At 56.4% G+C, this 45,001-nt stretch carries 31 protein-coding genes, 2 tRNA genes, 3 rRNA genes and 1 pseudogene (1 of these 37 cut by a window edge); 20 read left to right on the forward strand and 17 right to left on the reverse strand.

Annotated features, from left to right (window positions below; all coding sequences use genetic code 11):
* The 6 genes from KIT79_04770 to dnaN all read right to left on the reverse strand — a co-directional run.
* Positions 1–983, reverse strand: the 5' portion of a protein-coding gene (locus KIT79_04770) for a hypothetical protein (GenBank protein MCW5828613.1). It extends 25 nt beyond the left edge of the window; the window shows 983 of its 1,008 coding nt (coding positions 1–983); it begins with the start codon at positions 981–983; its stop codon lies beyond the left edge, outside the window.
* A gap of 3 nt (positions 984–986) precedes the next feature.
* Complete coding sequence (locus KIT79_04775; GenBank protein MCW5828614.1) at positions 987–1,811, reverse strand: hypothetical protein; 825 nt, start codon at positions 1,809–1,811, stop codon at positions 987–989.
* Positions 1,812–1,905: 94 nt separating this feature from the next.
* A complete protein-coding gene (locus KIT79_04780) occupies positions 1,906–2,283 on the reverse strand; it encodes a CbiX/SirB N-terminal domain-containing protein (protein ID MCW5828615.1) in 378 nt (125 codons plus the stop codon).
* A gap of 10 nt (positions 2,284–2,293) precedes the next feature.
* Entirely contained in the window at positions 2,294–4,315 is a 2,022-nt protein-coding gene (locus KIT79_04785) for a hypothetical protein (GenBank protein MCW5828616.1), read from the reverse strand.
* Between the two features lie 371 nt (positions 4,316–4,686).
* Positions 4,687–7,143: a DNA topoisomerase (ATP-hydrolyzing) subunit B gene (gene gyrB / locus KIT79_04790; GenBank protein MCW5828617.1), complete on the reverse strand. Its 2,457-nt coding sequence runs from the start codon at positions 7,141–7,143 to the stop codon at positions 4,687–4,689.
* Positions 7,144–7,320: 177 nt separating this feature from the next.
* Positions 7,321–8,433, reverse strand: coding sequence for a DNA polymerase III subunit beta (gene dnaN / locus KIT79_04795; GenBank protein ID MCW5828618.1), 1,113 nt, complete (start codon positions 8,431–8,433; stop codon positions 7,321–7,323).
* 529 nt (positions 8,434–8,962) lie between these two features.
* On the opposite strand from dnaN, the pseudogene KIT79_04800 reads away from it, so the two are divergent.
* A pseudogene (locus tag KIT79_04800) lies at positions 8,963–10,029 on the forward strand (IS3 family transposase).
* A gap of 102 nt (positions 10,030–10,131) precedes the next feature.
* On the opposite strand, the gene dnaA reads toward KIT79_04800, so the two are convergent.
* Positions 10,132–11,553 (reverse strand): chromosomal replication initiator protein DnaA, encoded by a 1,422-nt coding sequence (dnaA, locus tag KIT79_04805; GenBank protein MCW5828619.1) that lies wholly within the window; start codon positions 11,551–11,553, stop codon positions 10,132–10,134.
* A 660-nt stretch (positions 11,554–12,213) separates the two neighbouring features.
* Here dnaA and psd point away from each other — a divergent pair.
* Positions 12,214–13,050 (forward strand): phosphatidylserine decarboxylase, encoded by an 837-nt coding sequence (gene psd / locus KIT79_04810; protein MCW5828620.1) that lies wholly within the window; start codon positions 12,214–12,216, stop codon positions 13,048–13,050.
* A 26-nt stretch (positions 13,051–13,076) separates the two neighbouring features.
* Here psd and KIT79_04815 read toward each other — a convergent pair whose 3' ends face one another.
* Positions 13,077–13,868 (reverse strand): bifunctional phosphoribosyl-AMP cyclohydrolase/phosphoribosyl-ATP diphosphatase HisIE, encoded by a 792-nt coding sequence (locus tag KIT79_04815; GenBank protein MCW5828621.1) that lies wholly within the window; start codon positions 13,866–13,868, stop codon positions 13,077–13,079.
* Positions 13,869–14,089: 221 nt separating this feature from the next.
* Here KIT79_04815 and hisF point away from each other — a divergent pair, with 221 nt between their 5' ends.
* Positions 14,090–14,869: an imidazole glycerol phosphate synthase subunit HisF gene (gene hisF, locus KIT79_04820; GenBank protein ID MCW5828622.1), complete on the forward strand. Its 780-nt coding sequence runs from the start codon at positions 14,090–14,092 to the stop codon at positions 14,867–14,869.
* A 215-nt stretch (positions 14,870–15,084) separates the two neighbouring features.
* On the opposite strand, the gene KIT79_04825 is transcribed toward hisF, so the two are convergent.
* The 4 genes from KIT79_04825 to KIT79_04840 form a co-directional block, all read right to left on the reverse strand.
* Positions 15,085–15,474, reverse strand: coding sequence for a hypothetical protein (locus tag KIT79_04825; protein ID MCW5828623.1), 390 nt, complete (start codon positions 15,472–15,474; stop codon positions 15,085–15,087).
* 295 nt (positions 15,475–15,769) lie between these two features.
* On the reverse strand, positions 15,770–16,591 hold the full coding sequence (locus KIT79_04830) for a tetratricopeptide repeat protein (GenBank protein MCW5828624.1): 822 nt from the start codon (positions 16,589–16,591) through the stop codon (positions 15,770–15,772).
* A gap of 145 nt (positions 16,592–16,736) precedes the next feature.
* Entirely contained in the window at positions 16,737–17,855 is a 1,119-nt protein-coding gene (locus tag KIT79_04835; protein ID MCW5828625.1) for a DUF2332 family protein, read from the reverse strand.
* A 16-nt stretch (positions 17,856–17,871) separates the two neighbouring features.
* Positions 17,872–18,183, reverse strand: a complete 312-nt coding sequence (locus tag KIT79_04840; GenBank protein MCW5828626.1) for a 4a-hydroxytetrahydrobiopterin dehydratase — start codon at positions 18,181–18,183, stop codon at positions 17,872–17,874.
* Between the two features lie 249 nt (positions 18,184–18,432).
* Between KIT79_04840 and pdhA the strand changes: the two genes are divergently transcribed.
* The 5 genes from pdhA to lipA all read left to right on the forward strand — a co-directional run bounded on the left by pdhA (position 18,433) and on the right by lipA (position 24,797).
* Entirely contained in the window at positions 18,433–19,416 is a 984-nt protein-coding gene (gene pdhA, locus KIT79_04845) for a pyruvate dehydrogenase (acetyl-transferring) E1 component subunit alpha (GenBank protein MCW5828627.1), read from the forward strand.
* The gene (locus KIT79_04850; GenBank protein MCW5828628.1) at positions 19,358–20,392 is read left to right on the forward strand and encodes a pyruvate dehydrogenase complex E1 component subunit beta; all 1,035 of its coding nucleotides are present in this window, start codon (positions 19,358–19,360) and stop codon (positions 20,390–20,392) included. The genes pdhA and KIT79_04850 overlap by 59 nt, the downstream gene beginning before the upstream one ends.
* A gap of 25 nt (positions 20,393–20,417) precedes the next feature.
* Positions 20,418–21,734, forward strand: a complete 1,317-nt coding sequence (locus tag KIT79_04855; GenBank protein ID MCW5828629.1) for a 2-oxo acid dehydrogenase subunit E2 — start codon at positions 20,418–20,420, stop codon at positions 21,732–21,734.
* Between the two features lie 20 nt (positions 21,735–21,754).
* A complete protein-coding gene (lpdA, locus tag KIT79_04860; GenBank protein ID MCW5828630.1) occupies positions 21,755–23,161 on the forward strand; it encodes a dihydrolipoyl dehydrogenase in 1,407 nt (468 codons plus the stop codon).
* Between the two features lie 301 nt (positions 23,162–23,462).
* Positions 23,463–24,797, forward strand: coding sequence for a lipoyl synthase (gene lipA, locus KIT79_04865; GenBank protein ID MCW5828631.1), 1,335 nt, complete (start codon positions 23,463–23,465; stop codon positions 24,795–24,797).
* A gap of 7 nt (positions 24,798–24,804) precedes the next feature.
* Here the strand turns inward: lipA and KIT79_04870 are convergent, their stop codons facing one another.
* Both KIT79_04870 and KIT79_04875 read right to left on the reverse strand, forming a co-directional pair.
* Positions 24,805–27,111: an RDD family protein gene (locus KIT79_04870; GenBank protein MCW5828632.1), complete on the reverse strand. Its 2,307-nt coding sequence runs from the start codon at positions 27,109–27,111 to the stop codon at positions 24,805–24,807.
* A 371-nt stretch (positions 27,112–27,482) separates the two neighbouring features.
* Positions 27,483–28,172, reverse strand: a complete 690-nt coding sequence (locus KIT79_04875; GenBank protein MCW5828633.1) for a 16S rRNA (uracil(1498)-N(3))-methyltransferase — start codon at positions 28,170–28,172, stop codon at positions 27,483–27,485.
* A 134-nt stretch (positions 28,173–28,306) separates the two neighbouring features.
* Here KIT79_04875 and KIT79_04880 point away from each other — a divergent pair, with 134 nt between their 5' ends.
* From KIT79_04880 to KIT79_04905, 6 genes are all read left to right on the forward strand, one after another.
* Complete coding sequence (locus tag KIT79_04880; GenBank protein ID MCW5828634.1) at positions 28,307–29,353, forward strand: MBL fold metallo-hydrolase; 1,047 nt, start codon at positions 28,307–28,309, stop codon at positions 29,351–29,353.
* A 27-nt stretch (positions 29,354–29,380) separates the two neighbouring features.
* Positions 29,381–29,602, forward strand: coding sequence for a dodecin domain-containing protein (locus KIT79_04885; GenBank protein ID MCW5828635.1), 222 nt, complete (start codon positions 29,381–29,383; stop codon positions 29,600–29,602).
* A 31-nt stretch (positions 29,603–29,633) separates the two neighbouring features.
* Positions 29,634–29,846, forward strand: a complete 213-nt coding sequence (locus KIT79_04890; GenBank protein MCW5828636.1) for a dodecin domain-containing protein — start codon at positions 29,634–29,636, stop codon at positions 29,844–29,846.
* Between the two features lie 65 nt (positions 29,847–29,911).
* Entirely contained in the window at positions 29,912–30,772 is an 861-nt protein-coding gene (locus tag KIT79_04895; protein ID MCW5828637.1) for an SDR family NAD(P)-dependent oxidoreductase, read from the forward strand.
* Complete coding sequence (locus KIT79_04900; protein ID MCW5828638.1) at positions 30,769–31,590, forward strand: ABC transporter ATP-binding protein; 822 nt, start codon at positions 30,769–30,771, stop codon at positions 31,588–31,590. The genes KIT79_04895 and KIT79_04900 overlap by 4 nt, the downstream gene beginning before the upstream one ends.
* Positions 31,591–31,592: 2 nt before the next feature.
* Entirely contained in the window at positions 31,593–33,407 is a 1,815-nt protein-coding gene (locus tag KIT79_04905) for a hypothetical protein (protein MCW5828639.1), read from the forward strand.
* 8 nt (positions 33,408–33,415) lie between these two features.
* Here KIT79_04905 and KIT79_04910 read toward each other — a convergent pair whose 3' ends face one another.
* The 3 genes from KIT79_04910 to KIT79_04920 form a co-directional block, all read right to left on the reverse strand.
* Positions 33,416–34,285 (reverse strand): hypothetical protein, encoded by an 870-nt coding sequence (locus KIT79_04910; protein ID MCW5828640.1) that lies wholly within the window; start codon positions 34,283–34,285, stop codon positions 33,416–33,418.
* Between the two features lie 193 nt (positions 34,286–34,478).
* Positions 34,479–35,774, reverse strand: a complete 1,296-nt coding sequence (locus KIT79_04915; GenBank protein MCW5828641.1) for an acyl-CoA/acyl-ACP dehydrogenase — start codon at positions 35,772–35,774, stop codon at positions 34,479–34,481.
* A gap of 16 nt (positions 35,775–35,790) precedes the next feature.
* A complete protein-coding gene (locus KIT79_04920) occupies positions 35,791–37,005 on the reverse strand; it encodes an acyl-CoA dehydrogenase family protein (GenBank protein ID MCW5828642.1) in 1,215 nt (404 codons plus the stop codon).
* A gap of 386 nt (positions 37,006–37,391) precedes the next feature.
* Between KIT79_04920 and KIT79_04925 the strand changes: the two genes are divergently transcribed.
* The 6 genes from KIT79_04925 (at position 37,392) to rrf (ending at position 44,934) form a co-directional block, all read left to right on the forward strand.
* On the forward strand, positions 37,392–38,513 hold the full coding sequence (locus KIT79_04925) for an acyl-CoA desaturase (protein MCW5828643.1): 1,122 nt from the start codon (positions 37,392–37,394) through the stop codon (positions 38,511–38,513).
* Between the two features lie 524 nt (positions 38,514–39,037).
* A 16S ribosomal RNA gene (locus tag KIT79_04930) occupies positions 39,038–40,578 on the forward strand.
* A 371-nt stretch (positions 40,579–40,949) separates the two neighbouring features.
* A tRNA-Ile gene (locus KIT79_04935) sits at positions 40,950–41,026 on the forward strand.
* A 17-nt stretch (positions 41,027–41,043) separates the two neighbouring features.
* A tRNA-Ala gene (locus tag KIT79_04940) sits at positions 41,044–41,119 on the forward strand.
* A gap of 397 nt (positions 41,120–41,516) precedes the next feature.
* Positions 41,517–44,499 (forward strand): 23S ribosomal RNA (locus tag KIT79_04945).
* A gap of 318 nt (positions 44,500–44,817) precedes the next feature.
* Positions 44,818–44,934, forward strand: a 5S ribosomal RNA gene (gene rrf / locus KIT79_04950).
* Together the 16S, 23S and 5S rRNA genes with 2 tRNA genes alongside form the textbook arrangement of a ribosomal RNA operon.
* Positions 44,935–45,001 lie beyond the last annotated feature (67 nt).

The following is a 45,001-nucleotide window of genomic DNA, read 5'->3' on the forward strand; positions in this document are numbered from 1 at the left end:
TCTGGTGCAAACGGCATTACTTCCGGATCCTTCGGTGCAGATGGCGGCCTCAGGCGCTCGGCCAGATCGGCAAAATAGACACCCTCGATAACACCAAAAATCACCGTCCCCAGCGATGCAGTCGGAGCCAGAACCAGCTGGGTCAGCAAAAAGAGCAGAACCCCGGCCGGCACCCACCCCGTTATTGCGTCCAAAAGCGGCTGAATAAGCGCAAGAATAGCCAGGTTGGCCACCATGGTGACCCCAAGCCCTGTCAGAAAAAGCAGGCTGTATCGCATCCAGTGAGCCGACCAGAAAGTCTGGCCAGTCCGGTTCCTCATAATGCGCCAGCTTTCCCGGCAGGCACCTGCAGCAGTCCCGTAGCCAGCCACTAAGGCAGCCACCGCCACGCCCAAACGGCCAAATACATAAAACGACGCCACAAGAACCACCGGAAACAGCACCATCCCGGCCAGAATCATTCCCACAAGACGAAAAAGCGTGGAGACGCCAAGCTCCGGTGGGATTACGAAACTGAGCGCATATATACCCGTCATCAGGGCTACTGCCGATCCTATGGCTGCCGCAGCAAACGCCAGAGCCCGGTAGAAATCGGCGGCTATTATCCGCCACCAGACCAGCTGGTCAGCAATTTCCGTGAGGGGCCGGATGCTGCCCGCCAGCTGATCAATGCTTCCACAGGCGACAACTCCATGGACAACCGGGCGAACCAGTACCGAATGGGCGAAAATCGCCAACCCTATCAGAATCATCTCCAGTAGGATCATGTCGGGCAGATCCAATGGCTCCTCAAATGCCAAGAACCGGTGCTGCATCAGGGCTGTCAGCACTCCCAGCGGTAGAGCCGAAACAAGCCCCGCCAAAAGGAACGGGCCAATCCGCTCGCGGATTACTCCTGCTGCTATAGATACCAGATCACCAAAAGTTGCCCGCCCAAGCCGCGGGTCCACATTCACTGGCGTCTGGTATATTCCGGATTCCATTGATCACTGGCAGACAGTGTTTTCAAAGCCGTATGGTCCATCAGGGTCGACCGGCTGCTTGAGTCTTGTGCGGAGCCGGCCTGCAAGACTGTCAGGCAAACGATCACCAATTACACCCAGCAGGACCTGAATCCGGCAATTATGCATATCTTCGCGTCCGGCCGCCAGTTCCGCATAGTTGAGGGCCCTTTTCATGTCCTGTCCAAGCAGCCTGGGAAGCGACGCATAGTAGGTTGCCAGGAAAACATCAGCTCCGGCTCCTACTGACACCGGAGAAAGTTTTAGGTACCATTCGAAAGTCCGGACGACTTCTCCCGCCTGTTTCGCCGCCGAAAAAATGTTCATCGTCCCGAGCAGATGGCCCCACCCCACAGCCACCCAGTACAGTGCATTAGCATCGTGCTCGTCGAACTCCTTCAGCCGGCCTGCCACGCTTCGGTAGTTTGAAATCTGTTTCGCACGTTCTGGCCGCCCCCGCAGTGTTTCTGTACCCAGGTCCCGCGCCAACCGGTAATAGCGCTCGGATTCCTTCTCGCTGACCGGTGCCAGATCGGCAACCAGAAAGGCCGCACGGGCACGGCAGAGAATTTCGTCGGGGACCGGGACCATTTCTACAGGGGGCCCGTCAGCAAACAGCGCCAACCCCTTCCAGTCCACTTCTGGACGGGACGCTTTCAACGAAACAAACCCCCTCAGCGTACGGTCGCAATCAAATACCGGGCCCGGAAGCTCAACAGCGGATGGCTCACTGGCGGAAAGGATTGTTGGCGGCACTTCCTCGGCTGTACTGACCGTCACGAAAAGCAGGACTATCAGTCCAGCATCCAAAATTGCTCGATGAGTCACAGCGTTATATCCCAAAGCGTATCGTTCTGCGCCCTCTATATCAGGAGCCCAGAAGCTTCAATCCTTGTGAGGAGAATCACCCCCGTTCGGCCCGCTTGACCACCAGTTCGGCGAGTAGCGGATCCACACCAAGATGCCGGGCTACCGTGATTTCCACCCCCGGAAACTTCTGCTGGGCCTCTTCCACCCGTTCCGGCAGGTCACGACGGACGTGACTTCCCATATTGAGCAGGTACGGCACAATCCGGATACGCTGGGCACCCTGCTCCACGCACCTGCGAACGCCTCCCAGCATGTCCGGTTCAGTAATTTCCAGAAAGCTCATCTCGACAATCTGGTAGCCGGATATTTCCTTGATGAGCTGAATTTGTGCCGCCAGCTCGTCCTTGAGCTCGGACAGACGGCTGCCATGTGCGAACAGCAAAATGGCGTCGGTTTCCGTGTTCTTTACCATTGCAACATATCTATCCTTCAGATGGTGCGGTTTCACGCGGCTGCCGAAATGGTTTTCTCAGGAATACCAGAGTTCCCAGAAGTGCCAGCAGGCTCACTGTCGCTCCTGTCCGCAGTCCTGGAGTTCGGTAAGTAAACTCCACGACCGACCGGCCTGCAGAAACCCAAACCGCCCGGTTCAGTCCCCAAGCGACATGGACAGGGGATTCGTTACCGTTTACCCATGCAGTCCAGCCCGGCATGAAGCTGTCCATAAGCACTACCGGACCCGCATGATTCTGATCTATTTCCATTCGGACTGCCTCATGCCCGTACCGGGTGATTTCACAGCGGGTTGCCGGGTGCGGTCTTTCCCCGGCTGGCCACTCCGACTGGTTTTGGGTGCGTTCGAACAGAAGCTCCTGACGTGGGTCGAAACCCTCGCCGCGGATCGCCACCATGATTTCCTCTGGTGCGGCTGGTTTCCACGCCGCTGGGCAGAATGCACGTGGTACGGGACCGGATAGCGGGACCAGAAATGCTCCCCCCGGCAAAGGATAACCCTCTTCGCCGTACAGCGGCAGCGAGGGATCATAAGCGGCTGCCACAATCGAATCGGCAGCAAACAGCCGGGCGATATTCACAGGCGGAGCGCCTGATTCCATCACACGAAGCCAGCGGGTGGTGAGAAACGAATTGTACCCCCGGCTGGAGTCGACCGGAGAGGCCAGCGAGGCATTGGCAAACAGGAGATGCCACATGACTGTGGTCGTGAATTGTGGGGGCGCGCCATCCGGGGGGCGAAACCCCCGGTAAACCGGAAGTACTTCGACCCGATGGGGGGTCGTGGACGTCGGACGGAGTTGCTCTAGCATCTGGGCCGCAACAGGAACTGTCCGGACGGTTTCTGTCCCGGGTACAAATGTCACCAAGGTCGATGCGTTCATCAGCACCATCAATGCGGCAGGAACCGTGATAACCAGTTCCGGCAGCGGACGGGAGAAACCTGCAACCAGTACTGCTCCTATTGCCGCCGTCACAAGTCCCATCCGGCCGCCGGTTTCAAGTGAGTCAGCCACCGTCTGGCGCATAATTTCCGGATGCACCGGATCCCACAAACCAGCAAAACCGAACCACCAGTCCGTCAGTAGCGACAGGACAAAGACAACCGTACCGGAAACCAGCAGGAAAATACCCGTTGTCCGGTGGCTCGTGCTCCGGAACAGACGACTTCCACCGAACCCCGCCAGCACGGCCAAGGCCAGGGTCAGCCACGGCACCAGACGTTCTGGCCACCGGAAATGTTTCCAGTACGGAGCATGGTTCCACACGAGATCAAACAGATACCCTCGTGCGCCGAGCGTCATTACCAGCGCCACGCCACCAAACACGACCCAGGGAACAGATCTCCTGTCACGGCGCACTCCGGATACAGCCATTATCGCCAGCACCAGTGCCGGAAGGCCGATATAAAAGCTGGGGATGTAGAAATTCTTGGTCGTCTCGAAGCAGAAAAGCCGGTTTGGCCACAAGGTTCCTGGTTGCGAGGGTGTCCCGTAAAAAAGAGGATAGAACAGTTCTAGGTAGCGCACCGGATGGGTTGTGCAGTGATGGGCGTCCTCTAGCGTGACTCCATGAGCCCCTCGCGGGCTTTCCTTCGCCAGCTCGAGGGCCGGCAACCACTGTATGGTTGCAAGAAAAAACGCCCACGCTGACAGCACCCCAGTTACTATCAGTGCCCGTTTCAGGCGAACCGCGAGCGACGGGCCGTTTTCAGCAGCCGGAAAGAGAAGCACCAGAAACCCGAGCACATACTGGAGCATGAATGTTTGCGGTTCACCGGCCAGCAACGCCATTGATCCGAACAACAACGCCCGCACAAGACGGGGAGCTTCCGTCCGGATCGATTCGGCCTTTCCGATCAGGACGAATTCGGCGAGCATCCATGGAACGAAAGTGCGGGCAACAAGCCAGTTGGTAAGGAAACTTTCGCTCGCCAGAGCACCGCTGCCTATATAAACCACAGCGGTCAGTGCCGAGGCCCACTCATCCATTCCGAGTGTTCTCGCGAGGCGAACCATGCCAAACCCGGTCAACAGATAAACAAGCGCCACAAAGGCATTTGCCAGCCATCCCGGATCGACGGGCAGCAGAAAAATGAGTTTCAGCGGAAAAAACAGCGCCTGAACCGGGTCAGCAGCTACGGGGAACCCCCCCAGAATGCGGCTTGTCCACTCAGGAAAATCGCCAGAGGCCAACCTCTCAGCCTGGTGTATCCAGGCTGGCAGGAAGTTCAGCGACGCATCCCAAACCCAAAGCGTCTGTCCACCGAACAGCGCGGGATAAAAGAGAACACCAACAAACAGAAAAACCGCGGTCTCGGCTGGATAGATCGAATTCCAGAGACGACGCACAACCCTGTCTGTCAGATATCGAGTTCCTTCACATCGAGGGCATGTTTGTAAATGAAAGCTTTGCGGGGCTCCACCTCATCGCCCATGAGAACGGAAAAAACCTGATCGGCGGCTATGGCGTCCGCGACATTGACCCGCAGGAGAAGCCGCCGCGCTGGATCCAGCGTCGTCTCCCACAGTTGTTCGGGATTCATCTCGCCGAGGCCCTTGTACCGGGTAATCTGATAGCCCTTCTTGGACTGCTCCATGATGGCTGCCCGTACGTCGTGAATCGACTGGTATTCGACCGCGCCCTTTTCCGACACCAGCCGGAACGGCCGGTCGCCAGCCTTCAGGATTGTTGGTTCCAGTCTCCGGAGCTCTGCCCATTCAGGTAGTTCGAACTCCTCCTGGTTCAGAAGAGTGTCAAACCGCTGGCTGCGATAGTTGGTGATAAACTTGAAACTGAATGTGCCGTGCTCCTGGTCCTTCGGCAGGTATGGGTCAACCGGGCCCGCTTCAGGATAGCGCTCCGTAAGGTATTCCAGCACCGAGGCCATGACCTCCTCGGAACGGGGTTCCGAACGGAATGCCTCCGGGTCCACGGCCCCGGCTTCCCGGGTAATCTTGAGGAACGCCTCTACCACCCGCGGATCGCAGTGCCGCCGCTCAATCCTCTGGAGCACTTTTTCGTACCGGGATACCGTTTCCAGCCAGTCGCGTAGTTCTCCGCCCTGGAGCAGCTGCCCTCCCTGCCCCTGGAGCGTAAGGCCTTCGGTACCCAAATCGATCAGGAACTTTTCCAGCTCTGGTTCCGTCTGGATGTACCTTTCGGTTTTTCCCTTCTTCACCCGGTAAAGCGGCGGCTGGGCGATGTAAACATGCCCACGTTCGATCAACGGCGCCATGTGCCGGAACAGGAATGTTAGAAGCAGCGTACGGATGTGGGAGCCGTCAACATCCGCGTCGGTCATGATGATGATCTGGTGATACCGGAGTTTCGCCGGATCGAACTCCTCGCCGCCAATACCTGTCCCGAGCGCCCGGATAAGGGTGCCTATTTCCTCATGGGACAGCATCTGGTCGAAGCGGGCTTTCTCGACATTCAGTATCTTTCCTTTGAGCGGGAGAATTGCCTGAAAAGCACGGTCACGGCCCTGTTTGGCGCTTCCACCGGCCGACTCTCCCTCAACGAGGTAGATTTCACACTTCGAAGGATCCCGCTCCTGGCAATCCGCAAGTTTTCCTGGCAGGTTTGCCACGTCGAGAGCATTCTTCCGGCGCGTCAGTTCACGGGCCTTTCTGGCAGCTTCGCGGGCTGTCGCGGCTTCGGCAGCCTTGCCGATAATCGCCTTGGCCGCAGCGGGATTTTCCTCAAAATAGGTGGTCAGACCCTCGTTGACCACGTTCATCGTGATGCCCTTCACTTCGCTTGAAACCAGACGATCCTTGGTTTGCGAATTGAACTTGGGGTCTGGAACCTTAACGGAAACAATCGCCGTAAGCCCTTCGCGCACATCTTCACCGGTAATCGAATAATCGCCCTTCACCAGCGACGGGTTCTTCTGAATGTAGCTGTTGATTGCCCGTGTAAGCGCGGCACGGAAGCCCTCCTGATGGGTTCCACCGTCACGGTTGAAGATGTTGTTGGTAAAGGAGTTCTCGATGGTCGAATAGGAATCGTTGTAGGCCATCGCCACTTCCACGACTATGCCGTCCTTCTCGGTCGTGAAATGGATCGGCTGGCCGTGGATAATCTTGCGGCTCTCGTTCAGGTACGCAACGAAACTGACAAGGCCGCCCGGATAATTGAACAAGGCCTGTTTGCCGGTACGCTCATCAAGGAACTCGATGGAAAGTCCCTTGTTCAGAAAAGCGAGATTGCGCAACCGGCTGGCGATCGTTTCGTAGTTGAACTCGATACTGGTAAAAATCTGGGGATCGGCGCGAAAGGTTACCTTTGTTCCGGTACGGTCGGTAGTTCCGACGACCTCCAGCTCTTTTGCTACCGCCCCGCGCTCAAAACGCATCTGGTGAACCTTGCCCTCACGCCGGATTTCGAGAGCGAGCCATTCGCTGAGACCATTCACCACGGAAACACCGACACCGTGCAATCCGCCGGACACCTTGTAGGCATTGTGATCAAACTTGCCGCCGGCATGGAGCACCGTCATCACCACTTCACAGGCCGGCCGGCCCTGGGTGGGATGCATGCCCGTCGGAATGCCTCGGCCATCATCCTCGACCGTGACGGAGTTGTCGGAATGCACGACCACCCGGATGTTCGTGCAATAGCCGGCAATGGCTTCATCCACCGAGTTGTCCACAACTTCAAAAATGCAGTGGTGCAGGCCTGTGCCGTCGTCGGTGTCGCCGATATACATCCCGGGGCGCTTGCGGACCGCTTCCAGCCCTTCAAGCACCTGGATTGACGATTCGCCGTACTCGGAAGCCGGTCTTTCTACTGTTTCTTCGACGCTACTGGACATTAGGTTACCTGGAACAGGCGCTGACGAACCGCCGTACTGCCGCCCTCAACTGCGGTGCAAATCCCTTCCAACCGGGACAGCACAATGTAGCACCGGCGGACAGGTTATGAAAGGGAAAAAAAAGCCAAAAATACAAATAATATCAATATGTTATACTGGTGCGGCGACAGCTGGCCATCAGATCCGCATGGGCATGATCACATTGAGGTAATTGGTGTCATCAGCCCCAGAAATTGTAGCCGGATTGATTTCATCAATGACTGCTATTTCGATTTCATCACCGCTGGTATGGTCAATGGCGGCAATCAGGTACAGCACGTTAAAACCAACCAAGAGGGGAGCGCTGTTGTAGTCACACGACAGCTTTTCAGTTGTTTCACCCTGGCTCTGGTTGCTGCATTCGGTGGTGAGCTCCCCTTTGTCCAGCTTGAGTTTAACAAGGTGGGTTCGCTCATCCGCCAGAATTGATGCCCGCTGCAACGCACCGAGAAAATCTGACCGGTTCACCTTCATAATACGGTCCGACTTTTGGGGGATGACGTTCGCGTACCGGGGAAACTCCGCATCAACAAGCCGCATTACCAATACCGTGCCATCAGCTTTGGCAACCACATGACTCTTCTGGATTGACAGCTCAACCTTTGGTGCCCGCTCGCAAAGTTTGCGCAATTCCTGCACCGACTTGCGATGAATGATGACACCGGACTGTCCGATCGCTTCCTTCGCACTTTCTATTTCTCGCTCGACCAGGGTCAGCCGGTGTCCATCTGTGGCCACCATCCTGAGCATTCCGTCGTTTTTTGGTGAACGCTCAACGTAGACGCCGTTTAAAGCAATACGCGATTCGTCACTTGAAGCTGCAAAGACGGTTTTATCGATCATGTCCAGAAGCATCTGGCTATCAAAAGTGAAGAACTGTCCCTTGTCGATCGGTGCCAGTGGAGGAAAATCTTCTCCCGGAAGCCCATACATGGTTGGCTGAAAACGCCCCACCGTGATCTGGCACCGGTTGTTGTCCTGGAGCTTCACGGTGACCTTGTCCCCCGCTGGCTGCTGAACAAGCTCCAAGAGCTTCTTGGCACCCAGTGTAAAGGTTCCGGTCTTTTTCACATCAGCCGCCAGACTCACCCGGATACCAACATCCATATCGGTCGTGATGAGCGTAACCTGATTTTTCTCGGCACTCAGGTACACATTGGAAAGTATCGGCATCGTATTTCGACGCTCAACAGCACCCTGAACAGACTTCATTGCATCGGTAAAGAGACTGCGCTCAATGGTGAATTCCATGTCGTTCTCCTGAAAACCCCTTCGTGTCGTCCAGCTCCATTTTGAACAAGCTTGTAGCTATCATCGGAATGGGAATGATCCTAGCTTTGCCAAGTGTGGAGAGGAAACTTCTATCAGGTTCTATATATAAGAAAAAGAATCGTCGGAGTAGTAGGAAAGGACAAGTCCGGGGAAAACGGAATAAGTGCCGGAATTCTACCACCTTGGATCATGGAAAAGTTACAGGACAAGTGGTGGATAAGTGGGGTTGCACTGGCAAAAAGAATCCGTCGCTGGGGACAATCGGTAATTAGCCCCCAGAGATTTCGTGGTAATCCAGAGCCAACCCCCAGGCAGTTCTGTAAAGCAGCAAGAAGCCAAAGAAAATACAGGCCAGACGGGCTATAGCCGGCTGGCCTGTGCGCATACAGGATGGTTCTAGCTGTGACCCGCACCCGTCATTCCGGTCCGTCGTAAACTGAAATTTTCCGGCCTAACCTGTCCGCCGTTGGTTTGAATGGCGGGCAGCTTTGGAGAGCTGGAGACGACGTTGAAGAAGAGCCGTTTTAGTGAAGAGCAGATCATTGGAGTCCTGAAGGAGCATGAGGCCGGGACGGCGGTGGAGGATCTCGCCCGCCGCCACGGGATCAGCGCGGGCACGCTGTACCGCTGGAAGGCGAAATACGGCGGGCTGGAAGTGTCGGACGCCAGGCGTCTGAACGCGCTGGAAGAGGAAAACCGCAAGCTCAAGCAGCTGGTGGCCGATCAGGCGCTGGACCTTCAGGCGGCACGGGCGATCATCGCAAAAAAGTGGTGACGCCCGCCGCGAGACGGGAGGCGTGCGAGTTCGCGGAGAACGAGCACGGCCTTCCGGAGCGGCGGGCCTGCCGGCTGGTGCGCCAGTGGCGCAGCGTGCAGCGCTACCGGCCCCGGCCGAAAGACGACGGGCCGCTGAGGGAAAAACTCAGGGCGCTGGCGGCCGAGAGACGCCGGTGGGGTCACCGGCGGCTTCACCAGGTGCTCAGACGCGAGGGCTGGAGGGATAACCTGAAAAGGGTCGTGCGCGTCTACCGGGAGGAAAAGCTCCAGGTGAAGAGCCGCAAACGGAAGAAAGTGGCACGCGGTGAAAGGAAACCGCTCGAAGCGCCCGTGCGGGCGAACCAGAGATGGAGCATGGACTTCATGAGCGACACGCTGTGGGACGGACGGAGTATCCGGGTGCTGAACGTGGTGGACGACTTCACGCGGGAGGCACTGCCGTCGGAGACGGACACGTCGCTGCCGGGCCTCAGGGTGGCGCGGGTGCTGGACCGGCTGATCGCGGAACGGGGAAAACCGGAGGCGATTGTCTGCGACAACGGCCCGGAGTTCACCGGAACGGCCATGGACCAGTGGGCGTTCGAGAGCAAAGTCCGGCTGGCGTTCATCGAGCCGGGAAAGCCCGTCCAGAACGCCTTCGTGGAGAGTTTCAACGGACGGATGCGGGACGAGTGCCTGAACGAGAACTGGTGGGTGAGCCTGGAGGACGCCCGGGCGGGGATCGAAGCGTTCCGCCAGGACTACAACCGGAACCGCCCCCACGGATCGCTCGGCTGGAAGACGCCCAAGGAGTTCGCCGCTGGCTTGCCGCCCCTCGGGGCGGCAAGCCAGCCTGAAGGAAGCAAGATGTTCAACCCGCCGGAGATTTCAGTTTAGTCCGGACCTAAAGTGGGGTACGGGTCAGCTGCCCAGAATACGTTGCTTGATGATTTCCAGCTGGTGCTGGAAGTTATCGTCATTCTCACGACGGAATTTCATCTGGTCCACCGCATACATCACAGTAGTATGGTCTTTACCGCCAAAGGCAGTACCAATCATCGGAAAGCTGGCGTCAGTCAATTCACGGCACATGTACATCGCGACCTGCCGGGCCAGCGCCAGATGGCGGAACCGCCGACGTGAAAGGATCTCCTCGTAAGATACGTCATAGTAGGTGGATACCTGGCGGATAATGGCCTCGATGGTTGGCTTCCGAGGCAGCTCGACAACAACGGGCCTGAAAAGTGGCGCGATCCGGTCCAGTGACGGTGCTTCCCGGGTCATTGAACAGTGGGCAATCACCTTGGTGAGCGAACCCTCCAGTTCACGCATGTGGACACCACAATGCTTGGCCAGAAACAGCATCACGTCATCAGGCATGTGAAACCGGTATTCATCGGCCTTTGCCTTGAGAATGGCCAGCTTGGTTTCGATATCCGGGGGCTTCACATCTGCGGTCAGGCCCCACTCGAACCGGCTGATGATTCGCTCCTCAATGCCTTTCAGCTCGTCAGGGTGCTTGTCACAGGTGAGTACGATCTGCTTGTTGGCCGAGTAAAGCTCGTCGAAGACATGGAAAAACTCGTTCTGCGTGGCGTCCTTGTCGGCAATGAACTGGATGTCGTCAATCAGCAGCAGATCGCATTCGTGCCTGTAAAGACGGCGAAGTTCCTCGGTACGGCGTGTTTGCAGCGCGGTAATCACGTCGTTGGTGAAGTCCTCGCCAGACGCATAGACCACGCGCATCTTGGGCGACAGTTTCAGGAGTTCGTGGCCGATGGCGTTCAGCAGGTGCGTTTTGCCGAGCCCGACGCCGCCGTAAATGAACAGGGGGTTATAGGCCAGCCGTGTCATCATCGAGGAGGAGCGCGAGCCGTCGGCCACGGCTTTGGCGGCTGCATGCGCAAACTGGTTGCCGTTGCCGACGATGTAACGGTCGAACGTAAAATGGTCGATCAGCCGGCGCCGCATCAGGCGGTGACGGGGCGGGTCGTTCCGTGTGCTGTCCGGAGCCGGTTGCACAGATGGGCTGGGTAGTGTGCCGGTGGTCGATGGAGCATTAAGTGACGAATCGCCCGAGGAGCCGTTTTGCGGAACGAAATTGATACGCACGTCGAGTTCGGTGCGGCCAGCTGTTTCTGTAACAACGTTCCGGATCAGGGGCAGGATGTCGGAACTTTCTATCTCTTTTTTGGCGATCTGGTTGGGTGTCTCCAGCACGAGCAAACGATCATCACTTTCTGGTGAGACCTTCAGCGGTTTGATCCACATATTAAAGCGATGGTTATCCAGGGATTGCAGCAAACGCTCGCGTGAATCGTGCCAAACCTGTTCCTGTTTCATTCTGCCCTCTCAAGAATGTGCTCAGGTGATCAGCAATTACCCACAGCTTTTCCCGGCCGGTGGATAACTCATCAAGCAGTAACGCTTTGGAGATGCTACAAGAGCATCTAACCAATTGAATTTTTTGGCAAAATTCCCTTCTTCACCAGCCGGGCACCTACTCCCGGCTGGGTCCGAATCAGCCCTTCAACTTGTTACGGGTTGTCCCCGTGACCACCAAGGTTGGAAAAACTATAGTCGGCTCTTGTGTAACTTCAACGGCACACCAAATAAGAATTATAACCTGCTAAAATTACAGGAGAAAAACCGGGCAAACAACGACACACATTTCCACAGGAAATTCCCCCAATACTGTGGAAAACCAGCCAACTCATTGAAATCAAACTGGAAATGGTCTTTCTGGCAAAACTGTTGGTAACTCTGCAAACAATAAATCCAATGTTATTAATAACTTGGCCCGATATCTCGGCGGCCTGTTGTGTACAACAACCGGAAATGAAACGGATTTGGTACATATAGGCTTTTCTGACTTCTCCACATTGCCCTATCGGTACGGAAATTATCTTAGGGAAGACGGGTTTCGCCTCTGGCCGTGCAAGCGTGTTATCACAGGCTGGTAAGAGGTTTTGACCGTTATTTCCTGACAGGAGTTGTGCACCCATGAGCCCCGTACTGCAGGGATTCATACCGCAGAGACTGCTTTCATCTTTTCTCGGCTGGATGGGGCATGTTCGGCGTCCGCGGTGGCTAGTGCACCGTTTTGTCGTGTGGTTTGCGCGGCACTACGGTGTCAATCTGGAAGAAGCCGAACACCCCATCGGACACTACGAATCATTTACCAGCTTTTTTACCAGGCGGCTGAAGCCGGGGCTGAGACGGTTTCCGGATGCTCCGCAGGCCATTGGTTCCCCGGCCGACGGTACGGTGGCGGCAAGCGGAGTTGTGACGGCAGGCCGCGCCATCCAGGCCAAGGGGATCGACTACCGTCTTGAGGATCTTCTCTGCGACCGGGAGCTGGCCGGTGCGTTCGAAGGCGGCACTTATAGGACAATCTACCTTTCACCTAAAGATTACCATCGTGTTCATGCACCCTGTTCTGGTGTCCTGCGGCGGCGAATCCATGGTGGCGGCAGGCTCTTTTCCGTGTCAGCGAGCACCGTCGCACAAGTGCCCAACATTTTTGCCGGTAATGAGCGCGTGGTCCTGGAGTTTGACGACGGTTCCAACGGCCGGTGGATGATCGTGCTTGTTGGTGCGCTGGTCGTTGGCGGCATTGAAACCGTCTGGGAGGGAACTGTGAACCCGCTCCGGAAAGGTATGAAATCGGACCGGGTATTCGAGGGGATGATCAGGGTCAGCCGGGGCGATGAAATAGGCCTGTTCCGTGCCGGTTCCACGGTGATCTGTTTTTGGCAGAAGGGACGGGTCCGGCTGGAACCGTTCGGCGACAACGCGCCGGTGAAGCTGGGGGAAACGATCGGGGAGCGGGATGTGTGATAACATAAAAGTAGTTGATGTTTATGTTATCTATTCCTCCGCTGCTTCTTTTCCTGTATGCCCGACATACCGAACCGGCGGTCCAGCTCTCCCCACATGTCCGTAAGAGGAATACCGGCACCTTCCAGCACAACAAGGAAGTGATACAGGACATCTGCCGCCTCATAGATGACGGCGGCTTTTGTCTGTGAGGCTGTCCGGGTGTGCGCCTTGCCCTTCCCTGCCTTTTCGAGATCTGCCGTGGCGAGCAGTAGCTCGCTTGCCTCTTCGAGCAGCTTTTTCCCGCGCTTTTCAGCTGACTGGGACAACAGTTTCGCCGTATAGCTGGAATCCGGCTTTGCCGTGCGCCGCGTGCGAATAGTCCGTAGAAGTTCAAACAGGACGCGTGAGTTTGCACGGGCAGGAGATTTTCCAAATGGCGCCGTCTGATAAAAGCAGGTGGGTGCCCCCGTGTGACAGGCAACGCCTGTCTGGTCCACGCGAGCTATCAGCGTATCGCCGTCGCAGTCGAGTTCGAGCGACTCAATGCGCTGGACATGGCCGGTTGTCCCGCCTTTTTTCCAGAGTGACCCGCGCGAACGGGACCAGAAATGTGTAAAGCCGGTCTTGATAGCCAGCTCCAGGGCGCGCCTGTTCGCCCAGGCGAGCATGAGCAGTTCACCAGTCTCACGATCGACGACAGCCACCGGCACAAGGCCTTTCTCGTCGAACCGGACACGGGCAATGAGCTTGGCGGGGCGGATTCGCTCCGGGGGTGGTGCCTTTGGTGGTATGTTTTTCCGGGCAGGGGTTTTGGGTGCTGTTTTTACGGCAGGCATCGTGACGAGACGGGCTCCTTTCCTGTCCTTCGTCAGAAACAGGAACGGGTGAGTATACACGCACATCAGGGAATTTGGTTGGAGCGGTGTTCCACGTGGAACAATGAGCAGATAAAAGACTGAAAAAGCTGCAATCAGGCCTTTACCCCGCCCTGCCCGTCTCCCATTAATGGGAGACGGCTATCCGGTAACGGTGGACGGGAACACGAGGGAAACACGCGTTGCTTGCCAAGCGGATTATTCCCTGCCTGGACGTAAAGGACGGGCGGGTCGTCAAAGGGGTCAACTTCGTCAATCTCCGGGATGCCGGCGACCCGGTCGAAATTGCCAGGGCCTATAACGACCAGCGAGCCGACGAACTGTGCTTTCTCGACATCACCGCTTCCCATGAGGCCCGTGACATCATGTTGGATGTGGTCCGGCGGACCGCGGAAACAGTATTCATGCCGCTTACTGTGGGCGGCGGCGTCCGGACCATTGAGGATATCCGGAAACTGCTGGAAGCCGGCGCCGATAAAGTTTCAATCAATACGGCTGCCGTGGATCGGCCGGCGCTGGTGGAGGAAGCCGCACTCGCCTTCGGCTCCCAAGCGATTGTTGTGGCCGTGGACGCCCGGCGGGTGACGGATTCCGACGCACCCCGCTGGGAAGTATTTACGCACGGAGGTCGCCGGGAAACAGGTCTCGATGCGGTCACCTGGGCTTGGGAGATGGCCCGCCGGGGGGCAGGGGAGATACTGCTTACCAGCATGGATCGGGATGGCACCGGTGAGGGGTATGACATCGGGCTTACCCGTGCGGTGGTGAAGGCGGTACCGGTACCGGTGATAGCCTCCGGCGGGGTGGGTAAGGTGGAGCACTTCTATGAGGGGCTTGCCGAGGCAGGGGCCGATGGAGCCCTGGCGGCGGGGGTTTTTCATTTCGGCCAGCTTACGATTGGCCAGGTCCGGGCCTATTTAAGAAAGAATGGCGTTCCGGTCCGCCACGATCCGCGACTATAGCTATAATTGGCGGGGCCGCCACGGTTCACCACGCCTTGCCACGCTTCAACCAGGGTATGTTCCACGTGGAACACGGCTTTGACCTGACTGTGGAAGGTCAAAAACTGACGACTGGAGCCCTTTCGGGGTCCAGCCGTCTTCTGCAAGCGGCCTCGCTTAAGAGTTGGTCCTTTTCCGGTCCTTCAGTTCCTTCTGTCCCACATCTTTATTTTTTCTTACTTCCGGACCAGATACAGGGACTCTTCAGCGGTGTCGCCATCCAGAACAATGGCATTGGGGCCGAGCCTGGAGATCCGGTACGTTCCCGTAAGCGGTCCCGAGAGCTCGACGAGGTCATCATTCAGCCGGACTACGGAACCGTTTTCGGCTCCTCGGCGGCTGATCTTTTCAACGGTAAAACGAGAGATATTCAGGGCGAAGCTGTCAGCGGCGACCACCCGGCCTGAGGTAGTGGACTCCATCACCTGGACTTCCCATTGGCCCGAAATATCGCTTCGGCCTGTGTAAAGCGCAGCCTGCGCTCCGGTGAAAATTCCAAGTCCCAAGGCAGCTGCGGCAATGCCGGCGGCTCCAAGCTGGCGAACCCTTTTTCCATCGCGGATCATGACATGCGCCTCCTGAAAATGGCGTCCTGAACTGCCATGAATACGCACAGGCCATGCCATTGGGGAAAGGCAGGGGTATAAGCAATGCTAGTAGACGGTAACTACTGGAGAATTCGCCTGTGGACAGAGAGGTGGAAACGAATTAGCAGGCGCCGATAATTCTCATTCTGAGGCGGAATGAAATCCCAAATTGAGATGGAATCTCAACTTGGGAATCGGTGGAGAATCCGAGTTATGTATTTTTGTGGTGGCATTCCCACAGGCCAGGATTATGGATCCCGGACGAAAACGACGCTCAGGGCTGTGGCGCCTGGCGGTTCTTGGGATGGTTGGGGTGATCCTCGGGCCACTCTATAAGCGGAGGCGGCTCCGTGGCGCGTGGCCGCCGGGGACGTTTGGGTGGTGCGGCGTCAGCAGGAGGTGTTTCAGCTTCCGGAACCGGAGAGGGGGGCGGCGGTGCCGGTTCTGGCTCTGGGGGTGGAGGCAGTACGGGTTCGGACGGGGCAGTTTCGGCTGGCGGTGGCTGGTAACGCACCAGAGCCCTTTCGCCTTCTTTCATCACCGAATTGATCTCTTCCTGCGTGAGACCCATCTCCTTCAACGCTTCTTGGGCAGAATGACGCCACCGGACGGCATCCCGGCCAACGGGCGGAAGGGTGAGATATTTGAGAAAGGCATAGATCGATTCTGGCTGCCGGCGAAGGCTCTGAAGTGCACGGCCCATGTTGTACCAAGTATCGGCGTAGTCGGGTTTCAGTTCGAGTGCCTTTTGGTACTGGACCAAGGCATCGTCCACTTTCGCCTTTTCGTGATAAACGGAACCAATGTTGTAGTAGATAGACGGGATTGTCGGATCGAGGGCAAACGCCTTTTCGTACTGTTCCATGGCTGCATCGAGTTCGCCGCTGTCGTCCAGTGCTGTGCCGAGCATATTGTAATAATTTGCGTTATTTGGATCGAGTTCGATCGCCTTGCGGTAATGGTACAAAGACAGCTTGAACTGTCGGTCTTCCTGGAGGGCGCGGGCCAGTTCGGCATGGACAACAGGGCTGGCGGGATTGTCGACAACCTTGTCCTGGCGGGCTCGGATCACCCGCCGACGGTCGGCTGAACTCATCTCGTAGAGCGGACCTTTCGGCAGGCAGCCGGAAATGGAAACCGCCAGAAGCGAAAAGCAGAGGAAGGTTGCAGTTTTTCGAGAGAGCGGGTTCAGCACAGTGGCCTTTAGTGTAAACGAACCGGGCGCCGGTTGCGCAAGGAATTTATTGCTGTCTTGAGGCAAGCCAGCGGATCGAGGGCACGTGAGCTTCGGCAGCAGCAAGTATTTTACTGTGCCAGCGGCCAGTTTCCCGCCGGTGCAGCATCAGAACCGCTTCGTCCTTGCGTACCGATTCGGGCCGGTTGGCCGGTGACCGCGGAAGCTCAAACTCCAGCCAGGCGCCCGGCCGTCTGTCCAGGGTTCGTGAAATACGATCCTTCAGGTCGAGATACTGGCTGTTAGAAAAGTACCCAGTCGTAATGGAATTCCAGAACAAAACGGGTGTGGACCCGGCGGACCATTCCTCCGGCTCCAGCCCGTCCGGTAGCTCCATCTGGCGGAATTCAATTTTCGGCCTGCCGGGACTTATAGCAGCTTCAAGCCCCAGCTCCAGAAGCTTCATCCGCTCGGCCTGGTCTGGCCAGACGAGTGCTTTCAGCCACAATTGTGTCTGGGGGTCAGACGCATCAAGAGGATTCCTGTCAATGCCAATTCGCCGTGCGACCTGCCAATCGAAAGTGCGAGGCGCGTCGCTTCCGGTCACCGGCGTCTCGAGGGACGACTGACCAGGACCTCCGGCGTAAATCCGGTCGCCATTATCATAAACAGTAACCCACCCTAGACGGTCAGCGGCGAGGGAAAGCCCGGCGCTGGAACCCAGTTCGACCAGATCGAACTGCCGGAACTCCAGCACAGAAGCTGCAAGAAGCCAGCAGGCGGACCGGCGTATCTCGTTTGTCTGGATCTGACCGCTCCGGAGTGTTTCCATTACAGCCGGGGACGGAGCGGACAGAAGTGACTTTACGCCCTCAAGAAAGTCTGCTGCCTCGGATCTGTCCAGCCCGACCGGCAGGCGCCGGCCATAGAATGTCTGCAGGATTCTTGCGGAGGGTTCTCCTCGTAAAACGGCGGCGTGGATCGATGCCGCAACAACCAGCGGAGACTCAAACCAGGCGCCGAAAGTCCGCTGTGCCCAAGTCGTTTCAAGAAGCCTGCGAAACCATTCCTCTTCCCTCCACCACTGGCCCAGCGCATTGAAAAGAATTTGGTACAGGGGAGACCGTTCCTGGCAGAATTTCGCCTGCTTGTCGCAGATATCGGCAAAACCAGAAGGTACGGGCATGGAACGCCAGCCTTTGTCAGACTTGAGGCTCAGCGCCTAGGCGGGATGCCAGAGCTTGCATTTTCCGGGCAAGCGCGGTGTCGAGGTCAGAGATTGCCTTGAGATCATGGGTGATGAGATCAACGGTGATGTAGGCCCAGACATTAAACCACTCAGGATGGTGATCCATTGCCTGCGCCTCCGCGGCGATGGCCGACATAAAGCCGATTGCCTCAGGAAATCCGGTGAATTTCCATTTCACATGGAGCTTGCCGCTCTCGATCCGCCAACCAGGAAGCAGCTTCAGGGCGTCAGCAATTTCGGTATCCGTCAGTCTTCTCGCGCGCATTGGGAATAGTCTCCTGATGTTGGCGACGGTAGCCGCCCGGGGGATCCCGGCGTCAACCGGTATGTATGTGCAGGCGCGAAACATAGTTCGCACTGCGCTCGCTGATACGCGTTTGGCTTCTGGGGATAGAGCATAAAGAACAATGATTTTTACCGGCAGATTCGGTAAAGATATCGCTCATCAGAGTGGCGCATGAAAACCAGCTGCCACGGAGGCCTGCAATCTAAAGTGAAGCCATCACCGCAAGAGATGAAGATGCTCTATGAGAAGATGCTGCTGTGCCGGCGCTTCGAGGAAAAAGCCGCTGTTGCGTACGGTACGGGCAAAATCGGTGGTTTCTGTCATCTTTATATCGGACAGGAGGCTGTTGCTGCTGGCGCTCTCTGCATGCTTCGCAAGACGGACTATGCCATTGCAGCCTATCGTGAGCATGCTCACGCAATCCTGAAAGGAATTGACCCCAAATACGTCATGGCCGAGCTGTATGGAAAGGTCACCGGCTCATCACGTGGCAAAGGCGGATCAATGCACATCTTCGATATGGACTGCCGTTTTCTGGGTGGACACGGGATTGTGGGCGGCCAGATTCCGATCGCTGCCGGCGCCGGATTTTCCATCAAGTACCGCAAGACCGATGATGTTGTGGTTTGTTTCTTTGGCGAAGGCGCCATTCATCAGGGCGTATTTCATGAGTCAATGAATCTGGCAGCCCTGTGGCACCTGCCGGTTATCTTCATTTGCGAGAACAACCGCTATGGCATGGGCACTTCACTGGAGCGTGCATCGTCCATATACGACCTTTCCAAGAAGGCGCTTGCCTACGAGATGGAGCGAGGTGTGGTCGACGGCATGGACGCGGTGAATGTCTGGGAACGGGTGTCGGAAGCCGTTGATTATGCCCGGCATACCAAGAAGCCGACCCTTCTGGAAGCCCGTACCTACCGGTTCCGCGGCCACTCGATGTCTGACCCGGCTACCTACCGGACCAAGGACGAGCTGAATGAAATGAAGAGCCGCGATCCCATCAGCCTGCAAAAGGAGCTCCTTGTAGCCCAGAAACTTGTTGACGAGGCGTGGTTCGAGGAAGTGGATAAGAAGGTCAAGGCCGAAATGGAAGTGGTGATGAGATTCGCCGAGGAGAGTCCGGATCCTGATCTGGCCGAACTTCATGATCATGTGCTGGTGGAGCCAGAAGAACAGTCGCAACGGGAAGGAGCGAAGTCTGATGGCTGAACTTTCCTACCGCGAAGCGCTGAATCGTGCGATGGCAGAAGAACTTGCGCGCGATCCCGATGTATTCCTCATGGGCGAGGAAGTGGGCCTTTATCAAGGTGCCTACAAGGTATCGAAGGGACTGCTCGAGAAGTTCGGTGAAGGAAGGATAATCGACACACCTATTACTGAAGCAGGCTTCGTCGGGGTTGGTATCGGCGCGGCCATGTGTGGATTGAGGCCCATAATCGAATTGATGACTTGGAACTTTTCGTTTGTGGCGTTTGACCAGATTGTGAATAACGCCGCCAAACTCCGGTACATGTCCGGCGGCAAGCTGAAGATCCCCATTGTTTTCCGGGGGCCGCAAGGCGCCGCTCATCAGCTCGCCGCCCAGCATTCACAAACCGTTGACGCACTCTACAGCCATTTTCCGGGTCTGGTTGTGGTCGCACCGGCAACTCCGCGGGATGCTTATGGGCTGCTCAAATCGGCCATTCGTGACGATAATCCTGTGATATTTCTGGAAAGCGAGGTGCTCTATAACGCCAAGGGGCCGGTGGAAGATAACGAGTTCCTGCTTCCGATCGGAAAAGGTGAAATAAAGCGCGAGGGGACAGACGTTACCGTCGTTGCCTGGAACAAGATGCTGTATGTGGCCCTGACGGCTGCGGAACGGCTTTCCCAGCAGGGCATATCAGCCGAGGTGATCGACCCGCGTACGCTCCGCCCGCTGGATGATGAGCTGATCTTCAACAGTGTCCGGAAAACAAACCACTGTGTTATTGTGGAAGAAAGCTGGCCGCAGAATAGTGCAGGAGCGGAGATTTCTGACCGGGTTCATCGCCAGTGTTTTGACTACCTCGATGCTCCGGTAGCAAGGGTAAATTCGCAGGATGTGCCGATGCCGTACGCCAAATACCTCGAGCATGCCGTCATGCCCGAGGTATCTCAGGTGATCGATGCAGTAAAACTGGTGCTGTACATTGAAGATTAGGGGTCTTTTCAGGGAGTAACGCGCGATGGCTTACGTGCTGACGATGCTGCGCCTTTCGGACACGATGACCGAGGGAGTGCTGCTCAAGTGGAAGAAAAAGGAAGGCGACCGTGTCGAGGTAGGCGACGTCATCGCCGAGGTTGAGACTGACAAGGCGGTCATGGATCTGGAGTCGCCTGAGGCTGGTGTTCTTCGCCGGTATGTGATTCTGGAAGGCGCTACAGTACCTGTTGGCGCACCTATCGCTATTATTGCCGAAGCAGATGAGAAAATTGACGAGGTCCTGGCCTCCCTGAAAGGCTCAGGCGATGCAGCCCGGCCCGTTTCGACCAAGCCGCCGCCTAAAGTGGTGAAAGCTCCAGAAGCTCTGCCGAAGGCCGGCGGCACAGCAATACCTTCATTGTCAGAGCCGGCCGAAACTGGCGACGGACGGATAAAGGTGTCTCCACTGGCGGCACGGCTGGCGGCTGAGCATGGCGTCAAGCTGGACCGCATCAAGGGCTCGGGGCCGGGTGGCCGGGTAGTCAAAAAGGATGTGGAAGCGGTGCTGGCTGCTGGAGCCAGTTCCGACGCCGTGACGCCACCCGCTCCCGCCGAGCTTCCTGTCGCGCCTTACTCGCAGAAGAGCAAGCTCCTGGACAGCGGAGACGAATTCCTGCCGGGTGAAACAATGCCGCACTCCCAGATGCGGAAGACGATCGCCCGCCGGATGACGCAGTCCAAGCCTGGTGTTCCTCACTACTATCTCACCATCGCGGTGGATATGGAGAATGCGATCGATTTCCGCTCGCAACTCAACAAGGCGCTCCCGGAGTCGGACAGGATTTCCATGACCGATGTGATTGTAAAGGCATCGGCACGTGCGCTCACGCAGAACCCACGTGTCAATTCCAGCTGGACCGACGGGGCCACAGTGCTTCATCCGGCGGCCCATATCGGGCTTGCGGTGGCACTGCCAGATGGAATTCTGACACCCGTGATCCGGGACTGCGAGCGGCGGGGTCTTCTGGACATTTCCCGCGAGCGGCGGCTCCTGACCCAGCGTGCGCGTGAGCGCAAACTGGCTCCGGAACAGTTCACCGGAGGAACATTTTCGATCTCTAATCTGGGGATGTATGACATCGCCCATTTTACGGCGATTATTGCCGAGCCCGAGACAGCAATCCTGGCCGTTGGAATGATCCGGGATATCGCCGTGGTCAGGAATGGCCAGGTGGTACCGGGCAAGCGGATGGATATCACTATGTCGTGCGACCATCGGGTTATTGATGGCGCGGTCGGCGCAGCCTTCATGCGGGACCTGAAGGGAATTCTTGAAAATCCGGCCACACTGACGCTGTAGGAAACGGACGAAATAGCAGTATGAGCGATACCCAGTACGACCTGATCGTCGTCGGCGCCGGGCCTGGAGGATACCCGGCCGCGATACGCGCTGCACAGCGAGGCCTGAAGACGGCAATAGTCGAGCGGGATACCTTAGGAGGCATCTGCCTCAACTGGGGCTGTATCCCGACAAAGGCGCTTTTGAAGACGGCAGATCTGTACGATCATGTGAAAAAAGCGGCCGATTACGGCATCCAGGCCGGAGAGCCATCGCTGGAGTGGACCCGCGTAATTCAGCGCTCGCGGCAGGTGGCCGACCGGCTCTCTAAAGGTGTCCAGTCGCTGATGAAAAAGCACAGGATTGATGTGCTTTACGGCAACGGGGTTATCGAAAAAAGGAACCGTGTGGTCGTTACCAATTCGCAGCGGCAGGCAACGGCTTATGCGGCAAAATACATCGTCATTGCGACTGGAGGCCGTCCGCGACAGTTGCCAGGCATTGAGTTCGATGGCCGCCTTGTTATTTCCTCGAAAGAGGCGATGGTGCTCACCGAGCGGCCGAACTCGATCGCTATTATCGGGGCAGGAGCCATTGGAGTAGAATTCGCCAGTTTCTACGGATCAATGGGATCCAAGGTGACGCTCATAGAGGCGCTCCCCCAGATTCTCCCGATGGAAGACCTGGAGATCGCGGGTACCGTTCACAAGTCACTGGAAAAGCGTAATGTGGATATTTTCACCGGCGCGAAGGTCGAAAGGGTGCTACCGGCCGACGGTATTGTGACGTTGTCCATTCAGCCGTCGTCCGGCGAAACTGTAAGCGTGAAGGCTGACAGGCTACTTGTTGCGGCGGGAGTTTCTGGCAATATTGAAAACATTGGACTCGAAGCACTCGGCGTGAAGACGGAAAAGGGTTTTGTCGTAGCGGACCGGACCACTTACGCGACAAATATCTCCGGCATTTATGCCATTGGCGATGTAATCGGACCGCCGCTTCTGGCCCATGTGGCAACCAAGGAAGCCATCGTTTGTGTGGATCACATCACTGGGCATACACAGAGCTATGTAAACTACGACAATGTGCCAGGCTGCACTTACTGTTCGCCGCAGGTGGCGAGTGTGGGTTTCACCGAATCGAAGGCAAAAGAGAAATACCCGGATCTCGTCAGGGTAGGGCGCTTTCCGTTCCGGGCGTCAGGCCGGGCACTCGCTTCGGGTGATCACGATGGACTGGTCAAGTTCATCATCCACGCCCAAACAGGCGAAATACTCGGTGTTCACATGGTGGGTGCCGAGGTAACGGAACTCCTGCCCGAAGTAATCATGGCTCGAGAAATGGAACTGACGGTGCATGAGCTTCATTCCCTGATGCATGCACATCCGACACTCGCCGAGGCTGTCATGGAGGCTGCCGCCGATGCGCTGGGCGAGGCCATACACATCTGAAGACCGGGGTCCCGACAGTCCACTGGAAATAGAACTGTGGCGGTCCCGGCAGCCGGTTCCCTATGGCCCTTCTTGGGAGCGGCAGAAAGAACATGCCCGTCTGGTGGGTGAAGGCCGTGCGCGTCCCGCGCTCTGGCTTCTGGAACATGAGCGGGTCGTCACCGTTGGCCGGAGCGGTGCTGAAGGGCTTCTGCATCAGACACCGGATGAACTGAAGGCCCGGGGAATTGATTTCTTTGAGGTGGATCGCGGCGGCAAGGTCACCTGGCACGGACCGGGCCAATTGGTGGGCTATCCGCTGATGCCGGTGCAGCAGATCGACCTGGTACCTTACGTTCACCGGCTTGAGCAGACGATTATCGACACGCTCGCCCATTTCGGCATCGACGCATGGACCGATCCGCCCTTTACCGGCGTCTGGACCGAGAAGGGAAAGATAGCTGCTATTGGTGTACGGCTTGCTGGGAACGTGACAACACACGGCTTCGCTCTGAATGTCCGGAACAGGCTGGACGACTTCGCATATATCGTTCCCTGCGGGCTGGAGGGCAAAGCCGTAACATCCGTAGAAGCATTTTTGGGTGAACAAACGCCGGAACTTGACGCGGTGGCGCACCGATTTGTGGAAGAGTTCACTCGCCAATACGATATTCTGGTTGCCATTGAACGCGAAATCAGCGCCGGCGGCGAAGTGGTCCAGCTTCCGGCTCGTGAAATTCCACACAGGGACCGATCGAGAATTGTCGCCTATTACGAAGAAGGCCTGTCGGGCCGAAAACCGTCATGGCTGAAGGTGGCAATTCCTTCCGGGCGGAACTTCGCTGATCTCAAAGCCCGGGTTGCTCGCGAAGGGCTGAATACGGTCTGTGAAAGCGCTTCGTGTCCCAACATTGGCGAGTGCTGGGAGCGGCGCTCGCTCACGCTGATGATATTGGGCAACACCTGCACCAGGCGGTGCGGTTTCTGTGATGTTGCTACCGGCCGGCCCTTACCAGTCGATCCAGAAGAACCCCGCCGGGTATCGCGGCTTCTCGCCAGTCTCGATCTGGCTTACACGGTTATCACCTCTGTCGATCGTGATGATCTTTCGGACAAAGGGGCAGCGCATTGGGCAGCGGTGATCAGAGAGGTCCGCCAGGGGAACCCTGGTATGCGCATCGAGGTGCTAGTGCCTGATTTTCAGGGTGACCGGGTGGCACAGGAAATGGTTTTTGCCGCTAGGCCTGATGTACTGGCCCACAATCTGGAAACCGTCCCGCGTCTGAATCGTCTCGTTCGCCCGCAGGCCCGTTATGAGCGTTCGCTGGAGTTGCTTGAAAGCTCGGCCAAGTGGCCTCTTCTGACCAAAAGCGGTCTCATGCTGGGACTCGGTGAAACGGATGATGAGGTGATAGAGGTCATGCGTGACCTGCGCCGGGCTGGTGTGGGAATTATGACGCTCGGACAGTATCTACGGCCATCAATTGCACATCTGCCTGTCACCCGCTGGGTTCACCCGGACCAGTTCGCGGCGTTCAGGGCATTCGGTGAAAAGGATCTCGGCTTTCTTCGTGTCGAAAGCGGGCCCCTGGTCCGCAGCTCTTATCACGCCGATGAACCGGGTTTGGACGCACTACAGAAAACCGCATTGCGCTGAAGCGCAATTATACAACTTCTACCACACGGGTTCCGGCTCGACGGTCATGTGCGGTCTCGCTTCCACCTATAATGAGAGGCAGCGCGCCCCAGCAGATGATTAGATTGAACGGCCAGAGCCAGAAATAGCGCCGGATAACAAGTGCGGGTGAGGCATCGGCGCCATCGCGGGAGACAATCTTCAGTTTCATCAGCATGTCGCCGGGGGTCTGGCCAACCAGCGTGACAAGACCGACATAGAAAATCCCTTCGATCAGTGTTTTCAGGATCAGGAGCACCCACCAGGTCCGGGCAATCCATTCTCCTGGGTTGTGAAGAACAGAAAACTCGGCTCCCGTGAACCAATCGGCGGCGACGACAAACATTGCGAGAGCCACAAGCGTGATGACTGTATCTATGAGATAGGCAATCGAGCGCTTGATAAGCAGCTTACGGGGAAGCGTTAGCCGGGGTTTGAGATTGGAAAGCGAACCGAGTGACGGCAGACGGTCTTTCAACCGGGAACGGGCGGCCATCGCGGGATAATTGTCCAGCTTTCCTGTCAGACCAATACCGGGAGGCGTATCGAGCCGGATACCGATGCCAGTCCCGGTGCCCAGAATATCGGCTGATTCGAGCTGTGACTCGGGCGTTATTTCCTGATTCCCGCTCTGTCCCAGTTTGAAGCTGATCTGGTCGAATCGGGAATGATCGGGTGAACGGGCGCTGACAAGGGTTTTTCCGGTTACACTGGAGCCGGGTTCATCGGCCTGTGAAAAATCGAGTCCCATGGCGTCAGGGAATCTGCCATCGTTGAAGGGAACGATCGGTTCCGGATTCGGGACTACCGGGGCATCAAACTTCTGCGACATATCGTCCATTTCGGAAAATATCTGCTCAATCCTTTTTTCAGGGGGTGTCCACGAGGGCAGACTGACGCTGTTGCTAAGGTTTGTGGGAAGCTCCTCCGGTTGCGCGTAATACACGGCCTGAGGCCCGCTGGAATCGGGAGGAGCTAGAGCGGGTTCCGCGTGCCGGATACTTGCTGCCGGCTGGATCTCGCTGGGGTGTGAATCCACTGGTGGCGTAAAGATGTTATTATTACCGCTAGAACGCTCTGTACCTGGCTGCTCAACACGGGCCTCAGGCCACTCATCGTTTTCTCGATTATCATCAACTACACCCAGCCGCAGGATTTCTGGCAGCGGCCGGTCGATATCAGCCGTCGTGATGGGGAGGCTGTCACCGGTCAGGAATGAATGATCTGCAACTGGCTCGGAAGCGACTTGTACGGCCAAATCGTTGCTGATGTCCTCGATATTGTCTTCGGAATCATTTGTGTTGGTTGTGCAGGTTTCAGTGACCGCAGGGATAGCACCAGATTCTGATACCGCCTTGGGAATTACTTGCTCCGTGCAGGCTCCTGCATCTGGTGGTGTTCTTTCCGGCTCAACAGTGTTGACGATCCGGGTGAAAGTATCCTCGGCATCTGAGCGATCCAGGTAGACAGTACCGGCCAGCATGGGGCTGGATTGGTCGAAAACGTACTCGGACGGATCGTTCTCCACGACGGCTTCAAGCTGTGATGACGGGAAAGCTTCAGGTGAAGCAGCCGGGAAGAGACGAGGCAGCCGCTCGCCGGACAGTGGCTTGGGTCTTGGGAGTGCGACTTTGAGCGGCTCGATCTTTGGTGTCTTTAACTCTGGCCGTGCCAGTTCCGGAACCGCAATTACCGGTGCCGGTTTTGGAAGCGCAATGGGAGCTGGAGCTTCGCGAGCTGGTGCCGGATGAAAACTGGTCTCACCGACATCAGAGGACAACAGTTTTTCGCTGGATTCTGTCTCGACTGGAGCTACCGTTAAGAGTGGCTCAGATGTCGCAGGACTGTATTTCGTTGAAATGGAACCTGCATCGTAGCCTCGCGCCACAATTTCCGCATTCTTTTGGCCGCTGGCGATCTGTTCTGGCAGGGGGGCAGGTGCACGGAGATCCACCCCTGCCAGTTCCGGTTCGGGGCGTGCGAAACGGGAAAACGACAGCTCATCAAGCGGCACTTCCGGGCGAATCTCCTGCTGAAAAGCCAGGGCCGTTTCCGGGGTCGCCCTGGCCGTGACGGGAGGATTATCCAGAGTAGGTGGAGAATTAAATTCCGCTGACACTACAGCGGACGGCATCTCTGCGCTGGCTGCAGTGGCCGCCGACATATCCGGAGGTACCACTTCAGTAGTCGCAGACTCTACTGACATTGTGGGAGCAGTTTCCTTTTGTCGCCGTCGGCGTGGACGAACAGTAGCATCGGTTTTTGCCGGTAAAGATCCGGGTTCGATGGCTTCCATAGCGGCGGAGGGAATTGCCTCAACGTCCACTACAGCTGCTGGCGGAGAAGATGAATCTTCGGACACTGCCTGAGGTATGATTTCGGCAGCCGGTGTTTCAGGAATCAGGGAAGGGACTACAGCTGGGGCTGTTTCCGGCGCTATTCCAAGGGCCGAGCCACACTTCGGGCAGGTATCAAGGGATTTAAAATAGAGGTAACTGCAAGCAGGGCATCGCACAGGGCCGGACTCCAGCTTTTTCCTGCGGTGGCGTTCATAAAAAAGCCAAGCAGGAGCCCTCAACTTGCTACGCGAACATTGTTACCAGAAGCTCCTAAAATGTCCAGAAAATTCACGGATTTCAGATGGTTACATAAGTCTGGGAAAAGCTGTCAGGAAAGTATTACTGCCGCTGCTGAAACAGCAGCCGTTTCTGCCCGAAGTGTGGAGGGTACGAGATGGGCAAGCTGGTAGCCTGTCCTGCGAAACCGCTCCAGTTCCCCTGGCGACCATCCACCTTCGGGGCCGACCATGAGGGAGAGTTCGGAATCCAGTATCAAGCCAGACAGCGGGACTGAATTCCCGCGCCCGGGAATTTCAAGAATGATGGGGTGCATATCCAGTATGTCGTCGAGGGTCTTGGCTTCCAGCCAGACCGGAATTGTCACCCGTCCTGACTGCTCGACGGCCCGGATCATTACCCGGCGAATCCGTTCGGCGCTCCGCGGATGTGCGTTCGTCCGGTCGGCACGGAATACACCAATTCGCTCCGCACCCAGCTCGGTCAGCTTTTCTGCAGCCCAGTCAAAGCGCGCCGGTTCGATGGCTGGTATCCAGACAGTGAGCTTCTTCCGTGGCACTGGAGGTGCCGGAAGTTCGGTGGAAGGGTCGGGTGTCACGGTAAATCGGCGTGCATTCCGGTCTATGCGACAGGCGCAGCGATATCCGCTTTCATTGAAGCATTCGACAACTTCACCTGCCTCAAGGCGAACAGCTGCCAGATGAGAGGCGAGCTCGCCCGTTATGATGGTGCCATCCGCTGATGGTGGTGGAACTTCCGGTGGCCAGTAAAAGCGATGCATCGTCCGGGAGTGTCTCCCGGTTTAAAGGAAAAGAAAACCGGACTTTCGTCGGAATGATCAACTGCCAGGCAGAGGTTTGCCCTTTTACCCGGTCAGCCGTTAGGGTTTTGCTGAAAGGCGGGGAGCCTTCCGGGATGAATGCCATCTGGGAGGCCCACGACCCGGGCGACCACATGAAAATTTTTGAAGGACGATTCGATCTCGAGGGGATTGAGCGGATCCAGACCCCGCTTCCGTTTCCCCCTATGCATATCAACAGCTATCTGATCCTGGGTCGTGAACCTATCCTTATCGATACGGGCATGCGGACCGAACCGGCATGGAAGGCCCTGAACGACAACCTTGCCCTCTATGGCCTCAAGGTTGAGGATATACGGCACCTTCTCATCACTCATGGCCATATTGACCATTACGGACAGGGACGGCGTATCCAGCAGGCATCTGGTTGCCGGGTTTATGCACACGAACTGGAGCGTTACCACATGGAGGAGCATTTTTACTCCAAGGTAAGGCCCGATAGTCCCTATCTGGAATTTTTCCGGGAATGGGGTGTGCCAGCAGACCTGATCGAAAAGGCATTCAGTGCACAGCGGGTAGAAGGAGTGGTCAGGGAGGATCTCAAGGTTGATCATCCCTGGAAGGACGGCGACCTTCTGAAGTTCAGTGATGTGGAACTGAGATGCGTATGGGTGCCGGGACACGCTGTTGGCCACACGGTACTGATTGAAGAGCGCCGGGGCGTGATGTTTTCGGCCGACCATCTGCTGCCGGACATTTCTCCGGTACCGCTGCTCAACTTCATCGATCCGGACAAGAAGGAAAAAACCCGGTCGCTCGTCGACTATGTGAAATCGCTCTACAAGGTGAGAAATCTCGCCGTCACGGTGGCACTTCCCTCACATGGAGAACCGATACCTGACATCCGGGCACTGATCGACAGCTACGCACTCCACCGGAACCGGCGATATCTCAAGATACGGAACATCATCGAAGAGCATGGACCGATGACAGCCTATCAGGTGTCCGAGCATGTGTTTGATCCGAACCGGGCACGAATGCTGATGCATCTCACCATGAGCGAGACGATCGGTTTTCTTGAGTTGATGGATGCCGACGGGCTTCTGCGGATTGAAAAACGGGATGGGCTTCTGTACTATTCGATCGCACCGGATACGGACTGATTTCAGGGAAAAGACAGGTGTCAGCTCATGCGGATTGCCAAAATCAGGGAACTCGAAGGTGCCAGTCCGGTTTCATACGAGGATGCAGCAGCGCAGGTGATTCGGCGTGCTTCAAAGACCGTTACCGGCATTACCGGCTTCCAGGTGCTCAAGAAGCTTGCGGTGGTCGAAAAGGGAAAGATCGTCGAATACCGGGTTCGCATGGGACTTATTTTTGAACTGGCACCGAATCTTGAATCGCACTGGTAGTTTGCAGCGGAATCTTGAAGGGACACAGTAAATGGCCATCTCCAGCGTGACAGAAGTGATCGGTGCCAGTTCGAAGGGCTGGCAGGATGCAAGCGAAAAGGCACTTGAGCGGGCGAACCAGACTCTGCGCAATATAGTTGGGTTTGAGGTCGTTTCTGAGAAAGCCAAGGTCGAAAACGGCAAGATCCGTGAATACCGCGTTCAGCTCAAGATCACATTCATTCTTGAAGACAAGAAGAAGTAGATAATTCGCTCCGTGTGCTTAAGGACCATCCCCTGCCGTTCTATGATACGGCGGGGAGGATGCATATGGCCCGGCTGGAAAAACAGGTTGTCCTCATCACGGGGTGCTCAAGCGGAATTGGCAGGGCGCTGGCTCTTGAGTTTCATGCGCACGGACACCGGGTATTTGCTACTGCCCGCAAGCTGACATCCCTGACGGAACTTGAGACAGCCGGAATGGAAATCCGGCAACTGGATGTGACAAATTCTCAATCCATACGCTCTGCGGTCAACTCTGTCGTGCAGGAAACCGGCCGGCTCGATATAGTGGTAAACAATGCGGGGATACTCGTCGTGGGGCCGCTGGCTGAAATTTCCATTGATGATTTCCGGGCCGAATTCGAGACCAACGTTACGGGTGCGCTTGCTGTTGTCCAGGCTGCTGTAGTGCATATGCACCGCCAGGGTGGAGGACGCATAGTGAACGTTGGCAGCGTATCGGCCGAGCTGGCAACGCCATTTTCAGGCGCGTACTGTGCGAGCAAAGCGGCGCTGCATACATTAACGGATGTTTTGCGAATCGAACTGGAACCATTTGGAATAGAGACCATTCTGGTTGCTCCCGGAGCGGTGAAATCATCAATCGATACGGGCGCTCGGCGCTATGCGGAAAAATATCGTTCAGCAGAATCGATTTATCATCCGGTGTCGAAACAGATCGAACGGCGCGCCGGGGCTTCGCAGGAGCGTCCAATGACGGCCGAAGCATTCGCCCGCAGATTTGTGCAGATGGTAACGGCGGCAAAAGCTCCACGCATGGTTCGTATTGGGCGTGAAGCGTGGATATTCCCCGTTGTGAAGGCAGGTCTTCCTGCCGGCACCAGGGACCGGTTGCTGTCACGGGCATTCGGACTGGGGAAACTCAAAGGGCAGGTTCCCCGGCGGTGAATCCGGAAGGTGGAAGACTCGGCAGCAGCCCGCCGGTGATCCGGCTGGTCAATGTCACTAAACGATTCGGCCGCAAGGCGGCGCTGGACAAGGTTTCGCTGGAGCTGGGAGCGGGCGAAGTGGTTGGCGTTTTGGGGCCGAATGGTGCCGGCAAAAGCACTCTGCTCAAGCTTGTGACAGGAATTTATGCTCCTTTGGAGGGCAAGATCGAGATTTTTGGCCTCGATCGGTACCGTGACGGAAAAAAAATCCGTCAGAGGGTTTCCTATGTTCCGGACAATCCTTACCTGCCACCACAATTCTCCCCGCGCCAGTGGATTGATCTGGTGGGACGTATTTACCGGGTAGCCTCAGAAATCCGCCTTAAGCGGCTGGACGAGCTGCTGGATCTTTTCTCCCTGAAGGAGGTTGCCGACAAACCGCTCCAGGCCGTGTCAAATGGCCAGTACAAAAAGACGGCCCTGGCCGGGGGCTTCATGAGTGGTTGTGAGCTGCTCGTATTCGATGAGCCATTTACAGGGGAGATTGACCCGCCCGCTCAGCTCGCGTTCAAGGAGCTTGTTCGTTCCTGGAACGGGTTTCCGGGCCACCTTGTGCTTCTGACTACCCAGATTGTCGATCAGGCTGAAAAGCTTTGTGACCGGATTCTGCTCATTCACGATGGGCATATAGTTGCTGGCGATCTTACAGCTTCGTTCCGTGAGCGTTTCGGCGGCCGCAGCCTGGAAGAAATCCTCCTCGATTTTTCCGGAGTTACGGTGAAACCGGAAGATTTTGTCCAGAATGTGTTTGGAGTGCTGCCGAAGGGAGAGGCCTGAGTGTGCTGACCGGTATTGGCTTGCCAAAAACCGGACCGGCAATGCCGCTGGATCTCGCCGGCTTTCCCGGCCGTCCATTACAGGGCAGCGAAGGGCTCGTCGCCGGAGGAGGCTTGCTCCTGTCGGCCGTGCTGGGTTCGTCACTGGGACGAATGACTGCCGCGACGGAACTGGGATGGTTGCCATTTCTAGTACTGCTCGCCGCCGTGCTGCCGATGTTTCCCTATATTGTTGCCCTTTTGGGTTTGCGGCTCCGGACAGGTCCATTTGCACGGGACACAGTTGCTCTTCCGTTGGCGCCCGAAGAGCGCTGGCGGATTCTCGGTCTGGGACCGATTCCGTGGTTCGGCATTGGCCCGCTCGTGCTCGTATTTGGAGCCTCTTTCGTGTTGTCGGCTGCAGCAGCGAGCGGTGGTGAAGTGGCCCGGTTTGCAGTAGCGGTTTTTTTGGGTCTCTGCGGGGCAGTGGTCTTGGAGAGCATGATCGTAATTGGACTTTTGCTGCCGGTGCGAGTTCTAGCACTGGCTGTACCGGCGGGAACGGTATTCCTGTTCGTACTGCCAATGGCATTTTACTTGCTGGCGCTGACCGGAAAACTCGCGGGGCTCGTTCAAGACCGGGAGCGGCTGTTTCCGGTGATTGCCTGGGCAGAAGATCTTTACCGGATGCCCTGGTTTTCACTGGTGGTGGCGGTTTGCCTTTACGTAATTATCCGGCAGTTTCGTACGGTCCTGATAGAATTCCGTCTCACATCGGAGCGCATGGCCCGGGAAAACGAGTATCTGACAGGAGATTCGTTTCTGGCCGTTATGGGGCGAATGGTGTCGGCGCGTAGTTCCGGTGATGCCGCTCCAGTAGATATGTGGAGGCGACTGCTGGGACGAAAGGAGGTTTCCCTTTCGGAGCCTGCCTATGATGTGCTGGGAACAAGGGGAGAGTTCATTCATGCCCAGATAGAACTGCTTACGTTTCAGCGGATGTCCCGGAATGTCATTTTCCAGATGACCTGGCGTCCTGTTCTAGCCCTGCTGCCGGCAGTGCTTATTCTGGTATTCATTGGCTTGACGCAAGGGTGGAATGCCGCCGGCGGCGCTGCAGTTTATGTCCTGCCGCTTTTGGGTGGCCTGTCGGTGGGTGGAGCGGTTGCCACGGCGTTCCTGAGCGGTGATCTCTATGGCGGCCGGATTGGCGGGCTCCAGTCGGCTATGTCGGGCCGGGGAGATCCGCGCCTCATGCCTTGGGCCTGGATGCCGGGAGTTGCGGATCGTCTTTACCGGCCGCTGGCTGGATATGTAATACGAATTGCCCGTTATGCTGTGCCAAGTGGAACAGCACTGGCATCGCTGCTGGCAGTTGCTGTGATGACTGCCTCCGGATCGGATTCTGCTTGGCTTCTGGCGGCGGCTGCTACGTTTGGAGCCCTCGGTGCACTGCTGGCGATGTTCTCGTTCATGCTCCGGACACCGCTCCGCACAATGTTTTTTTACCGCTTTTCGGACCGGGACGAAGGCGTCTCGGCAGTTTTCCGGTCATTCACCATCATGGTGACAGTCTTGCTTTTTATTCTGCTTTTGGCGGCGATCGGACTTGCCGCCGTCTATGGGATGGCCGTTTTTTTCGGATCGGGACTGATCGGAGTGATAATTCTTTTGTATCTGCTAGTGCCGCTGCTTTTATTGGTAGCGGCAGGAGTACTGAACCTGTATGTGGCTGTTGAACGGAGCCGTTATCGGGCTGGCCAGAGAGACATTGAAGGGCGGCCGCCTTTTTGGGGACTATTATCCGGTTCGGCAGCCATTCGTTCGGCAAGGCGTTAGGCCATGTTTTATTTTCCAGGACAAACTGCGAAACGCCTGATTCGGCGGGCCAGTTTTTCTGCGTCTTCTTCCAGCCGCTTTTCCGTTGAGCTGATCTTGTCAGTATAAAGAATACGGCGGGTATTTGTGTCGATGATTGTCGTATTGATAATGAACGTTCCTGACAGCCGGGAAACACTACCTCGGACCAGTGTATCGACCTGAGCACTTCGGGCCAGTTCCACCTGGCAGGCCTCGGTCGCACAGCTATCCTTCACATTAAGCTGACGGGCGGCGTCTTCAAGTATCTCCGGTCCGACTATTCTCACGCAGGCAGCATGCTGAATTTCAGTCGTGAAGCGGCGGAAGATGGCCTCAAGCTCTTTATCACTCGCATCTCCCTGACCGGAAAATGGATACACCGATAGACTGGCCCGGCCATCAGAAGGCGGCAGGTTGGCAACTGTCCGGAACACCTGCTTTTTGGCCGGATCGGGCGGTCGCTTCTTCAGTTCGAGGCTGTCGGCGAATGCCGACAGGTTTGCTGATCGTGTGTAGGCGTTCACGAGCCGGGCAGAAACATAGTCCGCCATCCGGATGCTGAGACAGGCCTCCAGCCATATGCCTTCCTGGATTCGGATTTCATCCACTGCCTGCTGCTTGTCAGATAACTGGAGAATCAATGTTGAATCAACGCAGTTGAGCACCACTTTGGAAATCAGATCATGATACTGCGAGGCATCGCGAACGACGGTGTAACCGGCCCGCTGCATCTTCGCCCGGAACGTGTCTTCCCAGACTCCGGAAATGCTGTCCCTGGCGCGGAGGTTGGTAAACTCCACTGAGCCATCGGGGATGAGGATCACGACCTCATATATGGATGAATTGAAAGGGCGCACCAGTTCTGGAGAGGCTGGAAGGCGTCCGGCACAGGCGACCAATAATGCCAGGCAGCTAGGCAGCAGTAGGCAGCGCAATGATATGGGAAACACTCTCATAGGGCACTGTTTAGGAAGGCAGACACATTGAGTCAACGCTAAAACAGCCAGGGGCGGCTTCCTTGCCGCCCCTGACCTGAAATTGGAAATATGCTTACCGTTTCTTCTTCGGACTTGGCCTTTTCGTCGTCGCCTTCTTTGCCTTTACGGGTTTCCTCGCTGTTACCTTCTTCGCTGGCTTTTTTGCCGGTCTCGAAGAAATCCTGCCAGCGGGAATGCCTTTCGGTACAACCGTGGATGGGCCTATCAGGATATCCGCCAGATGGCGGCGGTGATGACGCCCATCGCCAAACAGGAACTGGTTCATCTGCTGACGCTTGAAATAGATGTGGACGTCACACTCCCAGGTGAAACCGATTCCACCGTGAAACTGGACACTGCGGCCCGAGCAGAACCAGCCGCATTCGGCAGCGGCCGCCTTGGCCATGCGGGCGTACTTTTCGGCATTTTCGGGTTCGTGATCGATGGCGCAGGCCGCGTTATATACCAGCGACCTGACCTGGTCGATTTCGCACATCATGTTGACGATGGGATGCTTGACGGCCTGGAAGAAACCAATGGGCCGTCCGAACTGCTCTCTTACTTTTGCATATTCAACGGTGGTCTTGAGCTGCCACTCGGCGGCACCCGCCGAATCGGCAGCAACCGCCGTCCAGATGCTGGGGAGAGCCCTCTGGAGTACAGCCAGTCCCTTTCCGGGACCTGCCACGACGGCGTTTCCCGGGACCCGCACATTGCTGAAGTTGATCGTTCCCTGCTCTCGCGTCAGGTCCACAATTCGGTCGGCCTTGATCTTGATACCGGCTTCGCGGACGGGAATGGCGAACAGGGCAATCCCCTGCGGACTGTGGGCAGAGACCACCAGAAAGTCCGCCTTGGGTGCATCCAGCACATATGCAGCGGTACCATTCAGGGTAAATCCACCTCCGCCGGAAGATTTCGCTTCTAGGGGAGCATCGCCCGGTTCCCATGAACCGTCAGAGTTGGTTATCGCGAGAGTGGCCGCTTCCCCTTCGGCGATTCGTCCCATCCAGGCATAGGCTTCCGGTGTCTTGCATTCCCTGAGCACAAAGGTTGACAGCAGGGTAGAAAGAAGTGGAGCTGGTAGTGCGTGCGCGCCAGCCTCCTCGACTAGGGCGGCAACTGCCACCATACCGAGGCCCGGCCCGCCTGCTTCCTCGGGAATGGCAAGCGCAGGCCATCCCAGCTCGCTGATTTTCTTCCAGGTGTTTTCATCGAAGCGCCGCCATCCATCACGCTCGTACGCGGTGCGGTCACCGATAATCTGGCGAAGTTTTTCTATGGAGCAGTGTTCATCTAGGAACTTCCGCGCCTGCTGCTGAAGCATCTGCTCGTTGGAACCGAAACCAAAATCCTTGGGCTGTGTCATGGTTCGTTTTCCTTCCTTATTTCGACTTCGGGAGGCCGAGCACACGCTCGCCCAGGATGTTGCGCTGCACCTCGCTTGTGCCGGCAGCGATGGTGATGCCGTACGAATTCATGTAGGCGAGCGGCCATGCGGCGCCATCTGGCGCCTTGGGATCACCCATGTAGTAGTTTGCTGCCGGACCCTCGATTTCGAGTGCCAACGCAGATGCGAGCTGGCTGAACTCCGATCCAATCAGCTTTCCCTGCAGCGGGATCCGCATTGGATGTGCCGTAAGTGCTGGAACACGGGCGCGACGGAACGTCTGCTTGATCGCTTCGCCCTTGATGGCGAATTGCACGATTCTGTCACGGAGCGTTTCATCCTCGATGGCGGGCCTTCCGTCGCGCTTGACGCGCTTGCCAAGGGAAACGAGCCGATCGACAACTGACGTGAGCGACCGTTCCGCGCCTCCGGCTGATTCGGCTGCTCCGCGCTCGTAGAGCAGCGTTGTCATGGCGACATTCCAGCCGTTGCCGACCTGATCGAGGCGTAGGGTGTCCGGAACCTCGAGATTCTCGAAGAGCACTTCGTTGAATCCGGTTTCGCCTGTAATCTTGATCAATGGGCGGACAGTAACGCCCTTGGCACCCTTGATGGGTACGATGAAATAACTGAGCCCTTTGTACTTGTCGTCACGGCTCGTCCGGCACAGAAGGATCATCCACGAAGCGAAATGGGCGAGAGAAGTCCATACCTTGTGGCCATTGATTACCCACATGTCGCCCTTGCGCTCGGCGAAAGTCTGGGAGTTGGCGAGGTCAGAACCGGCCCCCGGCTCGGAAAATCCCTGACACCAGATTTCATCCGATGAGAGAATTCCCGGGACATAACGCCGCTTCTGTTCCTCGGTACCGTGAACGAGAATCGTCGGCGCGGCCATTCCCAGTCCGATGACGTTGATGAAGAACGGGACATCTGCGTGCCCAAGCTCCTGATTCACGATCCGCTGACGTTTATCGGTGGCGCCACCACCGCCATAGGCCTTCGGTATGTCCACCCCCACGAGGCCGGCGTCGTAGCATTTGCGCTGCCAGGCACAGAGGTACTGCCGCTGCTCTTCGGTCATGACCTCCAGCGGCGACTGGGGTAGCCGGAAACCCGGCTTTGCTGGACGATTTTCCTTGAGCCACTTGCGCACATAGGCACGGAATTCGGCCTGCTCGGGGGTATCTTTCTGTTCTGCTTCCGACATGAGAGCCTCCGCTTCGAATATTCAGGTTGGGCGCATTTCCGTTCCTGATGCTTCAGGAACCGGCCGGGGCCCATATGAACCCAGAATTGACTCATGAGTCAATCTAAATAAATGCGAAGCCGTACCGGCTCGGGATGCTGCCAGACAAGTTTTGGATGTCCAGTAAGCGGGTTTTGCGTCATCCGTAACTCAAGCTGTTGAAATTAAAGGGTATTCAGGCTGGACACAGTGCCCAGAAATAAAACTGTCCGCATTGCGCATGATGGGAAACCGGAATAGTAATAATTTAATGAAATCGGCCGGTTACCATTGCGGTTCAACATGAAAGCATATTAAACAAAAACCCGTTCGAGCATTCGTCTTGTGTAAGGCAGCCGACTTTAGACATGTCATCAAAGATTTCATTCCTCAGTCCTGATAAGGATCTGTTCGCCCAAACACTGAGGTCGCGCATCGACGGCTACTTCCGTGAAAAGGGTATCTCTAGGTACGGGAATTCGTACTTGTGGACTAAAGCGGTGTTTTACCTGGGCAGCTATGTGGGGCTTTATTTTGCCATCCTGTCGGGCTGGTTCAGCGAGCCAGTAATGCTCCTGATGGCGGTAGCAATGGGATTTTTCGTGGCAGGTATCGGCTTCAATGTTGGGCACGATGCAGTCCACGGATCATTTTCTGAATCTTCGCGCATCAACCGGGTGATGGGCCACGCATTCACGCTGATCGGCGCCAACGTCTACAACTGGAACATCTGCCACAACATAGTTCATCACTCCTATACCAATATTCCGGAAGCCGATGGCGATCTGCATCCAATGCCTTTTCTCAAGTTCCACCCTGGCGGCACGCATCGTCCGGCCCATCGGTATCAGCACTGGTATGCATTCTTTCTCTACTCGCTTACCTCACTTGCCTGGGCAATCCCCAAGGACTTCCGCCATTTCTTCCAGCGCCGGCTGATTGCTTACGACAAGCCAAAGCCGCCGGTCAGCGAATATTTCTGGCTGTTTGGCGGCAAAGGTGCCTACTACGTTGCCATGTGGATCGTTCCGGCCCTGGTGCTGGGACTTGTCTGGTGGAAGATCTTGATCGGTTTTGTGGCGATGCACCTGGTCGCCGGGTTCATGCTGGCGACAGTGTTCCAGCTCGGACATCTGGTGGAAGGCACGAAGTTCACGCCTTTGCCGGATGGCCCCATACCGGTTTCATGGATGGCTCACCAGATTGAGGCGTCAGCCAACTTTGCTCCGTCAAGCCGCCTCGCCCTGTGGGTAACCGGTGGCCTCAACTTCCAGATCGAACATCACCTGTTCCCGCGAATGTCCCATGCGCACTACCCGAAGATTGCCGAGATCGTGAAAACGACGGCTGCCGAGTTCGGTGTCAACTATACGGAATACCCTTCCTTCCTTTCTGCTCTGGCCTCGCACCGACGCCTTCTCCGGAAACTCGGGGAAACATCGGTCGCAATCAAGCCCCCAGCATCTGCTGAAATCGTCGCAGCGGCCTGAGGTCTGCCAGCGGGCAGCTGGACGATCAGGCCGTCAAGTTGGCCGGGTAATTATCGGCCAAGAACACCTCCTGATTGGGCGCAATGCGGCAATTCAGGGCGAAAACGACCTAAGATGCTGAAGTTATTGTCGAAATCAGCTTTTTTAGTGGGCATCTTCTCGTTTTCAGACCAAAATTGAACAGAAAACGGACAGCAGAATGATCCGGATCATAGTCCTAACCCATTGTAATTTTTGATGAATTTCAATTTAGACATTTCTTTTTCTCAGGTATTGACGAGAGGGGGGTTCATCCCCATAATCGCGTTCCGCTGCAGGGGGTCCCTCTGCAGCAAAGTGGTGGTAGCAACAGGCTACGTCGGGTCTTTGACAACCAGATAGTACACAGCTTTTCGTTAAGCTCTTTTCGAGTTTTAATACTTGGATTAACGAAATGTCGGTCAATGTGTCCGTTTTGTCCGAACAGGGCCGCAAGGCCGGTTTGGGCAAAGCATGAAGGACATGAGCCGCAAACTTACCAAGTTCAATTGGAGAGTTTGATCCTGGCTCAGAACGAACGCTGGCGGCGCGCTTAACACATGCAAGTCGAACGAGAAACCGCAAGGGAGTAAAGTGGCGTACGGGTGAGTAACACGTGGGTAATCTACCTTCTGGCTCCGAATAACCCGCCGAAAGGCGGGCTAATACGGGATAAGACCACAGATCTGCGGATCAGTGGTTAAAGCGGGCGCAAGCTCGCACCGGAAGATGAACCTGCGTAGCATTAGCTAGTTGGTGAGGTAACGGCTCACCAAGGCGACGATGCTTAGCTGGTCTGAGAGGATGATCAGCCACACTGGAACTGAAACACGGTCCAGACACCTACGGGTGGCAGCAGTGGGGAATCTTGCGCAATGGACGAAAGTCTGACGCAGCGACGCCGCGTGGGCGATGAAGGCCTTCGGGTCGTAAAGCCCTGTCAGCAGGGAGTAAGGTCTGCGACCTAACACGTCGCAGGCTTGAAAGTACCTGCAGAGGAAGCACCGGCTAACTCTGTGCCAGCAGCCGCGGTAATACAGAGGGTGCGAGCGTTGTTCGAAATCATTGGGCGTAAAGCGCGTGTAGGCGGCGTGGCAAGTCTGGTGTGAAATTCCTCGGCTCAACCGGGGAGGGTCATTGGAAACTGCCATGCTCGAGTGCCGGAGAGGGTGATAGAATTCCTGGTGTAGTGGTGAAATACGTTGATATCAGGAGGAATACCAGAGGCGAAGGCGGTCACCTGGACGGTCACTGACGCTAAGACGCGAAGGTATGGGGAGCAAACAGGATTAGATACCCTGGTAGTCCATACCGTAAACGATGGATGCTAGTCGTTGCGGGTTTTTACCCTCGCAGTGACGCAGCTAACGCGGTAAGCATCCCGCCTGGGAAGTACGGCCGCAAGGTTAAAACTCAAAGGAATTGACGGGGGCCCGCACAAGCAGTGGAGCATGTGGTTTAATTCGACGCAACGCGCAGAACCTTACCTGGGCTTGACATGCCTCCGAATGCGGCAGAGATGTCGCAGACCCGCAAGGGACGGAGGACACAGGTGCTGCATGGCTGTCGTCAGCTCGTGTCGTGAGATGTCGGGTTAAGTCCCTCAACGAGCGCAACCCTTGCCGTTAGTTGCTACCATTTAGTTGAGCACTCTAGCGGGACTGCCGGAGTCAATCCGGAGGAAGGTGGGGATGACGTCAAGTCCTCATGGCCCTTATGTCCAGGGCTACACACGTGCTACAATGGCATCTACAGAGTGATGCAAACCCGCGAGGGGAAGCTAACCGCAAAAAAGATGCCTCAGTTCGGATTGGAGTCTGCAACTCGACTCCATGAAGGTGGAATCGCTAGTAATCGCGGATCAGCACGCCGCGGTGAATACGTTCCCGGGCCTTGTACACACCGCCCGTCACACCACGAAAGCCTGTTGTACCTGAAGTCGCCCAAGCCAACCGCAAGGAGGCAGGCGCCCACGGTATGGCCGGTGATTGGGGTGAAGTCGTAACAAGGTAGCCGTAGGGGAACCTGCGGCTGGATCACCTCCTTTCTAAAGGAAGCTTATCAGAACAGCAGCACCCGCCAGGCATTGGGTTTCGGCCCGCCAGGCAAACAGGTGCCGCGTATCTGACATCCTGACGAAAGACTTATTGTAAAAGCGGACTTCCGGTTCGCCGGAAGCCACGCACACACTCCCTCGAAAAGCAGACACGAAAAGCAGTACTATCTGGTTATTAAAGATCCGGCGAAGCAGGCGACCAGCCTTCACGCCGATCCTTGAGAATCAGAAAGACCGAATTCCCCATGCAGCGCGGATGGCGCAGACGCTGACCGCGAACCTCCCAGGGACACGGCAGGCGAAACCTGGCCGCGCAAGTGAAGCACCGACCAGCCAGCAAGTCCTCTATCTGACCTTGAAACGGGCCCATAGCTCAGTTGGTTAGAGCGTCCGCTTGATAAGCGGAAGGTCGGTGGTTCAACTCCACCTGGGCCCACCATTCTCCCGGCTTAATACGGGGCAGTAGCTCAGTTGGGAGAGCGCCGGCTTTGCAAGCCGGAGGCCGTCGGTTCGATCCCGATCTGCTCCACCAGATTCAGGCGGGCAGTAACTTGGCTGATCGAAACTTGTATGGGGAAACCAGTATGAACAGGCAGCACATGAGCCGCCGGTTCGAGCCTCCAGAGATACTGGAAGTTCGAACGGGCGGCTCCAGACGGGAACCGGTAGAACGGTTCTGGTCGGGGGCCTACGGTCTTTGACAGGTGAATATCGAGAGCAATGCAAATATAGTAACGTAATCAGAAGACGATTTTTTTGTGTCCATTACAATAACTGTGATCGCGAGCGGGTCACCATGACGGTTCGGGCCGGTTTTCAGCCAGGAGTATCCGGTAACGGAGACGATAGGCTGAAGCAGGCAGCGAGCCGGGCGCGCGAGCGGAAACACAGGTTCCTTGAGTGTTCTCCACGAGAGATCTCAAGTTTATGGTTAAGCTACCAAGAGCACATGGTGGATGCCTTGGCGCTGATAGGCGATGAAGGACGCGGCTGACTGCGATAAGCCTCGGGGAGCCGTCTAGCAGGCTTCGATCCGGGGATTTCCGAATGGGACAACCCGGCCGGCCCGAAAGGTCTGGTCATCCCGGTCTGAATTCATAGGGCCGGGAAGCGAACGCAGGGAAGTGAAACATCTCAGTACCTGCAGGAAGAGAAATCAAACAGAGATTCCCTTAGTAGCGGCGAGCGAAACGGGAATAGCCTAAACCGGAACCAATCCGTTGGGTCCGGGGTTGTAGGACCGCTATATGTAGCAGCGAGGTTAGGTGAAGACTTCTGGAAAGTTGAGCCAAAGAGGGTGATAGCCCCGTAACCGAAAACCAAGCTGCGCTGGCGGATTCCTGAGTAGGGCGGGCCACGTGCAAGCCTGTCTGAATCTGGGGGGCCCATCCTCCAAGGCTAAATACTAATCAGCGACCGATAGTGCACTAGTACCGTGAGGGAAAGGTGAAAAGAACCCCGACGAGGGGAGTGAAAAAGAACCTGAAACCGTGTGCTTACAATCAGTGGGAGCTCAGTTGGCAGGACTTCGGTTCTGTCACGAGTGACCGCGTACCTTTTGCATAATGGGCCTGCGAGTTACGTCTCAGTGGCAAGGTTAAGCCGTTAACAGGCGGAGCCGGAGCGAAAGCGAGTCTGAATAGGGCGATAGTCGCTGGGAGTAGACCCGAAGCGTGATGATCTACGTATGACCAGGTTGAAGCGTCGCTAACCCGGCGTGGAGGACCGAACCCTTTGGAGTCGAAAATCCTTGGGATGAGTTGTGCGTAGGAGTGAAAAGCTAATCGAATTACGTGATAGCTGGTTCTCCTCGAAACGTATTGAGGTACGGCCTCGAGGGTTGACTGCCGGAGGTAGAGCACTGAATGGGCTAGGGGCCCCACCAGGTTACCAAACCCAACCAAACTCCGAATGCCGGCAAGTCTGACCTCGGGAGACAGTCCCTGTGGGCTAAGCTACAGGGACGAAAGGGAAAGAGCCCAGACCGACAGCTAAGGTCCCAAAATCGATGCTAAGTGGGAAAGGATGTGGAGGCGCATTGACAGCCAGGAGGTTTGCTTAGAAGCAGCAATCCTTTAAAGAAAGCGTAATAGCTCACTGGTCGAGCGAATCCTGCGCCGAAAATGTAACGGGGCTCAAGCATCGTACCGAAGCTTCGGATTTGCGGAGTCTGCGGATTCCGCAAGTGGTAGAGGAGCATTGAGCCGGCGTCGAAGCGTGAGCGCGAGCACACGTGGAGCTGTCTCAAAAGCGTATGCAGGCATGAGTAGCGTTAAAGCGGGTGAAAAACCCGCTCCCCGTAAGTCCAAGGGTTCCTGAGCAAGGGTAATCCGCTCAGGGTCAGCCGGAGCCTAAGGAGAGGCTGAGACGCGTATCCGATGGTAAGCAGGCTAATATTCCTGCGCCAGCGGACGGACGTTATCAACGATGCAGGGACGGAGTAAGGAATGTGAGCCGGTTATGGATTCCGGTTCAAGGTTGTAGGGGTGTCTCCGAGTGAAGTACCGGGGGCAGTTATCTCCGAGAGCCGAGTACGAGTGGCCGTAAAGGCTGCGAAGTCACAATACCCTCGACTTCCAAGAAAAGCTGCTAGTGAGTCCGTTCGATGTCCGTACCCGAAACCGACCCAGGTGGACGAGGCGAATAGCCTAAGGGGCTTGAGAGAACTGCTGTGAAGGAACTCGGCAAATTGACACCGTAACTTCGGAAGAAGGTGTGCCCTCAGTAAGTAAGCGGACTCGCTCCGTGAGCTAAAAGGGGTTGCAGAGAAATGGCGGTAGCGACTGTTTACCAAAAACACAGGACTACGCAAACACGCGAGTGGATGTATGTGGTCTGACGCCTGCCCGGTGCTGGTAGGTTAAGGGAATCGGTTAGCCGCAAGGCGAAGCTGTGAACCGAAGCCCCAGTAAACGGCGGCCGTAACTATAACGGTCCTAAGGTAGCGAAATTCCTTGTCGGGTAAGTTCCGACCTGCACGAATGGCGTAACGACTTCCGCACTGTCTCCACAGCAAACTCAGCGAATTTGTAATGGCGGTGCAAATGCCGTCTTCCCGCAGAAAGACAGAAAGACCCTGTGCACCTTTACTATAGCTTTTCATTGAGTCTCAGTGCTGTTTGTGTAGGATAGGTGGGAGACTTTGAAGTTGCCGCGCCAGCGGTGATGGAGTCAACGTTGAAATACCACCCTGACATTACTGGGATTCTAACCTGATCCGTGATCCGGTTCGAGGACAGTGAATGGCGGGTAGTTTGACTGGGGCAGTCGCCTCCTAAAGAGTAACGGAGGCGCGCAAAGGTTCCCTCAGCCCGCTTGGAAATCGGGCGTTGAGTGCAAAGGCATAAGGGAGCTTGACTGCAAGGCTGACAAGCCAAGCAGATACGAAAGTAGGCCTTAGTGATCCGGTGGTCCCGTATGGAAGGGCCATCGCTCATCGGATAAAAGGTACGCCGGGGATAACAGGCTAATGTCCCCCAAGAGTCCACATCGACGGGGATGTTTGGCACCTCGATGTCGGCTCGTCGCATCCTGGGGCTGGAGCAGGTCCCAAGGGTTTGGCTGTTCGCCAATTAAAGCGGCACGCGAGCTGGGTTCAAAACGTCGTGAGACAGTTTGGTCCTTATCTTCTGTGGGCGTACGATACTTGAGAGGATCTGTCCCTAGTACGAGAGGACCGGGATGGACTGACCTCTGGTGTTCCAGTTGTCACGCCAGTGGCAGGCTGGGTAGCTATGTCGGGAATAGATAACCGCTGAAAGCATCTAAGCGGGAAACTAACCTCAAGATAAGGTATCGCGGGCCGCAAGGCCCCTAAAGACCCGTTGGAGACTACAACGTTGATAGGCGAGCCGTGTAAGTGCAGCAATGCACTCAGCGTACTCGTACTAATTGGTCGTGCGGCTTAACCATAAAATTCCGGTTCCGTCTGGTCCTTTACGGCCAGGCGGAACCTCTCGAGAACGAACAGGAAATCCTGTGCGGCTTCGGGAGGTTCCGTCAGACGTGAAGACAAGAAGAAACGGGAGCCGGGATAGTTATGAGATCTCCCGCGGAGAGTGCTTGATGGAACCGCGCTGCCGGGCCTCAAAAAGGCCGGCAAGTGTATCCGCAAGGCGTCACGTGGGTGGCACGCAGCGTCACAGTGAATGATGTGGCATAAAATGATCGATCAGAAAGCGTTCCACAGTTTGCATCGCTCCCGATTTCGCCTGCCAAAGTTTTGTGATTTCCGGTGACAATGGCGGAGGTGTCCCACCCGTTCCCATTCCGAACACGGCAGTTAAGCCCTCCAGCGCCGATGGTACTACGATGTTGTTTTCGTGGGAGAGTAGGACGTCGCCGGATACAATTCGAAAGGCCCCGCAACCAAAAACGGTTGCGGGGCCTTTCCCTTTTCCTCCCTTGGTCCTGG

This window comes from Deltaproteobacteria bacterium (assembly GCA_026129095.1).
In the GTDB taxonomy this organism is placed as follows: domain Bacteria; phylum JAGRBM01; class JAGRBM01; order JAGRBM01; family JAHCIT01; genus JAHCIT01.

What these genes read in the sequence shown, in the direction of transcription:
- KIT79_04885 (MCW5828635.1), top strand. Translation starts at nt 29,381, where the DNA reads ATGCGGATTGCCAAAATCAGGGAACTCGAAGGTGCCAGTCCGGTTTCA.
- pdhA (MCW5828627.1), top strand. Translation starts at nt 18,433, where the DNA reads ATGAAGATGCTCTATGAGAAGATGCTGCTGTGCCGGCGCTTCGAGGAA.
- KIT79_04875 (MCW5828633.1), bottom strand. Translation starts at nt 28,172, where the DNA reads ATGCATCGCTTTTACTGGCCACCGGAAGTTCCACCACCATCAGCGGAT.
- KIT79_04890 (MCW5828636.1), top strand. Translation starts at nt 29,634, where the DNA reads ATGGCCATCTCCAGCGTGACAGAAGTGATCGGTGCCAGTTCGAAGGGC.
- KIT79_04880 (MCW5828634.1), top strand. Translation starts at nt 28,307, where the DNA reads ATGAATGCCATCTGGGAGGCCCACGACCCGGGCGACCACATGAAAATT.
- KIT79_04925 (MCW5828643.1), top strand. Translation starts at nt 37,392, where the DNA reads ATGTCATCAAAGATTTCATTCCTCAGTCCTGATAAGGATCTGTTCGCC.
- KIT79_04785 (MCW5828616.1), bottom strand. Translation starts at nt 4,315, where the DNA reads ATGGATGAGTGGGCCTCGGCACTGACCGCTGTGGTTTATATAGGCAGC.
- lpdA (MCW5828630.1), top strand. Translation starts at nt 21,755, where the DNA reads ATGAGCGATACCCAGTACGACCTGATCGTCGTCGGCGCCGGGCCTGGA.
- KIT79_04855 (MCW5828629.1), top strand. Translation starts at nt 20,418, where the DNA reads ATGGCTTACGTGCTGACGATGCTGCGCCTTTCGGACACGATGACCGAG.
- gyrB (MCW5828617.1), bottom strand. Translation starts at nt 7,143, where the DNA reads ATGTCCAGTAGCGTCGAAGAAACAGTAGAAAGACCGGCTTCCGAGTAC.
- KIT79_04780 (MCW5828615.1), bottom strand. Translation starts at nt 2,283, where the DNA reads ATGGTAAAGAACACGGAAACCGACGCCATTTTGCTGTTCGCACATGGC.
- lipA (MCW5828631.1), top strand. Translation starts at nt 23,463, where the DNA reads ATGCCGGTGCAGCAGATCGACCTGGTACCTTACGTTCACCGGCTTGAG.
- KIT79_04840 (MCW5828626.1), bottom strand. Translation starts at nt 18,183, where the DNA reads ATGCGCGCGAGAAGACTGACGGATACCGAAATTGCTGACGCCCTGAAG.
- KIT79_04835 (MCW5828625.1), bottom strand. Translation starts at nt 17,855, where the DNA reads ATGCCCGTACCTTCTGGTTTTGCCGATATCTGCGACAAGCAGGCGAAA.
- KIT79_04915 (MCW5828641.1), bottom strand. Translation starts at nt 35,774, where the DNA reads ATGACACAGCCCAAGGATTTTGGTTTCGGTTCCAACGAGCAGATGCTT.
- KIT79_04815 (MCW5828621.1), bottom strand. Translation starts at nt 13,868, where the DNA reads ATGCCTGCCGTAAAAACAGCACCCAAAACCCCTGCCCGGAAAAACATA.
- KIT79_04920 (MCW5828642.1), bottom strand. Translation starts at nt 37,005, where the DNA reads ATGTCGGAAGCAGAACAGAAAGATACCCCCGAGCAGGCCGAATTCCGT.
- KIT79_04825 (MCW5828623.1), bottom strand. Translation starts at nt 15,474, where the DNA reads ATGATCCGCGATGGAAAAAGGGTTCGCCAGCTTGGAGCCGCCGGCATT.
- psd (MCW5828620.1), top strand. Translation starts at nt 12,214, where the DNA reads ATGAGCCCCGTACTGCAGGGATTCATACCGCAGAGACTGCTTTCATCT.
- dnaA (MCW5828619.1), bottom strand. Translation starts at nt 11,553, where the DNA reads ATGAAACAGGAACAGGTTTGGCACGATTCACGCGAGCGTTTGCTGCAA.
- dnaN (MCW5828618.1), bottom strand. Translation starts at nt 8,433, where the DNA reads ATGGAATTCACCATTGAGCGCAGTCTCTTTACCGATGCAATGAAGTCT.
- KIT79_04850 (MCW5828628.1), top strand. Translation starts at nt 19,358, where the DNA reads ATGTGCTGGTGGAGCCAGAAGAACAGTCGCAACGGGAAGGAGCGAAGT.
- KIT79_04830 (MCW5828624.1), bottom strand. Translation starts at nt 16,591, where the DNA reads ATGAGTTCAGCCGACCGTCGGCGGGTGATCCGAGCCCGCCAGGACAAG.
- KIT79_04895 (MCW5828637.1), top strand. Translation starts at nt 29,912, where the DNA reads ATGGCCCGGCTGGAAAAACAGGTTGTCCTCATCACGGGGTGCTCAAGC.
- KIT79_04870 (MCW5828632.1), bottom strand. Translation starts at nt 27,111, where the DNA reads ATGGAAGCCATCGAACCCGGATCTTTACCGGCAAAAACCGATGCTACT.